This window comes from Streptomyces johnsoniae (genome assembly GCF_031845565.1).
Classification (GTDB): Bacteria; Actinomycetota; Actinomycetes; order Streptomycetales; family Streptomycetaceae; genus Streptomyces; species Streptomyces johnsoniae.
Window position 1 is genome coordinate 55,635 of record NZ_JAVREV010000006.1, and the last position, 56,347, is coordinate 111,981.

The 56,347-nt window shown below is 70.8% G+C and carries 51 protein-coding genes, 4 tRNA genes and 4 pseudogenes (1 of these 59 running past the window's edge); 29 read left to right on the plus strand and 30 right to left on the minus strand.

The features are described 5' to 3' along the window. On the minus strand, positions 1–35 hold the 5' portion of the coding sequence (locus RM779_RS12380; protein WP_311617749.1) for a hypothetical protein. It extends 559 nt beyond the left edge of the window; 35 of the gene's 594 nt are visible here — the first part of the coding sequence; it begins with the start codon at positions 33–35; the stop codon falls past the left edge of the window. A gap of 442 nt (positions 36–477) precedes the next feature. On the opposite strand from RM779_RS12380, the gene RM779_RS12385 reads away from it, so the two are divergent. Next, positions 478–1,488 (plus strand): polyprenyl synthetase family protein, encoded by a 1,011-nt coding sequence (locus RM779_RS12385; RefSeq protein ID WP_311617750.1) that lies wholly within the window; start codon positions 478–480, stop codon positions 1,486–1,488. Positions 1,489–1,663: 175 nt separating this feature from the next. Then, entirely contained in the window at positions 1,664–2,566 is a 903-nt protein-coding gene (locus RM779_RS12390; protein ID WP_311617751.1) for a LolA family protein, read from the plus strand. Positions 2,567–2,650: 84 nt separating this feature from the next. Here RM779_RS12390 and RM779_RS12395 read toward each other — a convergent pair whose 3' ends face one another. After that, entirely contained in the window at positions 2,651–3,106 is a 456-nt protein-coding gene (locus tag RM779_RS12395) for a VOC family protein (protein WP_311617752.1), read from the minus strand. Between the two features lie 21 nt (positions 3,107–3,127). On the opposite strand from RM779_RS12395, the gene RM779_RS12400 reads away from it, so the two are divergent. Continuing rightward, on the plus strand, positions 3,128–3,730 hold the full coding sequence (locus RM779_RS12400) for a CGNR zinc finger domain-containing protein (protein WP_311617753.1): 603 nt from the start codon (positions 3,128–3,130) through the stop codon (positions 3,728–3,730). Between the two features lie 17 nt (positions 3,731–3,747). Here RM779_RS12400 and RM779_RS12405 read toward each other — a convergent pair whose 3' ends face one another. From RM779_RS12405 to RM779_RS12445, 9 genes are all read right to left on the minus strand, one after another. Then, positions 3,748–4,158 (minus strand): four-helix bundle copper-binding protein, encoded by a 411-nt coding sequence (locus tag RM779_RS12405; protein ID WP_077059654.1) that lies wholly within the window; start codon positions 4,156–4,158, stop codon positions 3,748–3,750. Between the two features lie 94 nt (positions 4,159–4,252). Then, positions 4,253–5,779: an MFS transporter gene (locus tag RM779_RS12410; protein ID WP_311617754.1), complete on the minus strand. Its 1,527-nt coding sequence runs from the start codon at positions 5,777–5,779 to the stop codon at positions 4,253–4,255. A gap of 16 nt (positions 5,780–5,795) precedes the next feature. Further along, positions 5,796–6,353 (minus strand): TetR/AcrR family transcriptional regulator, encoded by a 558-nt coding sequence (locus RM779_RS12415; protein ID WP_311617755.1) that lies wholly within the window; start codon positions 6,351–6,353, stop codon positions 5,796–5,798. Positions 6,354–6,527: 174 nt separating this feature from the next. Continuing rightward, positions 6,528–7,493 (minus strand): EamA family transporter RarD, encoded by a 966-nt coding sequence (rarD, locus tag RM779_RS12420; RefSeq protein WP_311617756.1) that lies wholly within the window; start codon positions 7,491–7,493, stop codon positions 6,528–6,530. 87 nt (positions 7,494–7,580) lie between these two features. After that, positions 7,581–8,669 carry a 2-oxoacid:ferredoxin oxidoreductase subunit beta gene (locus tag RM779_RS12425; protein WP_311617757.1) on the minus strand — a complete coding sequence of 363 codons (1,089 nt, stop codon included), beginning with the start codon at positions 8,667–8,669 and terminating at the stop codon, positions 7,581–7,583. Next, positions 8,659–10,566, minus strand: coding sequence for a 2-oxoacid:acceptor oxidoreductase subunit alpha (locus RM779_RS12430; RefSeq protein WP_311617758.1), 1,908 nt, complete (start codon positions 10,564–10,566; stop codon positions 8,659–8,661). Before RM779_RS12430 ends, RM779_RS12425 begins: the two co-directional genes overlap by 11 nt. Before the next feature lie 193 nt (positions 10,567–10,759). Continuing rightward, a complete protein-coding gene (locus tag RM779_RS12435) occupies positions 10,760–11,419 on the minus strand; it encodes a response regulator transcription factor (RefSeq protein ID WP_311617759.1) in 660 nt (219 codons plus the stop codon). A 49-nt stretch (positions 11,420–11,468) separates the two neighbouring features. Continuing rightward, positions 11,469–12,776, minus strand: a complete 1,308-nt coding sequence (locus RM779_RS12440; protein WP_311617760.1) for a sensor histidine kinase — start codon at positions 12,774–12,776, stop codon at positions 11,469–11,471. Further along, positions 12,773–13,972 carry a sensor histidine kinase gene (locus tag RM779_RS12445; RefSeq protein ID WP_311617761.1) on the minus strand — a complete coding sequence of 400 codons (1,200 nt, stop codon included), beginning with the start codon at positions 13,970–13,972 and terminating at the stop codon, positions 12,773–12,775. Before RM779_RS12445 ends, RM779_RS12440 begins: the two co-directional genes overlap by 4 nt. A gap of 174 nt (positions 13,973–14,146) precedes the next feature. Here RM779_RS12445 and RM779_RS12450 point away from each other — a divergent pair, with 174 nt between their 5' ends. The 12 genes from RM779_RS12450 (at position 14,147) to RM779_RS12505 (ending at position 25,055) form a co-directional block, all read left to right on the plus strand. Further along, entirely contained in the window at positions 14,147–14,521 is a 375-nt protein-coding gene (locus RM779_RS12450; RefSeq protein WP_394813291.1) for an NADH-quinone oxidoreductase subunit A, read from the plus strand. Then, positions 14,512–15,045: an NADH-quinone oxidoreductase subunit B gene (locus tag RM779_RS12455; RefSeq protein ID WP_077059645.1), complete on the plus strand. Its 534-nt coding sequence runs from the start codon at positions 14,512–14,514 to the stop codon at positions 15,043–15,045. The genes RM779_RS12450 and RM779_RS12455 overlap by 10 nt, the downstream gene beginning before the upstream one ends. Continuing rightward, positions 15,042–15,986 carry an NADH-quinone oxidoreductase subunit C gene (locus RM779_RS12460; protein WP_311617763.1) on the plus strand — a complete coding sequence of 315 codons (945 nt, stop codon included), beginning with the start codon at positions 15,042–15,044 and terminating at the stop codon, positions 15,984–15,986. The genes RM779_RS12455 and RM779_RS12460 overlap by 4 nt, the downstream gene beginning before the upstream one ends. Continuing rightward, entirely contained in the window at positions 15,986–16,945 is a 960-nt protein-coding gene (locus RM779_RS12465; protein WP_077059643.1) for a complex I subunit 1/NuoH family protein, read from the plus strand. The genes RM779_RS12460 and RM779_RS12465 overlap by 1 nt, the downstream gene beginning before the upstream one ends. Beyond that, complete coding sequence (locus tag RM779_RS12470; protein WP_077059642.1) at positions 16,942–17,457, plus strand: NuoI/complex I 23 kDa subunit family protein; 516 nt, start codon at positions 16,942–16,944, stop codon at positions 17,455–17,457. Before RM779_RS12465 ends, RM779_RS12470 begins: the two co-directional genes overlap by 4 nt. Beyond that, positions 17,454–17,987, plus strand: coding sequence for an NADH-quinone oxidoreductase subunit J family protein (locus RM779_RS12475; RefSeq protein WP_077059641.1), 534 nt, complete (start codon positions 17,454–17,456; stop codon positions 17,985–17,987). The genes RM779_RS12470 and RM779_RS12475 overlap by 4 nt, the downstream gene beginning before the upstream one ends. Beyond that, positions 17,987–18,427, plus strand: coding sequence for an NADH-quinone oxidoreductase subunit NuoK (nuoK, locus tag RM779_RS12480; protein WP_311617764.1), 441 nt, complete (start codon positions 17,987–17,989; stop codon positions 18,425–18,427). Before RM779_RS12475 ends, nuoK begins: the two co-directional genes overlap by 1 nt. Positions 18,428–18,509: 82 nt before the next feature. Further along, on the plus strand, positions 18,510–20,417 hold the full coding sequence (locus RM779_RS12485; protein ID WP_311617765.1) for an NADH-quinone oxidoreductase subunit 5 family protein: 1,908 nt from the start codon (positions 18,510–18,512) through the stop codon (positions 20,415–20,417). A gap of 28 nt (positions 20,418–20,445) precedes the next feature. Next, on the plus strand, positions 20,446–22,053 hold the full coding sequence (locus RM779_RS12490) for a complex I subunit 4 family protein (RefSeq protein WP_311618007.1): 1,608 nt from the start codon (positions 20,446–20,448) through the stop codon (positions 22,051–22,053). Then, a complete protein-coding gene (locus RM779_RS12495) occupies positions 22,050–23,546 on the plus strand; it encodes an NADH-quinone oxidoreductase subunit N (RefSeq protein WP_311617766.1) in 1,497 nt (498 codons plus the stop codon). Before RM779_RS12490 ends, RM779_RS12495 begins: the two co-directional genes overlap by 4 nt. 148 nt (positions 23,547–23,694) lie before the next feature. Further along, positions 23,695–24,558, plus strand: coding sequence for a zinc metalloprotease HtpX (gene htpX, locus RM779_RS12500; RefSeq protein WP_077059637.1), 864 nt, complete (start codon positions 23,695–23,697; stop codon positions 24,556–24,558). Between the two features lie 89 nt (positions 24,559–24,647). Further along, positions 24,648–25,055, plus strand: a complete 408-nt coding sequence (locus RM779_RS12505) for a YccF domain-containing protein (protein WP_311617767.1) — start codon at positions 24,648–24,650, stop codon at positions 25,053–25,055. 112 nt (positions 25,056–25,167) lie between these two features. On the opposite strand, the gene RM779_RS12510 is transcribed toward RM779_RS12505, so the two are convergent. The 3 genes from RM779_RS12510 to RM779_RS12520 form a co-directional block, all read right to left on the minus strand. Next, entirely contained in the window at positions 25,168–25,842 is a 675-nt protein-coding gene (locus RM779_RS12510) for a DedA family protein (RefSeq protein ID WP_079251920.1), read from the minus strand. An 82-nt stretch (positions 25,843–25,924) separates the two neighbouring features. After that, entirely contained in the window at positions 25,925–27,043 is a 1,119-nt protein-coding gene (locus tag RM779_RS12515) for a magnesium and cobalt transport protein CorA (protein ID WP_394813292.1), read from the minus strand. A gap of 21 nt (positions 27,044–27,064) precedes the next feature. Beyond that, complete coding sequence (locus RM779_RS12520; protein ID WP_311617769.1) at positions 27,065–27,553, minus strand: YajQ family cyclic di-GMP-binding protein; 489 nt, start codon at positions 27,551–27,553, stop codon at positions 27,065–27,067. Between the two features lie 134 nt (positions 27,554–27,687). Here RM779_RS12520 and RM779_RS12525 point away from each other — a divergent pair. After that, positions 27,688–27,769 (plus strand) — tRNA-Tyr (locus tag RM779_RS12525). Between the two features lie 164 nt (positions 27,770–27,933). On the opposite strand, the gene RM779_RS12530 is transcribed toward RM779_RS12525, so the two are convergent. Next, entirely contained in the window at positions 27,934–28,728 is a 795-nt protein-coding gene (locus RM779_RS12530; protein ID WP_311617770.1) for a tyrosine-type recombinase/integrase, read from the minus strand. Between the two features lie 678 nt (positions 28,729–29,406). Between RM779_RS12530 and RM779_RS12535 the strand changes: the two genes are divergently transcribed. Continuing rightward, positions 29,407–29,497 (plus strand) — tRNA-His (locus RM779_RS12535). A 607-nt stretch (positions 29,498–30,104) separates the two neighbouring features. Here RM779_RS12535 and RM779_RS33670 read toward each other — a convergent pair. The 3 genes and pseudogenes from RM779_RS33670 to RM779_RS12545 all read right to left on the minus strand — a co-directional run. Next, positions 30,105–30,938 (minus strand): annotated as a pseudogene (locus RM779_RS33670) (M20 family metallopeptidase); the annotation flags it as partial. Positions 30,939–30,978: 40 nt separating this feature from the next. Further along, positions 30,979–31,767, minus strand: a complete 789-nt coding sequence (locus RM779_RS12540; RefSeq protein ID WP_311617771.1) for an XRE family transcriptional regulator — start codon at positions 31,765–31,767, stop codon at positions 30,979–30,981. A gap of 38 nt (positions 31,768–31,805) precedes the next feature. Continuing rightward, a complete protein-coding gene (locus tag RM779_RS12545) occupies positions 31,806–32,336 on the minus strand; it encodes a hypothetical protein (RefSeq protein WP_311617772.1) in 531 nt (176 codons plus the stop codon). 103 nt (positions 32,337–32,439) lie between these two features. On the opposite strand from RM779_RS12545, the pseudogene RM779_RS33675 reads away from it, so the two are divergent. Next, a pseudogene (locus RM779_RS33675) lies at positions 32,440–32,946 on the plus strand (hypothetical protein); the annotation flags it as partial. Positions 32,947–33,117: 171 nt separating this feature from the next. Here the strand turns inward: RM779_RS33675 and RM779_RS12550 are convergent. Further along, a complete protein-coding gene (locus RM779_RS12550) occupies positions 33,118–33,681 on the minus strand; it encodes a DinB family protein (protein ID WP_311617773.1) in 564 nt (187 codons plus the stop codon). Positions 33,682–33,942: 261 nt separating this feature from the next. On the opposite strand from RM779_RS12550, the pseudogene RM779_RS33870 reads away from it, so the two are divergent. From RM779_RS33870 to RM779_RS12565, 3 genes and pseudogenes are all read left to right on the plus strand, one after another. Continuing rightward, positions 33,943–34,100: pseudogene (locus tag RM779_RS33870) on the plus strand (IS110 family transposase); the annotation flags it as partial. Positions 34,101–34,927: 827 nt separating this feature from the next. Then, positions 34,928–35,025 (plus strand) — tRNA-His (locus tag RM779_RS12560). A gap of 557 nt (positions 35,026–35,582) precedes the next feature. After that, entirely contained in the window at positions 35,583–35,840 is a 258-nt protein-coding gene (locus tag RM779_RS12565; RefSeq protein WP_311617774.1) for a hypothetical protein, read from the plus strand. 907 nt (positions 35,841–36,747) lie between these two features. Here the strand turns inward: RM779_RS12565 and RM779_RS12570 are convergent. Genes RM779_RS12570 through RM779_RS12590 form a run of 5 tightly spaced genes read right to left on the minus strand, consistent with a single transcriptional unit; the run spans position 36,748 to position 45,053 of the window. Next, positions 36,748–38,133, minus strand: coding sequence for a DUF6177 family protein (locus RM779_RS12570; protein ID WP_311617775.1), 1,386 nt, complete (start codon positions 38,131–38,133; stop codon positions 36,748–36,750). After that, a complete protein-coding gene (gene eccCa, locus RM779_RS12575) occupies positions 38,130–42,215 on the minus strand; it encodes a type VII secretion protein EccCa (RefSeq protein WP_311617776.1) in 4,086 nt (1,361 codons plus the stop codon). Before eccCa ends, RM779_RS12570 begins: the two co-directional genes overlap by 4 nt. Further along, a complete protein-coding gene (locus RM779_RS12580; protein ID WP_311617777.1) occupies positions 42,212–43,336 on the minus strand; it encodes a nucleotide-binding protein in 1,125 nt (374 codons plus the stop codon). The genes eccCa and RM779_RS12580 overlap by 4 nt, the downstream gene beginning before the upstream one ends. A 47-nt stretch (positions 43,337–43,383) precedes the next feature. Beyond that, on the minus strand, positions 43,384–44,772 hold the full coding sequence (gene eccD / locus RM779_RS12585) for a type VII secretion integral membrane protein EccD (RefSeq protein ID WP_311617778.1): 1,389 nt from the start codon (positions 44,770–44,772) through the stop codon (positions 43,384–43,386). Then, complete coding sequence (locus RM779_RS12590) at positions 44,769–45,053, minus strand: hypothetical protein (RefSeq protein WP_311617779.1); 285 nt, start codon at positions 45,051–45,053, stop codon at positions 44,769–44,771. Before RM779_RS12590 ends, eccD begins: the two co-directional genes overlap by 4 nt. Positions 45,054–45,321: 268 nt before the next feature. On the opposite strand from RM779_RS12590, the gene RM779_RS12595 reads away from it, so the two are divergent. The 7 genes from RM779_RS12595 to RM779_RS12625 all read left to right on the plus strand — a co-directional run bounded on the left by RM779_RS12595 (position 45,322) and on the right by RM779_RS12625 (position 51,353). Beyond that, a complete protein-coding gene (locus RM779_RS12595) occupies positions 45,322–45,645 on the plus strand; it encodes a hypothetical protein (RefSeq protein WP_077063321.1) in 324 nt (107 codons plus the stop codon). An 18-nt stretch (positions 45,646–45,663) separates the two neighbouring features. Next, positions 45,664–45,975, plus strand: coding sequence for a pore-forming ESAT-6 family protein (locus RM779_RS12600; RefSeq protein ID WP_077059630.1), 312 nt, complete (start codon positions 45,664–45,666; stop codon positions 45,973–45,975). A gap of 43 nt (positions 45,976–46,018) precedes the next feature. Further along, on the plus strand, positions 46,019–46,414 hold the full coding sequence (locus RM779_RS12605; RefSeq protein ID WP_311617780.1) for a DUF6507 family protein: 396 nt from the start codon (positions 46,019–46,021) through the stop codon (positions 46,412–46,414). Continuing rightward, on the plus strand, positions 46,404–48,857 hold the full coding sequence (locus RM779_RS12610) for a hypothetical protein (protein WP_311617781.1): 2,454 nt from the start codon (positions 46,404–46,406) through the stop codon (positions 48,855–48,857). Before RM779_RS12605 ends, RM779_RS12610 begins: the two co-directional genes overlap by 11 nt. An 88-nt stretch (positions 48,858–48,945) precedes the next feature. Next, entirely contained in the window at positions 48,946–49,740 is a 795-nt protein-coding gene (locus tag RM779_RS12615; RefSeq protein WP_311617782.1) for an immunity 49 family protein, read from the plus strand. 635 nt (positions 49,741–50,375) lie between these two features. Further along, a complete protein-coding gene (locus RM779_RS12620; protein WP_311617783.1) occupies positions 50,376–50,618 on the plus strand; it encodes a hypothetical protein in 243 nt (80 codons plus the stop codon). Positions 50,619–50,699: 81 nt separating this feature from the next. Further along, positions 50,700–51,353: a hypothetical protein gene (locus RM779_RS12625; protein ID WP_311617784.1), complete on the plus strand. Its 654-nt coding sequence runs from the start codon at positions 50,700–50,702 to the stop codon at positions 51,351–51,353. 385 nt (positions 51,354–51,738) lie between these two features. Here RM779_RS12625 and RM779_RS12630 read toward each other — a convergent pair whose 3' ends face one another. After that, positions 51,739–52,182, minus strand: a complete 444-nt coding sequence (locus RM779_RS12630) for a PIN domain-containing protein (RefSeq protein ID WP_311617785.1) — start codon at positions 52,180–52,182, stop codon at positions 51,739–51,741. After that, positions 52,179–52,439 carry a ribbon-helix-helix domain-containing protein gene (locus RM779_RS12635; RefSeq protein ID WP_311617786.1) on the minus strand — a complete coding sequence of 87 codons (261 nt, stop codon included), beginning with the start codon at positions 52,437–52,439 and terminating at the stop codon, positions 52,179–52,181. The genes RM779_RS12630 and RM779_RS12635 overlap by 4 nt, the downstream gene beginning before the upstream one ends. A 93-nt stretch (positions 52,440–52,532) precedes the next feature. On the opposite strand from RM779_RS12635, the gene RM779_RS12640 reads away from it, so the two are divergent. Next, a tRNA-Tyr gene (locus tag RM779_RS12640) sits at positions 52,533–52,633 on the plus strand. Positions 52,634–52,811: 178 nt separating this feature from the next. Here RM779_RS12640 and RM779_RS33680 read toward each other — a convergent pair. The 4 genes and pseudogenes from RM779_RS33680 to RM779_RS12665 all read right to left on the minus strand — a co-directional run bounded on the left by RM779_RS33680 (position 52,812) and on the right by RM779_RS12665 (position 55,810). Beyond that, positions 52,812–54,118: pseudogene (locus RM779_RS33680) on the minus strand (tyrosine-type recombinase/integrase). An 82-nt stretch (positions 54,119–54,200) separates the two neighbouring features. After that, positions 54,201–54,770 carry a MauE/DoxX family redox-associated membrane protein gene (locus tag RM779_RS12655; RefSeq protein WP_311617787.1) on the minus strand — a complete coding sequence of 190 codons (570 nt, stop codon included), beginning with the start codon at positions 54,768–54,770 and terminating at the stop codon, positions 54,201–54,203. Between the two features lie 3 nt (positions 54,771–54,773). Continuing rightward, positions 54,774–55,211: a S26 family signal peptidase gene (locus RM779_RS12660; protein WP_311618009.1), complete on the minus strand. Its 438-nt coding sequence runs from the start codon at positions 55,209–55,211 to the stop codon at positions 54,774–54,776. Positions 55,212–55,237: 26 nt separating this feature from the next. Continuing rightward, positions 55,238–55,810 (minus strand): ATP-binding cassette domain-containing protein, encoded by a 573-nt coding sequence (locus tag RM779_RS12665; RefSeq protein WP_394813284.1) that lies wholly within the window; start codon positions 55,808–55,810, stop codon positions 55,238–55,240. Positions 55,811–56,347 lie beyond the last annotated feature (537 nt).

Here is a 56,347-nt window from a genome sequence, read left to right on the forward strand (position 1 = left end):
ACCGCGGGTACGGCGAGCCGTATGGACCTGCGCATGGGTTCCCCTCGTATGTTGAACGTGTCCGGGCAGGTTATCTTGGCCGGTGGTGGGGTAGTCAGGGATGTTACGACCGTGTGGCATTCGCCGTCGGACTGATACGCGAACGGCTTTCGGTCAGGGCGGTCAGAAGCCGAAGTCTCCGAGGTCAAGGTCATAGATATCCGGCATATCCCCCCGGTCGGCGAGCGTCGATATGGAGGTTCCCTCCACACCATCGCTCCAGGACGCGCGCAGGGTCTCCCCTTCGTGGACGCGCGTCACGCCGGCCGCCGGAACAGCGGGCGTTGATGTCCGCGCGGCGGGGGGCGCACCGGGCGCGGTTGCCCGATCCCGCGTGTGCCGCCGCAGCGGTCCGGCACGGCTCACCCAGCGGCGGTGATCGACTCGTAACCGGCTACGCTGCCCGGTGACAACGCACTGGAGACAGGGAGAACGCTCGTGACCGTCGTGGGGCCCTTCGGGGTGAGCGTGCGGGACCAGGCCCTGGAAGCCGATGTCCAGGCCGGTCTCTCGGCTGTCGAGGCGGGGCTGGTGGAAGCCACCAAGAGCGATGTCCCCTTCATAACGGAGACGGCGCAGCATCTCGTGCGGGCCGGGGGGAAGCGCTTCCGGCCGCTTTTGCTGCTGCTGGCCGCCCAGTTCGGCGATCCGTACGCGCCCGGGGTGGTGCCCGCCGCGGTGGTCGTCGAGCTGACGCACCTCGCCACCCTCTACCACGACGACATCATGGACGAGGCCGAGGTCAGGCGGGGCGTGCCGAGCGCGAACGCCCGCTGGAACAATTCGGTCGCCGTGCTGACCGGCGACTTCCTCTTCTCCCGCGCCTCGACGATAGTGGCCGATCTCGGCACGGACGCCGTGCGCATCCAGGCGGAGGCGTTCGAGCGCCTGGTGACCGGGCAGATCCAGGAGACCGCGGGCCCGCGCGAGGGGGAGGACCCCATCGCGCACCACCTGGACGTGATCGCCGGGAAGACGGGCTCGCTGATCGCCGTCGCCGGCCGCATGGGCGCGCTGATGTCCGGCGCCCCCGAACCGGTGGTCGACGTCCTCGCGCAGTACGGCGAACGCATCGGGATCGCGTTCCAGCTCGCCGACGACGTGCTCGACGTCGCGAGCGACGGCCGGGAGTCGGGCAAGACGCCGGGCACCGACCTGCGGGAGGGCGTGGCCACGCTGCCGGTGCTGCGGCTGCGGGAGATGACGGCCAGGGGCGGGTCCCCCGCCGACCAGGCGCTGTGCGAGCTGCTCGACGGCGACCTCACGGACGACGCCCGGCATGCGGAGGCGCTGGCGGGGCTGCGGGCCCACCCGGCGCTGCGGGCGGCCCGGCAGGACGCCCTCTCGTTCGCGGAGGAGGCGCGGCGGACGCTGGCGCCGCTGCCGGACACTCCGGCGAAGGAAGCGCTGGACGCGCTGTGCAACGCCGTGGCGGATCGTACGGCGTAGCGCGCGGGGCGTGAACCCTGCCTTCCGCGGGGTAGATCCCCTACGGGTTCGGGGCAGCTGCGTCGGTGTGCAGTCCTCCGCTGGTCGTAGACCGATGCCAACCGTCGGCGGATGCCGCGAAGCTTCCGGCCTGTTGCAATTGATGGTGCTGAAAGCCGAGTGGAGGGGCATTTCGATGGCAAAGAACAGCACTATCCGCCGGGCGGCCGTGCCGGCCGCGGTGGTGGCCGGGGTCGCCGCGGTGGGGGCCGGTCTCTGGCCGGCGCTGGCGAGCGACGGGAGTCCCGATCTGCCCGACATCACGGCCGAGGAGCTGCTGGTGCGGATGGCGGAGGCGGACACGGCGCAGCTCTCCGGCACGGTGCGGGTGGACGCCGATCTCGGCATCCCGGACTTCGGCGGGATGCTCGACGGCGTGCTGAGCGGGATCGAGGGCCCGGCGGGACGGCTGGCCGGCCTCGCCACCGGGGACAGCACGCTGCGGGTCGCGATGGACGGCCCCGAGCGGCAGCGCCTGGCCGTGGTGAACGGTTCGGACGAGTTCGCCGTGATCCACAATGGCGACCGGCTGTGGGCCTACGACTCCGCGGACAACACCGTGTACGAGGCCGAGGTGCCCGCCGAGGCGGCGGAGGAGCTGCCGACCGGGTCGACCGGGCCGGCCGGGGAGTGGTCGGGCGGGCTGACGCCGCAGGACGCGGCCGCGCGGCTGCTCGACGCGGCGGGGGAGCACGCGGACATCGCCGTGGACGGCACGGCCCGGATCGCGGGCCGCGACGCCTACCAGCTGGTGGTGGAGCCGAAGGACGCGGAGAGCGGGCTGACGTCGGTGCGCATCTCGGTGGACGGGGAGACGGGCGTGCCGCTCGCCGTCACCGCCGACCGCGGCGAGGGCCAGGCCCTGGACGTGTCCTTCTCGCAGATCGACTACACGCAGCCCGCGGGCGGCGTCTTCGACTTCACGCCGCCGAGCGACGCGGAGATCGTGGAGATCAACCCGGAGGACCCGTTCGCGGCACTGGGCGGTTTCGAAGGGCTGGAGGGGCTGGAGGGGCTGCTGCCCGACACGGCGCGCTGACGGCGCCGGGCGCGGGGCGGGGGCGGGAGCGGCCCGCCGCGCGCCCTTCTCGCGTGGGGCCCGTGAGGGCGGGCGTCGATGTTGTCAGCTCGCGCAGAACTCATTGCCCTCCGGGTCCCGCATCTGCCACCAGTGGCCCGCGGGCCCCTGGTCCTCCTCGCGTACGCGCGTGGCGCCGAGCCCTTCGAGGCGCGCCACCAGCTCGTCCAGACCGGTGCCCCGCGGGCGGTGGACGTCGATGTGCAGCCGGTTCTTCACTGTCCTGCCCTCGGGCACGTCCTGGAACAGCAGCCTGCGCCCGTGGCCGATGCCGCTGACCTCGTCGAACGGGTCCTCGGGGTGTCGGACGCCCGCGTAGCCGCGGAAGATCCGGCGTCCGCCGTGCTCGGTGACCGCCTCCTCGCCGATGTGCCCGGCGGCGAGCAGCCGTTCGATGAGCGCGCTCGGGTCCTCCACCTCGTACTCCAGGGCCGCGGCCCAGAAGTCCGCGATCGCCGGGGCGTTCCTGCTGTCGATGACCAGTTTCCACTGAAGCGCCATGTAACCAGTTATATTGGTTACATGGCTTCGCGTGCAACGTCCCCCGGACTGGTGTTGCGGTCGTTCTCCGGCACGACGTACCGGTTCGACCCGGGGGCGCTGTGCCTGGAGCTGCTGGTCACGGGCGGCCCCGGCGCGTTCGCCCGGTACGAGGTGCTCCACGGCCCGGCCGACCTGGCCGACTGGGCGGCCCGTTCGCGCCTCGATCCGACGCCCCGCGTCGAGGTGTCCGAGGAGGAGACGGCGGCGGCCAGGCGGACGCGGGACGCGCTCTGGCGGCTGGTGCTGGCGCACGTCGGCGGCGAGCCGCCGCCACCGGACGACGTCGCCGCGCTCAACGCGGCGGCGGCCAGGACCCCGCTGGCCCCCGCCATCGGCGCGGACGGCGGCCCGGCCTGGGCCGGGGCCGCGACCGGCACGGCGCTGCTCGCCACCGTCGCCCGCGACGCGGTGCGCCTCCTGACCGGCCCGCACCGGGACCGGGTGCGGATGTGCGCGGGTGAGCGCTGCCACCTGGTCTACGTGGACACCTCACGGCCAGGCCGCCGTCGCTGGTGCTCGATGGAGCACTGCGGAAACATCCACAAGGTCCGTGCCCTGCGCGCCCGCGGGGAGTCGGGCTGACGCGTGCCCGCGGCGCCTCAGCCGAGGGTGGCCAGCAGGTCGTTGCACGCCTGCTCGCAGCGGCGGCACGCCTCCGCGCACACCCGGCAGTGCTCGTGCGTCCCCGCGTGCCGGCCGCACTCGTCGGCGCAGGCGGCGCACACGGTGGCGCACGCCTGGAGCTGTGCGCGGGTGATGTTCGCGTCGTAGCCGGTGTGGCGGGACAGCACGCGGCCGGTCGTCTCGCAGATGTCCGCGCAGTCCAGGTCGGTCCTGATGCACTTGGCGAGATCCGCGACCTCGGCCTCGGACAGGCAGGCGTCCGCGCACGCGGTACAGGCCTGCGCGCAGGCCGCGCACTCCTCGATGCAGCGGATCAGCCGCTCACGGTCCACCCGGCCGAGGTCGGCGGGGTAGGTGGCCAGCATGTCGTCGATTGCCATGGTCATCGCGGGCTCCAGCAGGTCGGAACGTGACTCGTCCCCGCCCGGGTAACCGGTGGGCGGGGACGAGAAACAGCCCGGGGACGGCCGGCAACCCGGCTCACATGTGCACGGTCGGCATCCCGTCCTCGCGGCTGCCCGCCCCGGTCGCGCCGCGGCGGTAGAGGAGAACGGAGATCACCACGCCCGCCGCGAAGAACGCGGCCGACCACCAGTACGCCGTCGCGTAGCTCTCCAGGCTGGCCTGCGCCCGCACCGCGGGGTCCCGCGGGTCCTTGCCGACCAGGTAGTCGGTGGCGGCGCTCGCGGCCAGAGTGTTCAGCACGGCCGTGCCGATGGAACCGCCGATCTGCTGCATGGTGTTGACCAGGGCGGAGGCCACCCCGGCGTCCTCGGCGTCGACCCCGGCGGTCGCCAGGTTCATCGCGGGGGCGATGATCGCGCCCATGCCGAGGCCGGCGACGATCAGCGGCGGCATCACGTTGGCCGCGTAGGTGCTGCTCAGGTCGAGTGTGGTCAGCCAGACCAGGCCGGCGGCCGAGAGCGCCATGCCCGCCGTCACGATGGGCCGCCCGCCGAAGCGCGGCAGCAGCGTGGTGGTGGCGAGCGTGGCGGTGACCATCAGCCCGCCGATCATGGGCAGGAACGCCAGGCCGGTCTCGACCGGCGTGTACCCCAGCGAGGCCTGGAGGTAGTAGGTGACGAACAGGAAGAGGCCGAACATGCCCGCGCCGCTGATCAGTACGGCGGCGAACGAGGCGCCCCGGTTCCGGTGGAGCAGCACGCGCAGCGGCAGCAGCGGGTGCGCGCTGCGCGTCTGCCACCAGCCGAACGCGGCGATCAGGACGGCGCCGGCGATCAGGAAGCCCCAGGTGGCCACGTGGTCCCAGTCGTTCGACTCGGCGTTGGCGAAGCCGTAGACCACGCTGAACAGACCGGCGGAGACCAGGAGGGTGCCGGGCACGTCCAGGACGACGTGCCGGTTGCGCGCGGAGTGGACCATCAGGATCAGGCCGCCGACGAAGGCGATGGCGGCGAAGATCAGGTTGACGTAGAGCGTCCAGCGCCAGTCCAGGTACTCGGTGAGCACGCCGCCGAGCAGCAGCCCGATGGCGCCGCCCGCACCGGCGATGGCCCCGTACACGCTGAACGCCCTGGCGCGCTCCTTGGTGTCGGTGAACGTCGTGGTCAGGAGCGACAGCGCGGCCGGCGCGAGCAGCGCGCCGAAGACGCCCTGGAGGGCGCGCGCCGTCACCAGGATCTCGAAGTTGGCGGCGGCGCCGCCGAGCGCAGAGGCCGCGGCGAACCCGACCGCGCCGACGAGGAAGACGATCTTGCGGCCGAACAGGTCGGCGATCCGGCCGCCGAGGAGCAGCAGGCTGCCGAACGCCAGCGCGTAGGCGGTGATCACCCACTGCCGGTCGCCGTCGGAGAAGCCGAGGTCCTGCTGGGCCGAGGGCAGGGCAATGTTCACGATGGTGGCGTCGAGCACCACCATCAGCTGGGCTGTCCCGATGACGGCCAGGACCCACCAGCGGCGGGCGTGCGCACGCGCGGCTGCGGCCGATCCGCCCGGGGGGGCATCGGGTGCGTCGGGAACTTCGGCGGTGGTCTGAGAGTGAGACATGTTCGTCTGGCTCCGGTCAACTGTGTAGCAGTGCAGGAAGCAGTGCACTGTCGAGGTAACGGATCAGGTAGTCCGCGTCCGCGAACTCGTCCTCGATCAGCGGGCGGGTCAGCACGGCGGCCAGGACCATCTGCGGGAGAAAGTCCATCGCGGCCGGCCGTCCGGTCAGCTCGCCGCGCTCGATGGCGCGATCGATGAAGATGGTGAACTCCGCGATCTCCGGCTCCACCAGGGTCTCTCGAAGCGCCCGGGCTAGCTCCGGGGCGTCGAGCGTGGCCCTGGCAAGGCCGGTGATGAGTGCGGTGTCCTGCTGCGCCTGCTCCGAGGCGCGCACAAAGAGGTCGTGCAGATCTCCACGCAACGAGCCGGTGTCCACGCCATCTATCCGGGTGGGCCGGTGGGCGTGCAGGGCTGCCGCCACCAGCCGGGGTTTGCTGTGCCACTGCCGGTACAGCGTGGCCTTGCCGCACCGTGCCCTGGCGGCGACCGCGTCCATCGTCAGTCCTTCGTAACCGGTCTCCCGCAGCACGTCCACGACCGTGGCGAGGACTTCGGCCTCACGCTCCTCGGTCATGCGGGGGCGGCGGATCAAAGGCGCGTCTGACGTGGAAATGACGAACTCCCGGCATAGATGGAACGGAACTGTCTCGTTCCAAAATGTACTCCGGGTCCCCGATGAAACGCAAACGTTCCATGCGGAGGCGTGGCCGCCGAGGCGCCGGCGGGTCCCGGCCTCCGAACGGGGCTTTCAGTCGGTGGTGAGGGCCGGGCGCGGCCCCTGCTCGGCGGGGGTGGGGGGTGTGTGGCGGGCCACCGTGCGCCGCCCCCGGCGGGCGTTCCGCAGCGCGTCCCAGGTCAGCAGGCACAGCGCGGTCCACACCAGCAGGAAGCCGGCCCACCGCTCGGGCGGCATCTCCTCGCCGAAGACGAGCAGGCCCAGCAGGAACATCGTCGTCGGCGCGATGTACTGGAGCAGCCCGATGGTGGACAGCGGCGCGCGGACGGTCGCGGCGCCGAAGAAGATCAGCGGCAGCGCGGTCGCGATGCCGCTTCCTACCAGCAGCAGCGCGTGCCCGGGGCCCTCCGCGGTGAACGTTCCCTCGCCGCGCGCACCGAGCGCCACCAGGAAGCCGAGGGCGGGCAGGAACTGGAGCGCGGAGTCGGCGGTGAATCCCTGGAGGCCGTCGAGGCCGGTCTTCTTCTTGGTCAGGCCGTACAGCGCGAAGCTCACGCTGAGGGCCAGCGAGATCCACGGAATCTGGCCGTAGGCGACGCTCATGACCACGACGGCCGAGGCGCCGATGCCGACGGCGATCCACTGGATGCGGCGCAGGCGCTCGCCGAGCAGCACCACGCCCATGGCGATGGTGAGGAGCGGGTTGATGAAGTAGCCGAGCGAAGCCTCCAGGACGCGGTCCTCGGCGACGGCCCAGATGAACAGATACCAGTTGAGCGATATCAGCGTCGCGGAGACGACCAGCAGGGCCAGCTGCGCGGGGTTGCGCAGCAGCGGCCGTATCCAGGACCAGCTACGGGCCAGCAGCAGGAGCAGCACGGCCGTCGGCAGCGACCACACCATGCGGTGGGCCAGCACCTCGCTGGCGCCGGTGGACGCCAGCAGGTCCCAGTACAGCGGCAGCAGGCCCCACAGGCCGAAGGCCGCGAGTCCGTAAGCCAGCCCCGAACGCCCGGCCGGGCCCCTGCCTGCTGCCACGACTTCCTCCCGCTACCGCTGCGACGACCTGATGAACGTAACGTCGGGCGGGCGGTTTGTCATTTCCGTTTCTGCGTTACGGTCCTGTCAGCCGACGACCGTCCAGGTGTCGCCGCCCGCCAGCAGCGCCGCCAGGTCACCCTTGCCGCGCTGCTCCACCGCCTGCTCCAGCTGGTCGGCCATCAGGTCGTCGTACGCGGGCCGCGGCACGTCGCGCAGCACGCCGATCGGCGTGCGGTGGAGCGTGTGCGGGTCCGCCAGCCGGGACAGCGCGAACGCCGTGGTCGGGGACGGCGCGTGCGCGTCGTGCACCAGAATCCCCTCGGTGCCCTCGGCGGCGACGTCGATCACCTTCAGATCGCCGGTCCCCGGGTCGCGGACCACGCCCTTGCCGCCGAGGCCGTCCTCGGCCGGCGCGCCGAAACGGATCGGCTCGCCGTGCTCCAGGCGGATCACGGCCTCCTGCGCCTGCTGCTTGTCCTTCAGCGCCTCGAACGCCCCGTCGTTGAAGATGTTGCAGTTCTGGTAGATCTCCACCAGGGCCGAGCCCCGGTGGTCAGCCGCCTCGCGCAGCACGCCCGTGAGGTGCTTGCGGTCGGAGTCGATCGTGCGGGCCACGAAGGACGCCTCCGCGCCCAGCGCGAGTGAAAGCGGGTTGAACGGGGTGTCCAGGGAGCCCATCGGCGTGGACTTGGTGATCTTGCCGGGCTCCGAAGTGGGCGAGTACTGGCCCTTGGTGAGGCCGTAGATCCGGTTGTTGAACAGCAGGATCTTCAGGTTCACGTTGCGGCGCAGGGCGTGGATCAGGTGGTTGCCGCCGATGGACAGCGCGTCCCCGTCGCCGGTGACGACCCACACCGACAGGTCGCGGCGGGCGGTGGCCAGACCGGTCGCGATGGCCGGGGCGCGGCCGTGGATGGAGTGCATCCCGTACGTGTTCATGTAGTACGGGAACCGGGAGGAGCAGCCGATGCCGGAGACGAAGACGATGTTCTCCTTGGCCAGGCCCAGCTCCGGCATGAAGCCCTGGACGGCGGCCAGTACGGCGTAGTCGCCGCAGCCGGGGCACCAGCGGACCTCCTGGTCCGACTTGAAGTCCTTCGCGGTCTGGCGCTTGTCGGCGGTGGGGACGAGTGCCAGAGCGGTGCGGGGTGAAACGGGCGTCTCAGTGGACATCGTCGAGAGCCTCCTTGAAAGCGGACGCGAGCTGCTCGGCCTTGAAGGGCAGCCCGGTCACCTGAGTGATGGACCGCACGTCCACCAGGTACTTCGCACGCAGCAGGGTGGCGAGCTGGCCCAGGTTCATCTCGGGGAGTACCACCCGGTCGTAGGCCCGCAGTACGTCGCCGAGGTTGGCGGGGAACGGGTTGAGGCTGCGCACGTGGGTCTGCGCGATGTGCCCCCCGGCCCGCCGGATGCGGCGGACGGCCGCCGTGATCGGCCCGTACGTCGAACCCCAGCCGAGCACCAGCACCTTGGCGCCCTCGCCGGGGGCGCCGGACGGGTCGTCGACCACCACGTCCGGCACCGCGATGCCGTCGGTCTTCGCCTGCCGGGTGCGGACCATGTGGTCGTGGTTGGCCGGGTCGTAGGAGATGTTGCCCGTGCCGTCCTGCTTCTCGATGCCGCCGATGCGGTGTTCGAGACCGGGCGTGCCGGGCACGGCCCAGGGGCGGGCCAGGGTCGCCGAGTCGCGCTTGTACGGCCAGAACACCTCGGTGCCGTCGTCCAGCGTGTGATTCGGCCCGGTCGCGAACTGCACGCGCAGGTCCGGCAGTTCATCCGCGTCCGGGATGCGCCACGGCTCGGAGCCGTTGGCCAGGTAGCCGTCGGAGAGCAGGAAGACCGGCGTGCGGTACGTCAGCGCGATGCGCGCCGCGTCCAGCGCCGCGGTGAAGCACTCGGCGGGCGTCGACGGGGCGACGATCGGCACCGGCGCCTCGCCGTTGCGCCCGTACATCGCCTGGAGCAGGTCGGCCTGCTCGGTCTTCGTCGGCAGGCCCGTGGAGGGCCCGCCGCGCTGGATGTCGATGATCAGCAGCGGCAGTTCGAGCGAGACCGCGAGCCCGATCGTCTCGGACTTCAGCGCGACGCCGGGACCCGAGGTCGTGGTCACCCCGAGCGCGCCGCCGAACGCCGCGCCCAGCGCGGCCCCGATGCCGGCGATCTCGTCCTCGGCCTGGAAGGTGCGCACCCCGAAGTTCTTGTGGCGGGACAGCTCGTGCAGCACGTCGGAGGCCGGCGTGATCGGGTACGAGCCGAGGTAGAGCGGCAGGTCGGCGCACCGGGAGGCGGCGATCAGGCCGTAGGCGAGCGCCAGGTTCCCCGAGATGTTCCGGTAGGTGCCGGCGGGGAACGCGGTGGCCGCGGGCAGGACCTCGTAGGAGACGGCGAAGTCCTCGGTCGTCTCGCCGAAGTTCCACCCGGCGCGGAAGGCCGTGATGTTGGCCTCGGCGATCTCGGGACGTTTGGCGAACTTGCGGCGCAGGAACGTCTCCGTGCCCTCCGTGGGCCGGTGGTACATCCACGACAGCAGGCCGAGCGCGAACATGTTCTTGGAGCGGCCCGCCTCCTTGCGCGTCAGGTCGAAGCCCTTCAGGGCCTCCACCGTCAGCGTCGTCAGGGGCACGCGGTGCACGCGGTAGCCGTCGAGGGAGCCGTCCTCCAGCGGGTTCCCCGCGTAGCCGACCTTGGCCAGGGCCCGCGAGGTGAACTCGTCGGTGTTGACGATGATCTCCGCGCCGCGCGGCACGTCCGGCACGTTGGCCTTGAGGGCCGCCGGGTTCATCGCGACCAGCACGTCCGGGGCGTCGCCCGGGGTGAGGATGTCGTGGTCGGCGAAGTGCACCTGGAAGGAGGAGACGCCCGGCAGGGTGCCGGCCGGGGCGCGGATTTCGGCCGGAAAGTTCGGCAGCGTGGACAGATCATTGCCCAGGGAAGCGGTCTCCGAGGTGAAACGGTCCCCGGTCAGCTGCATTCCGTCCCCGGAATCCCCCGCGAAGCGGATGATCACCCGGTCCAGACGCCTGACGTCCTTATTGTCCTGGCTCGCCTGGTCGACCTCAGTGGTCACTGCTGTAGCCCTCCTTCGAGGCGGCTCTTGTCAGCCATGGTACGCGGGTAAGGGTGACCTTCCCGGCGGTGATCACATCATGGACGCGGGTAGCCCCGGGTCACCGTCCCGTACCGTGCTCGAAGCTCCCTGAAGCCCCCCTAAAGATTCGCCCGTGTCCCGCGCGATCCCCGCTCCAGCGTGTCAGCAGCGCCTAGGAATTGAGATAGGTGAGAACCGCCAGAACGCGCCGGTGATCTGTGTCACTCTGCGCCAAGCCCAGCTTCATAAAGATGTTGCTGACGTGTTTTTCGACCGCGCCGTGGCTGACGACGAGTTGCTGCGCGACGGCCGAGTTCGTGCGTCCCTCGGCCATAAGTCCTAGGACTTCCCTTTCCCGCGGCGTGAGCCCGGCAAGAACATCCTGTTTACGACTGCGGCCGAGCAACTGCGCGACGACCTCGGGGTCCAGCGCCGTGCCGCCCGCCGCCACGCGCGTCACCGCCTCGACGAACTCGCTGACGTCGGCGACCCGGTCCTTCAGCAGATAGCCGACCCCGCGGCTCGACCCGGCGATCAGCTCCGTCGCGTACTGCTCCTCCACGTACTGCGAGAGGACCAGGACCCCGAGGCGCGGGTAGCGCTGCCGCAGCCGCACGGCCGCCCGCACCCCCTCGTCGGTGTGCGTCGGCGGCATCCGGACGTCCGCCACCACCACATCGGGTGCCGCGCCCGCGTCCGCCAGCTCGCGCACCGCCGCGAACAGCGCCTCCCCGTCGCCCACCCCGGCCACGACCTCGTGCCCCCGGTCGTTCAGGAGCCGGGTCAGCCCCTCCCGCAGCAGCACCGAATCCTCGGCGATGACTACCCGCACGTCCTACTCCCCGTCTCCCCGTTCACGATGGCAAGGTGCTGGAAGGATCTCACCTCGCGGCGGCGCGGGACCCCGCCCGGTCGCGCCAGGGCAGTTCGGCGTTGACGGTGGTGGGTCCGCCGGTGGGGGAGGTGACGGCGAGGAGGCCGTCGACGGCGGCGAGTCGTTCGGCGAGGCCTGCGAGGCCGGAGCCGGTGGTGGGGTCGGCGCCGCCGCGGCCGTCGTCGGTGATCTGGATCATCAGGCGCTCGCCGGCGCGCCACACGTCGACGCTCGCGCGGTGGGCGCCGCTGTGTTTGCTGATGTTCTGGAGGAGTTCGGACGCGGTGTAGTAGGCGATGCCTTCGATGGCTTCTGCGGGGCGCTGGTGGAGGTCGACGTCGACGGTGACGGGGACGGTGCAGCGGGAGGCGACGGCGGAGAGTGCGGGGCCGAGGCCGCGGTCGGTGAGGATGGCGGGGTGGATGCCGCGGGCGAGGTCGCGGAGTTCCTGGAGGGCGAGTTTGACCTCGCCGTGGGCTTCGTCGACCATGCGGGCCGCGGTTTCCGGGTCCTGGGTGAGTTTTTCCTTGGCGAGGCCGAGGTCCATGGCGAGGGCGACGAGGCGGGCCTGGGCGCCGTCGTGCAGGTCGCGTTCGATGCGCCGCAGGTCCGCGGCCGAGGCGTCCACCACCGTCGACCGGTCCGACTCCAGCTGCCACATCCGGGTGGCCGCCGCCGAGGGGCCGAGCAGGCCGGCCACCAGCATCCGGTCCACCGCCCCCATGCCGCGGATCAGCCAGGCCCCCGCGATCAGCAGCAGCAGGCCGAGCACGACCGCCATGGTCACCTCGAACGGGCCGTCCCAGATCCAGCCGCCGCCCTCGCCGTCCGTGTTGATGCCGACACCGGGCTCGTCGGTGTACGCGGGAATGGTCCAGAACCACAGCGGGAACGTCAGCAGCGCCCAGCCCCCGGCCCAGAACGCCGCCACCACCGTGAACGAGAAGATCGCCCACGGCAGGTGCAGCAGCGCGTAGGCCGCGGAACGCCAGGACACGTTGGAGCGCAGCATCGCGGCCGTCCACGCCAGCGGGCCGCCGCGCGAGCCCTCGCGCATCCGCAGCGGCTCGGGGGCGGCGATGTTCATGCCGAGCAGCAGGCGGGCCCGCGCCCGCTCCACGCCGCCGAAGAGGCGCAGCAGCAGCAGGACGAGCGCCATCAGCGGCAGACCGACGAACGTGATCAGCAGCCCCGCGCTGACCGAGAGCCCCGTGACCGCCATCAGGAAGCCGACGAGCGCCATGGGCAGGTTCAGCAGCGCGTAGAGGCCCTCCCGCCAGGTGCGGAGCGTGAACGGCATGCGCAGGGTGTTCATCGGGAGGTCCCTTTCTGGCGGTGATGGCGGTCGCGCCAGGGCAGTTCGGCGTTGACGGTGGTGGGTCCGCCGGTGGGGGAGGTGACGGCGAGGAGGCCGTCGACGGCGGCGAGTCGTTCGGCGAGGCCTGCGAGGCCGGAGCCGGTGGTGGGGTCGGCGCCGCCGCGGCCGTCGTCGGTGACCTGGATCATCAGCCGGTTCCCCGAACGCCAGATCTCAAGATCGGCACGGTGGGCGCCGCTGTGTTTGCTGACGTTCTGGAGGAGTTCCGATGCGGTGTAGTAGGCGATGCCTTCGATGGCTTCTGCGGGGCGCTGGTGGAGGTCGACGTCGACGGTGACGGGGACGGTGCAGCGGGAGGCGACGGCGGAGAGTGCGGGGCCGAGGCCGCGGTCGGTGAGGATGGCGGGGTGGATGCCGCGGGCGAGGTCGCGGAGTTCCTGGAGGGCGAGTTTGACCTCGCCGTGGGCTTCGTCGACCATGCGGGCCGCGGTTTCCGGGTCCTGGGTGAGTTTTTCCTTGGCGAGGCCGAGGTCCATGGCGAGGGCGACGAGGCGGGCCTGTGCGCCGTCGTGCAGGTCGCGTTCGATGCGCCGCAGGTCCGCGGCCGAGGCGTCCACCACCGTCGACCGGTCCGACTCCAGCTCCGCGATGCGCCGCTCCAACTCGTCCGAAGGGCCGAGGAGTGTGCGGACGAGCGCCCGGTCCACGTGCGTCATCCAGCGCACCAGCCAGGGCAGCGCGGGCCAGGCCACGAAGAACGCGGCGACCGTCACCCAGCAGGTCAGCGTCGTCCACGGCAGGCGGACCACGTAGAACAGCGCCGTGCGCCAGCCCACCGGGTCCCTCAGGGTCGCCCACAGCCAGGGGAAGAACCCGGCCTCGCGGCTCGCCCGCAGGTCGCTCGGCTCGTCCACCGCCACCCGCAGCAGCAGCCTGGCCCGCGCCCGCTCCGACACCGCGAGGCGGCGCAGGCCCACCAGGCCGGCGGCCAGCAGCGGCAGCCCGATCACGGTGAGCGACGTCAGCACGCCGACGAAGAGCCACGTCATCACGAAGACGAACGCCGCGACGTCCAGCGGCCAGCTCGACAGCAGATACCCGCACTCCCGCCAGGTCTGCGCGCCGAGCACCGCACGCGGCGGCGGCAGCGGGGCGTCGGGCCGGTGGCCCGGTGGGGGAGGAGCGCTGGTCATGCCCCCAAGCCTGCCCGGGCCCCGGGCACGCCGCCATGGGGTGGGTCGGTGAACGGTGGTGGGGCTATCCCCACCACTCCTCCCCGCCCGCGGAGTGGTCACAACCCGCCCGGCCTCCCCTAGACTCCGTGCCAGCCCTGTTCCCCGGTCCGTATCCCGTTTGTCGAAAGGCGGATCGTGCCCGACTACTTCCACGGCTACGCGGTCGTCGGTCTGGTTGCGGTGGTCGGCGTGCTCTTCGTCGCGGTGGCCTTCGGGGCGTCGGCCCTGCTGCGGCCGACGGTGCCGACGCCGGAGAAGCTGCTGGTCTACGAGAGCGGCGTCGACCCGGTGGGCGAGGGCTGGGCGCACACGCAGGTGCGGTACTACCTCTACGCGTTCCTGTACGTGATCTTCGCCGTCGACGCGGTGTTCCTCTTCCCGTGGGCGACGGTCTTCGCGGCGGACGGCTTCGGCGGGGCCACGCTGGTGGAGATGTTCGTCTTCCTCGGCTTCCTGGCCGTCGGACTGCTGTACGCGTGGAAGAAGGGCGTGCTCACATGGACCTGAAGCCGGCGGGCGGCCGGCCCGCGCTCGGGCCGCTGGCCCGGCTCGCACCCGAGCCGATGAAGATCGTGCTGAACTGGGGCCGCCGCTACAGCCTGTGGGTGTTCAACTTCGGTCTTGCCTGCTGCGCGATCGAGTTCATCGCGGCCTCGATGGCACGGCACGACTTCATCCGGCTCGGCGTCATCCCCTTCGCCCCGGGACCGCGGCAGGCCGACCTGATGGTCGTCTCCGGAACGGTCACCGACAAGATGGCGCCCGCGGTCAAGCGGCTCTACGAGCAGATGCCCGAGCCCAAGTACGTCATCTCCTTCGGCGCCTGCTCCAACTGCGGCGGTCCGTACTGGGATTCCTACTCCGTGACCAAGGGCGTCGACCAGATCGTGCCCGTCGACGTGTACGTGCCCGGCTGCCCGCCGCGCCCCGAGGCGCTGCTCCAGGGCATCCTCACGCTCCAGCAGAAGATCGCCGACGAGTCGGTGCCCGGCCGGTACGCGCCGCCCGCGGCCGGGGAGGGCGGCCGGTGACGGCGGGCTGGCTGCCGCGGGAGCCCGCGGCACTCTTCGGGGAGGGGGCCACGGCGGCCGAGTCGTACGACGTGCTGACCGTGGACGTGCCGGCGGCCGGCTGGACCGCGGCGCTGCTGGTCGCCCGCGACGAGCTGGGCTGCACGTTCTTCGACTGGCTCAGCGCCGTCGACGAGCCGGGCACCGGCTTCCTCGTCTGCGCGCACCTGGTGGCCCTCGGCGCCCCGCCGCGCCGCCTGCTGCTGCGGACGGCCGTTCCGCACGAGGCCGCGTCCCTGCCGACCGCGACCGGGGTGTACGCGGGCGCGACGTGGCACGAACGGGAGACGCACGAGATGTTCGGCGTCGACTTCGCCGGGCACCCCGGGCTCGCCCCGCTGCTGCTGCCGGACAGCTTCGAAGGACACCCGCTGCGCAAGGACTTCGTTCTCGCGGCGCGCGTGGCGAAGGCGTGGCCCGGCGCGAAGGAGCCGGGCGAATCCGGCCACGGCGGGCCGAAGCGCCGTCAGATGCAGCCGCCCGGCGTGCCGGACCCGAACGAGTGGGGCCCGCTGAAGGGCCGCGCCCCGGCGGCCCCGGCGCGCCGCCCGCGCCCCGCCGCGGGAGCGGGGGACCGGCCGCGGCGCAACCGTTCCGCGAACGAGGCGTCCGGTCCCGCGGGGCCGACCGGGCCGGCGGCGGGGTCGGGGTCCCCCCGGACGGAGTCTGGGTGGGGGTCCCCCCGGACGGAGTCTGGGGGAGACATGCCCTGGCACCCGCCCGGCGCGGAGTCGGCGGCGGAGTCGGCGGCCGGGCCGCCCGCCGGGCCGCCCGCGCCGCGGCGCGGGCCGCGGCGGAACCGTTCCGCGAGCGGCGGCTCGGCGAGCCAGCGCGACGACGAGGACGGCACGGAGGGCACTGACGGCACGGACGGCACCGAGGGCGGGGGAGGCGAGGGCTGATGGACGTGGCCGACGTCGCCGTGCGGCTGCTGGCCGTGCTGCTCGCGTTCCTGCTCCTGCCGCTGCTCGTCGGGCAGGGCGAGCACAAGGTCATGGCCCACATGCAGGGCCGCGTCGGCCCGATGCACGCGGGCGGCTTCCACGGCTGGGCCCAGCTCGTGGCCGACGGCGTGAAGTTCGTGCAGAAGGAGGACACCATTCCGGCCGGCGCCGACCGGCGGATCTTCCAACTGGCGCCCGCCGTCGCGCTCATCCCCTACCTCGTGGTCATCGTCGCGATCCCGCTCGGCCCCGACGGGATGGTCGGCCAGGTCCTGGACGCGGGCATCTTCTTCGTCCTCGCCGTGCTCGGCGTCGGGGTGCTCGGCTCCCTGATGGCCGGCTGGGCCTCCGCCAACAAGTACTCGCTGCTCGGCGGCCTGCGCACCGCGGCGCAGCTCATGGCCTACGAACTGCCGCTGCTGCTGTCCGCGGCCTCCGTGGCCATGGCCGCCGGAACGCTCAGCCTCACCGGCATCCTCGGCGCGTTCGAGTGGTGGTGGGTGCCCTGGCAGCTCATCGGCGGTCTGGTGTTCTTCACCGCCGGGCTCGCCGAGTTGCAACGACCGCCGTTCGACGCGCCGATCGCCCCCGAGGAGATCGTCTTCGGCGCGTACACCGAGTACTCGGGCCTGCGGTTCGCCTTCTTCCTGCTCGCCGAGTACGCGGGCATCGTGGTCGTCTCCGCGCTGACCGCGGTGCTGTTCCTCGGCGGCTGGCACGGTCCTTTCGCCGATCAGCTCGGCTGGCTGTGGATGCTGCTGAAGACCGCCGCGCTGTGCTTCGTCGTCATTTGGGCCCGCGTCGCCTGGCCACGGCTGCGCGCCGACCAGATCCAGCAGTTCGCGTGGACGGTGCTCGTGCCGCTCGCCCTCGCCCAGATCGCCCTCACCGGAGTCGTCAAGGTGGTGACCTCATGAGTCTCGGGTCCGGGCTCGCCAAGGGACTGGCCGTCACGTTCCGCACGATGACGCGGCGGGCGGTCACCCAGCAGTACCCGGAGACGCAGCCGCTGCTGCCGCCGCGCAGCCGCGGCGTCATCGCGCTGTTCGAGGAGAACTGCACCGTCTGCATGCTCTGCGCCCGCGAGTGCCCCGACTGGTGCATCTACATCGACTCGCACAAGGAGACGGTGCCCCCGGCGGCGCCCGGCGGGCGCGAGCGCAGCCGCAACGTCCTGGACCGTTTCGCCATCGACTTCGCCCTGTGCATGTACTGCGGGATCTGCATCGAAGTCTGCCCGTTCGATGCCCTCTTCTGGTCGCCCGAGTTCGAGTACGCCGAGACGGACATCCACGAGCTGACGCACGAACGGGACCGGCTGCGCGCGTGGATGTGGACCGTGCCCGAGCCGCCGCCGCTCGATCCCGCGGCCGAGGAGCCCAAGGAGATCGCCGCGGCCACGAAGGCGGCGGAACGGGAGGGCTCGTGACGGGCGGGAACGCGTATCTCTCCCCCTCGGGACAGGAGATCGTCTTCGTCCTCGTCGGGCTCGTCGTCCTGGGCGGCGCCGTCCTGTGCGTGACCAGCAGGCAGCTCGTGCACGCCGCGCTGTGGCTGGTCGTCGCGCTCGGCGGCCTCGCCGTCCAGTACCTGCTGCTCACCGCCGAGTTCGTGGCCTGGGTGCAGGTGCTGATCTACCTCGGGTCCGTGGTGGTGCTGCTGCTGTTCGGTCTCATGCTCACCAAGGCGCCCATCGGGCCCTCGCCGGACGCGGATTCGCGCAACAGGCCGGTCGCGTTCGTCGTCGCCCTGGCCGCCGCCGCGACGCTTGTCACCCTCGTCGTCGACGCCTTCCGCACCGCGTGGATCGACCTCGACACCCCGCACGGGGAGTCGGGCCCGATCGGGTCGAGCCTGTTCCGCGTCTGGGTGCTGCCGTTCGAGGCGCTCTCGGTGCTGCTGCTCGCCGCACTCATCGGCGCCATCGTCGTGTCACGCAAACGGGACGGTGAGTCCTGATGCACCTCGTCTACCCCACCGTCCTCTCCGCGCTGCTGTTCTGCACCGGCCTGTACGGCGTACTGGCCCGGCGCAACGCCATCCTGCTGCTGATGTCGGTGGAACTCATGCTCGCCGCCGTCAGCCTCAACCTGGTCGCGTTCGACGTCTGGCTGCGCGACGAGGTGCACTCCGGCCAGGTGTTCACGCTCTTCCTCATCGCCCTGGCCGCCGCGGAGATCGGCATCGGCCTGGCCATCGTGCTGCTCGTCTACCGGCAGCGCGGCACCTCCGCCGTCGACCGCCTGACCGAACTGCGCGAACGGGACGACGAGGAGGCCGCGGACGACGACCGCGGGCCGGACGGCGACCGCGAACGGGACGGCGACCGCGAACGGGACGGCGACCGCGAACGGGACGACGCGGGAAACGGGAACCGCGAGGAGAACACCGTCACGTGAGGCACCCACGTGCGGCTGCCGCCCGGCCGCAGACGACCGAGCCCGGGTCCCGCGCCCGCGCGGCCCGACGGGAGACGACGAAGTGAACACCACGACCGCAGCCGTCCTCGTTCCGCTGCTGCCCCTGGCCGCCGCCGCCGCGATCCTGCTCACCGGCCGCCGCGCCCCCGGCTTCGTCCGCCCGCTCGCCGTGCTGCCCACGCTCGCCGCCGCCGCGCTCGCCGTGTTCGTCGCGGCGCGGCAGGGCGGCGAGGAGCCGATCGCCGCCGCCACCCGCCTCGCACCCACGGGGAACGACCAGCTCCCGATCGAACTCGCCCTGCACCTCGACGGGTTCGCCGTCCTGGTCGCCGTCCTTGTCACCGTCGTCGCCTCCTGCGTGCAGGTGTACTCCACCGGCTACCTGCGCAACGACGCCCGCTACCCCTCCTACGCGGCGCTGGTCTCCCTCTTCACCGCGGCCATGCTCCTCGTCGTCTACACCGACGACCTCGTCGTGCTGCTCGTCGGCTGGGAAGTCATGGGCATCTGCTCCTACTTCCTCGTCGGCCACTACTGGGAGACGCCCGCGGCCCGCGCCGCGTCGCTCAAGGCGTTCCTCGTCACCAAGCTCGGCGACGTGCCGTTCCTCATCGGCATCCTCGCCCTGGCCTCCGAGGCCGGAACGTTCCGCATCAGCGGCATCGTCGCCCGGCTCGGCTCCCCGCTGTCCCCCGCGGACCTCGACCACCCCACGCTGATCGCGCTGCTCCTGCTCGCCGGAGTCGCCGGCAAGTCCGCCCAGGTGCCGCTGCACACCTGGCTGCCCGGCGCCATGGCAGGACCCACCCCGGTGTCCGCGCTGATCCACGCCGCCACCATGGTCGCCGCCGGCGTCTACTTCGTCGCCCGCCTGCTGCCGGTGTTCGCGGCCTCCGCCGCCGCGCTCGTCGTGCTCGCCGCCGTCGCCGCGCTCACCATGCTCGGGTCCGCGCTCGCCGCGCTCGCCCAGGACGACGTCAAACGCGTCCTCGCCTACTCGACCATCGGGCAACTCGGCTTCATGACCGGCGCCCTCGCCGTCGCCGACCGCGAGGCCGCCGTCTTCCACCTCATCACCCACGGCGCGTTCAAGGCGCTCCTCTTCCTCGCCGCCGGCGTGCTCATCGCCACCGCGGGCACCGGCTCGCTCGCCGCCATGTCGCGCATGCGCGGCCTCAAACAGCGTGCGCCCGACGCCTACTGGACGATGACGGTGGGACTCCTCGCGCTGGCCGCCATCCCCCCGTTCTCCGGCTTCTTCTCCAAGGAGGCCGTCCTGGGCGCCGCCGAACACGCCGCGCTCGACCCGGCGCACGGCATCCCCGCCGCCGCGGGCTGGACCGTGCTCGTGGCCGGGCTGGCCACGGCACTGCTCACCGCCGCCTACGCGGCCAGGCTGTGGCTGGTCGCCTTCCACGACCCGGTCGGCGCCCGCACCGAGCCCGTGCCGCCGCACGAGCCCGCAGGCCCGGCGATGACGTCCGTGCTGTGGCTGCTCGCCGTGCCCGCGCTCCTGCTCGGCGTGGCCTACCGGGTGCTGCCCGACTGGTTCGACGGCGGTGACCTCGCGCCCACCCTCACCACCTCGGTCCTGGCCACCTGCGCCGCCCTCATCGGCGGCGTCGTCGCCTACGCCGGCTGGCGCCGCGCCTACGAGAGCGACGGCCCGATAGACCCTGGGCCCGGGCTGCTCGGGCCGCTGCACCGGCACGCCGCCGCCGGATTCCACCTCGACGCCGCCTACGCCGCCGCGTTCGTCCGGCCCACGCGGGCCGCCGCCCGCCTCGTCCGCTTCCTGGACCGGGCGGTCGTCGACACCTACGTACGCGGCGCGGCCGGCACCCCGGGGCTGCTCGGCACCCTCACCCGCCGCGCCCAGACCGGGAACGTCCAGACCTACCTGAGCGCGCTCGTCGCGGGCGCCCTCGTCCTCGCCGTGGCCGCCGTCCTCGTCGCAGCCGGAGAGTGATGCCGTGATCCCGCTGAACGACGCCACGATGCAACTCCTGCTCCTCGCCCTGCTCGTGCTGCCGCTGCTCGGCTCGGCCGCCGTGCTCCTGCCACGCAGCCCCGCCTGGCTCGGCCTCGGCATCACCGGCGCCGTGCTCGCCGCCGCGCTGCTGCTCGCCGCCGGGTTCGACCACGACCACCCGGGCACCGTTCAGGCCGAGAGCGACGTCAGCTGGATTCCGGCGCTCGGCGTGCGCCTGCACCTCGGCGTCGACGGCATCTCGCTGCCGCTGCTCGTGCTGACCGCGCTGCTGACCTTCCTGTGCGCCCTGCACACCCACCTCCGGCCGCCCGGCGGGCCGCGGCCCGCCGCGTTCACCTCGCTCCTGCTGCTGCTCCAGGCCGGCACGCTCGCCACGTTCGCCGTCCTCGACCTGCTGCTCTTCTTCCTCGCCTTCGAGATGGTGCTCATCCCGATGTACTTCCTCATCGCCCGCTGGGGCGGCGAGGGGCGCGGGCCCGCGGCGTGGCGGTTCGTCCTCTACACGGTGCTCGGCTCGGTGGTGATGCTGCTCGGGCTGCTGCTGATCGGCGTGCAGGGCGGCACGTTCGACATGGTCGCCCTCGCCGAGGCGCAGGGGGAGGGGCTCGGCCACACCACGCAGCTGCTCGCGGTGCTGGCCATCGGCATCGGCCTCGCCGTGAAGACGCCGATGTGGCCGCTGCACAGCTGGCTGCCCGACGCGCACACCGCGGCCCCCACCGCGGGCTCCGTGCTGCTGGCCGGCGTGCTGCTGAAGATGGGCACCTACGGCCTGGTGCGCATCGCGCTGCCGATGGCCCCCGAGGGCATGGAGACGTTCGCGCCCTACCTGGGGGCGTTCGCCGTCACCGGCATCGTGTACGGGTCGCTGGCCTGCCTCGCGCTGGTGCGGACCGGCGCGGGCGGCGACCTGAAGCGGCTGATCGCCTACTCGTCCGTCGGGCATATGGGCTTCGTGCTGCTCGGCATCGCGACGCTCACCCACACCGGTGTGAACGGGGCGCTGTTCGCCAACATCGCCCACGGGCTCATCACCGGCCTGCTGTTCTTCCTGGTCGGCGCGCTGAAGGAACGCACCGGCTCCACCGACCTCGACACCCTGGCCGGCGCGGGCGGGGCCGCGCTGTACGGGCGGACCCCGCGGTTCGGCGGGCTGTTCGCCTTCGCCGCGGTCGCCTCCCTCGGGCTGCCGGGGCTCGCCGGGTTCTGGGGTGAACTGCTCGCCATGCTCGGCGCGTTCCACCCCGCCGACGGGCTGAGCAGACCCGCGTTCCTCACCTACCTGGCCGTCGCCGGGTTCGGCACCCTGCTGACCGCGGCCTACCTGTTGCTGGTGGTGCGCCGCGTCTGCATGGGCGACCGGCCGGCCGCGGGGTGGGCCCCCGAGGGGCCGGAGGCGGACGTGCCGGCGGGCGCGGAGACCGACGCGGCCGGGGCCGCGTCGGGCGGGGGGCGTCTGCTGCCCGATCTGCTGCCCGATCTGCGGCCCGTCGAGTACGCCGCGTTCGGGCCGCTGGTGGCGCTCACCCTACTGGCCGGTCTGTGGCCCGCCGTGCTGCTCGACCTCACCGATCCCGTCGTGCAGAGCCTCCTGCCGGGAGCCGTCCGATGAACCTCGTCCAGACCGTCGAGTGGGCCGTCATCGCGCCGCCGGTGATCGCCGCCTTCACCGCGGTGGCCGTGCTCGTCGCCGACCTGTTCCTGCCCGCCGCCCGCAAGGCGCTGCTTGGCCCGCTGGCCGCGGCAGGACTCGCGCTCGCCGCGCTGTCGCTCCTGCCGCTGCGGGACGGCGACCGGTCCACGTTCTGCCTGCCGGACGACCCGGCGCTGTGCGCCTACTCCGCCGACCGCTTCGCCGTCATCCTGCAACTGCTCGTGCTCGGCGGCGCGTTCCTCACCGTTCTGCTCTCGATCCCGGAGGCGAACGGCAAGCGGGTGCCCGCGGGCGAGTTCTGGTTCCTGCTGCTGTCCTCCGCGGCCGGTGCGGCGCTGCTGCCGGCCGCCCGCGACCTCGCCACCCTGATCATCGCCCTGGAAGTCACGACGCTGCCCGCCTACGCGCTGGTCGGGCTGCGGCGGGGGAGCGGCGCGGGCCCGGAGGCGGCCCTGAAATTCTTCCTGTCCTCCGTCACCGCCACCGCCATCGCGCTGCTCGGTATCGGCTTCGTGTACGCGGCGTCCGGCAGCCTCTTCTTCGACGGCATCGCCGAGGGCCTCGACGCGGCCGATCCCCGGCTGGCGACGCTGGCCGAGGCGGGCGTCGCGCTGACCCTGATCGCCTTCGCGTTCAAGATGGCGGCCGTGCCGTTCCACTTCTGGGTGCCGGAGACCTACCTCGGCGCGCCGCTGCCCGTGGCCGGCTACCTGTCCGTCGTCGGCAAGACCGCGGGCCTCGCCGGGCTGATCCTGGTGACCACCGAGGCGTTCCCCGGCCACGGCGACCTGTGGGGGCCCCTCGTCGCGGTGCTGGCCGGGCTCACCATGACCGCGGGGAACGTGGCCGCGCTGCGCACCGACCCGCGGGCCCCGAACAGCGCCATCAGGCTGCTGGCCTGGTCCTCGATCGGGCAGGCCGGCTACCTGCTGGTACCGATCGCGGCGGCGGCCTACACGGAGGAGGGCGCGGGGGCGACCGTGGCGTACGCCCTGATGTACGGCGCCGTCAACCTGGGCGCCTTCGCGGTGGCCGCGCACGTCGCGCGGCAGCGGCCGGCACACCGCGTCGACGACTACCGGGGGCTGTGGGCGCGGCAGCCCGCGGCGGCCCTGGCGATGGGCTTCTTCCTGCTGTGCCTGGCCGGGCTGCCGCCGGGCGTCATCGGGCTGTTCACGAAGGTCGCGGTCTTCGAGACGGCCGTGGACGCCGGGCTCGGCGTGCTGGCGGTGGTGATGGCGGTCAACGTGGCCATCGCCCTGTACTACTACCTGCGCTGGACGGCGGTCCTCTTCCAGCCCGCGCCGGACGGCGCGGCGGAGCCGGACGCGCCCCGGCGCCTGCCGGCCGCGCCGCTCACGGCGGCCATCGGCCTGGCGGCCGGGGTGGGCATCGTGCTCTCGGGCGCCCCCCAGCTGATCCTGACGTTCGCCTCCGGCACCTTGTTGTAGACGCAGCGGGGCGGGGGTCCGCCTGACAGGGGAACGGATTACTTTCGTATGGCGTTGTGCACATCGGGAGTGTCCACTGTTAGTGGAGAAACTCCGACATCCGAGTCCATCCGGGCACCCCCACACTGCGCAACCTGGAGGGCACACCGTGCACCGCCGGCACAACGGACTGAGGACTGCCGCACTGCTGGGCGGCATGTCCGCGTTGATCCTGCTCATCGGCAGCTTCTTCGGCCGGACCGGGCTCGTCATCGCGCTGGTGATCGCTCTCGCCACCAACGGCTACGCCTACTGGAACAGCGACAAGATCGCCCTCCGTTCGATGCGTGCCCGGCCGGTCAGCGAGTTCGAGGCGCCGGAGCTGTACCGCATCGTCCGGGAGCTGGCCGGGCAGGCCAGGCAGCCCATGCCCCGCCTGTACATCTCTCCGACCGAGGCGCCCAACGCGTTCGCCACCGGCCGGAATCCCCGGAATGCCGCGGTGTGCTGCACGGAAGGCATCCTCCGCCTGCTGAACGAGCGGGAGCTGCGCGGCGTGCTCGGCCACGAGTTGAGCCACGTGTACAACCGGGACATCCTCATCTCCTCCGTTGCCGGCGCGATGGCCTCGGTGATCATGTTCCTGGTGAATTTCGCCTGGCTGCTCCCCTTCGGCCGCGACGACGACGAGGGCGGCCCCGGCATCCTCGGCATGCTGCTCATCCTGATCCTCGGCCCGATCGCCGCCTCCCTGATCCAGCTCGCCGTCAGCCGTTCCCGCGAATACCAGGCGGACGCCTCGGGCGCCCAGCTCACCGGCGACCCGCTCGCGCTGGCCAGCGCCCTGCGGAAGCTGGAGCACGGCACTCAGCGGCTGCCGCTGCGCCCCGAGCCGCAGCTGGAGACGGCCAGCCACATGATGATCGCCAACCCGTTCCGCCGGGGCGAGGGCCTGGCCCGGATGTTCGCCACGCACCCGCCGATGCAGGAGCGCATCACCCGGTTGGAGCGCATGGCGGGCGGCTCTTCGTGAGCGGGCCCCACCGCCCCTGAGGGACGGCTGCGGGGTGCTCCTGCCCCCGGAGGATGCGGTCCGTGCGCGGGCGGCTCCATGCTGGAGGGGTGAAGACACTTCTCAATGTCATCTGGCTCATATTCTCCGGGCTGTGGATGGCCCTGGGCTACGCCGTGGCCGGGCTCATCTGCTTCCTCCTCATCGTCACCATCCCGTTCGGCATCGCCTGCTTCCGCATCGCCAGCTATGCCCTGTGGCCGTTCGGCAACCGGGTCACCGACCGGCGCGACGCCGGGCTGGCCTCCGGCGTGGGCAACGTGATCTGGCTGGTCGTCGCCGGTATCTGGATCACGCTGGGACACATCCTGGCGGGCATCGGCTTCTGTGTGACGATCATCGGCATCCCCTTCGGCATCGCCCACTTCAAGATGATCCCGGTCTCCCTGATGCCGCTCGGCCGGGAGATCGTGCCTTCCTCCGCCCCCGCGGCCTACCCTCACTACCGGTGGGGGTGACCCCGACTCCTCTCAGGGGCGCCGCCGCCATACGGCGCGCCCCGCGTCTTCCCCGCACTTTTGTCACGGCCGGGGGCACACCGCCGGGTATTTGCCGGTGCGACCGTATGCTTCAGTCCGCGGCCACTTGGTCTGCTTGATCCGCTGGACCTGCTTGATCCGCTTGGTCCGCGGCGGCCTTGGCCGCCGCGCGGCGCTCCCGCAGCATCCTGATGCCCTCGTGCAGGGCCGCGATCGTCAGGGCGAGCCCCAGGCCGAGGGCGACGCCGAGCAGCGGATTGTGCTCGAAGGCCGCGCCGCCGACGAACCCGATGCCCGCGGAGTAGATCGCCCACGTGATCGCGGCGACCGCGTCGTACTTCGAGAACGACTTGAGCGGGTACTTGGTGGCCCCGGTGGTGAGGGTGGCCGCCGTGCGCCCGCCCGGGATGTACCGGGCGATGATGAGCATGATCCCGCCGCGCTTCTCCAGCATGTCCCCGACACGGTCGTACGCCTTCTGGGTGCGGCTGCCGGGCTTCAGACGCGCATAGATGCGGGTGCCGGATTTCCGGCCTATGTAGTAGGAGATGTGGTCCCCGGTGAAGGCGCCGAGCGCCGCCACCAGGACGATGAGAAACAGATTCGGGTTGCCGTCGGCAGCCGCGAAGACCCCCAGGGTGACCACCAGGGTCTCGCTGGGCACCACGGGGAAAAAGCCGTCTAGCTTTGCGACGGCGAAGAGCGCCACGTACACCCAAGGGGTGGCGATGAACCCTTCGATTGCCTGGAGGATCGCGTTATCCACGGAACCAAGCCTAGGCAATTACCCCGCCGACGCGGACCTGCCCTTCGGCATGGATGCGTCTTACTTTTGTCATGTTTACGTGTCAGAGCCAGCCGTTGCGGCGGAATCCGCGGTGCAGGAGCAGGCAGGCGGTGGCGATGATCGTCAGTACCAGTGGGTAGCCGAAGGTCCACCCCAATTCGGGCATGTGGTCGAAATTCATCCCGTACACACCGCACACCATGGTCGGCACCGCGATGATCGCCGCCCAGGCGGTGATCTTGCGCATGTCCTCGTTCTGGGCGACGGTCACCTGCGCCAGGTTTGCCTGGAGGATCGAGTCGATCAGCGCGTCGTAGCCCGTGATCTGCTCCGACACCCGGGTGAGGTGGTCCGCGACATCCCGGAAGTACCGGCGGATGTCCGGATCGATCATGGGCATCGCCGTCTCGGAAAGCTGCTGAAGCGGCCGGTCGAGCGGCGCGACGGCACGCTTCAGCTCCAGCAGTTCGCGCTTCAGCTGGTAGATCTGCCCCGGCTCCGACCGCCGCGCGCCGGCCTCCGCGAACACGAGCGCCTCGATCTCGTCGATGTCGTCGCGCACGGCGGCCGCGACATCCAGGTAGTGGTCCACCACCTGGTCCGCGATGGCGTGCAGCACGGCGGACGGCCCCTTCGCCAGATGCTCGGACTGCGCCTCCAGAGACTCCCGCAGCGGGCCGAGCGAACCGTGCCCGCCGTGCCGCACCGTAACGACGAAATCGGGCCCGGTGAACACCATGATCTCGCCGGTCTCCACCACCTCGCTGGTGGACGTCAGCTGTGCGTGCTCCACGTACCGCACCGTCTTCAGCACGGTGAACAGCGTGTCGTCGTACCGTTCCAGCTTCGGCCGCTGGTGCGCGTGCACCGCGTCCTCCACGGCCAGCGGATGCAGCCCGAACAGCTCGGCGAGGCCGGCGAACTCCTCCTCGCTCGGCTCGTGCAGCCCGATCCAGACGAACCCGCGGCCAGGCCGCCGCCGGACGTAGCCGATCGCCTCGGCGGCCGTCCTGTGCCCCTCGCGGCGGACGCCGTTCCGGTAGACGGCGCAGTTGACCACGGCGGTACCCAACGGGGAACGCGCCGGGTGGGCGAGGTCCACCTTCGCACCGTCTGGTCTCCGCCTCGCCTGCGCACCCCGCCGCGCGAGCCCGACGGCCCTGCGGAAACCGTGGATCACGGACACTTGGCCTCCCACGCGCTACCGGTAGTTGACGAACTGCACCGCGAAGTCGAAATCCTTCTCGCGCACCAGACGCTGTACCTCCTGGAGCGCGTCCCTGCTCTTCGAGGTCACCCGCAGCTCGTCACCCTGCACCTGCGCCTTGACGCCCTTGGGGCCCTCGTCCCTGATCAGCTTGGCGACCTTCTTGGCGTCGTCGGTCGAGATGCCCTCCTTGATCGTGGAGAACAGCCGGAACTCCTTCCCGGACGCCTGCGGCTCCCCGGTCTCCAGCGCCTTGAGTGAAATGCCGCGCTTGATCAGCTTGGTCTGGAAAATGTCCAGTACGGCGTTGGCCCGCTCCTCGGCGTTGGCGCGGATCTCGATCTGCTCCCCCGACCACGCGATGGAGGCGCCCACACCGCGGAAGTCGTAGCGCTGGGAAATCTCCTTGGCCGCCTGGTTGAGGGCGTTGTCGACCTCCTGCCGGTCGACCTTCGAGACGATGTCGAAACTGGAGTCGGCCATGGTGTGTCAGGCTCCTCACGGTTGGTCCAACAGGCTGGGTCGGCGCACAGCCTAGCCACCCGGAGTGCGAATCCACCCGCACAACCGAGTGGCGGACCACCCCCGTGCATCGGGTATCGTTTACGACGTTGCGAGGCGGTGTGCCCGAGCGGCCAAAGGGAGCAGACTGTAAATCTGCCGGCTCAGCCTTCCCAGGTTCGAATCCTGGCGCCGCCACTCTCGACGAACGGCCTCTGACCTGCGGAAACGCGGGCAGGGGCCGTCTCCGTTCCATCGAACACCTCACGGGCGTGATGCGCCCTATGTCCCACTTTGTTTCGCCGGATTTCGCGTGCTGACCAGCGCGTGTGGGGTATGTGTGGACAGATCCGGAGCCCTGCTCAGGCCGGAGCGCCGCTCCGCTCGGCGAGGCGGGCGGCGATCTTGGCGTTGGCGGTGTCGTCGCTATTGTTGATGAACTTCGCGTAGACGCGGAGAAGCACGGTGACGCTGTGCCCGGCACGTTTGGCGACCGTCTGCGGGTCCACTCCGCTGGCGAGCCAGGCGGAGAGCCCTGCGTGGCGCAGGTCATAGGGTCGCGCGGCGAGCCCGGTGGCCAGGTCCGCCGGAGCGAGCGCCGATTCGCGAGCCCGCGCCCATACTTGTCCGTAGCCGCTCTCCTGGAGCAGCCCGCCGCGTGCGGTGCGGAACAGCCGCCCGTCCGGTGCCGTTCCGTAGGCATCGATGTGCCAGCGGAGCATGGCCACGAGTTCCGGCGGGACAGGTACCGCGCGAACCGTTTTGCGCGAGCGCTTCTTCAGCCCTCTCCGGTCGTGGGCCTCCCCGCTGTCCGTCCACGCACTTCCGGCCCGTGGGCGGGTCTCCTGGAGCCGCAGCAGGCCCCAGCCGCGCCGCGGCAGGCAGCACTGCGACCGCTTCAGGGCGATTGTCTCCCCGGGCCGGGCCGCCGCGAAGTACAGACAGCCGAAGAAGGCGACCAGCCGCCGGCCGCGGTCGCCCTGTTGCCCGACAGCCCGCAGGAGGGCCCGTGCCTGTTCAGGGCTGGCGACGCCTTCGGGAGCCAGTTCCTCCTCCACCGGCTCCGGAAGTGACCAGCTCACCTTCGGGATCGGATTGTCACTGAGCAGTTGGGCCTCCATGGCGAAGACCACCGCGTTGTGGAAGATGGCGCGCAAGGGGGCGGCCTCGGCGTTGTCTGTCCGATCTCCGTCTCGTCCAGACTGCCCGCTTCGTCGTCCACCGCGGCAACGGAGATCCGCCGGTCCCGGATCGAACACGGATCGATGCCCGCGAAGCCTCCGCGCCTGTCGGGGACACGTACTTCCAACCCGGACTCGATGTACATCACGCTACCGCCAAGCCCCTCCGGACGCCCAGAGCAGACACCCGATCGGGGTGGGGCCAAATCAAAATGTCGGACTCAATTTGAAGCCCGTGGAACGTCCACAAAGGCACCGGGTGGAGCCCAATCAACTTGCCCGAGTGGAGCCCAACAGACTTGCCACAGACAGGGGAGCAGGCCACTTCCGCGCACTGCTGGCCACGCGCGGGGAACAGCCCCGCGGGTGCGGGGAGCAGGGCACGTGACCTGCGACGTTATCGGCAGGGGACCGAGTTTTTACTTGCTTCTTGAGATCCAGGCTCATGGGGCAAATTAGGCATAAGGCCTATCTCTTGCGGGTGGATGTGGTGCTGTTCTCTGTACGTCCTCTCGATGTTCTCGGATCGCGCAGAGGGGCGTCTGGGGCGTCGGGTTGGGTCGTCTGGGTCCTCCCGGCGGGAGCGGCGGGGCAATGCCTGCGGGAGTCTCGGTGGGTGCTGGCTGTGGGGTATTTGTGGGGTGGCGGGCGCCAGGAGGCGGGTAATGCCTGGTCAGGGGCTTGTGTTGGGCAGGCTGTGAGTCTGCCGGCTCAGCCTTCCCGGGTTCGAATCCTGGCGCCGCCACTCTCGACGAACGGTCTCTGACCTGCGGAAACGCGGGCAGGGGCCGTTTCCGTTTCCTCGAACACCTCGCGGGCGTGATGCGCCTTGTGTTCCACTTTGCCCCGCTGGGTCCGCCTGCTGACCAGCGTGTGTAGGGCGCTGATGCTCGTGCCCCGCTGCCGAGTGCGGTGGGGGCGGTGCGCGGTGTTCTCGTCCGTACATAGCGCCGCGCCGTGGTGTTCAGGGGGGTGGGGCGTTGGTGAGGAGGGTGAGGAGGGTGGTGTGGTAGGTGGCTTGGATGGTGGGGAGGGTGGCGGTGCGGATGCGTTCGTTGGTGGCGTGGAGGCCGGTGTAGTCGGGGCCGAAGCCTGCGGTGGCGGGGATGTTGAGGCCGGCGAGGTAGTTGCCGATGTTGGAGGGGCCGGCGATCTTCGGTTGTGGGTGGAGGCCGTGTTGGTGGGCGGCGTTGAGGAGGGCGGTGCGGAGGGGGGGAGTGTTCGGGCAGGGCGTAGGGCGGCCAGCGGGTGTGGGTGTCGATGTGGGTGGGAGGTGTGGCGGGCCAGGCGTGGTCGGTTCGTTCGGCGGCGGTGGTCAGCAACTCGTGTGCGGCTGCGTCGTCGAAGGTGGGGGTGGTGCGGATGTCGATGTTGAGGGTGCACACGTCGGGCGTGACGGAGTAGCCCTGCCCGGCGGTGATGGCGGTGACGGTGACCTTGCCGGGCTGCGGGAAGTGGTCGTCCGGGGCGGGGAGTTGTGTGGCGTGGAGGGCCTGGATGAGGTGGGTGGCTTTGTCGATGGCGTTGGGGGTGGCCTTGCTGCCGCCGGAGTGGGAGGAGACTCCGCGCACATGGACCCGGGCCCGGTGGACGCCTCGGCCGCCGATGACGACGTGGTCGGTTCCGGGGTATCCGATCATGACTCCGGCGACGTCGGTGGGGGCGTCGGGTCCCTGGAAGTAGCGTTTGGCGCCGCCGAATCCGCCGGTGTGCTCGTCGAGGTCGAACAGCAGGACCAGGGTGCCGTGCAGGTGGTCGGTGTGGTGTGTGAGGCGGGTGGCGAGGTGGCAGAAGAGGGCGATGGCGGCTTTGGAGTCGCTGCTGCCTCTGCCCCAGAGCCAGCCGTCGGCGAGGTGGCCGGAGGTGGGTGGGTGGGTCCAGGTGGTTTCGTCGCCGTAGGGCGCGGTGTCCAGGCAGGCGTCCAGGACCCAGCGCGGTCCGGGGTGCGTGCCGGTGACTTCGGCGGTGACGGCGACGGGGGTGCCGGATGCGTCGTTCAGGATGCGGGGGGTGAGGCCGTGGTCGCGCATCCAGGTGCTGAGCGTGGTGATGATGGGGTCGTGGGGGTCGATGCCGGCGCGGCTGGGGATGCGTACGAGGGATTGGGTGAGGGCGAGGACGCTGTCCAGGTCGTCCTTGGCCTGGGCAAGGAGGGCGTGGGCGTCCGGCGGGGCCGTGTGGTTCATGAGGAGGTGTCCTGCTTTCGCTGGCCTGGGACGGGGCGGGTCAGCTGGTCGAGGGCGTCGCGTGTTTCGACGCGGTGGGCGGCGGCGTAGCACTGGCGGGCGTGGTCGATGAGCCTCCCCCAGCCTGGCGGCTGGGAGGTGCCCCCATGGCCGCGTGCGTGGCGAGCAGGACACCGGAGTCGAAGGCGTAGGCGGAGGTCAGGGAGGGGATCGGGGTCACGGCGGCGGTTTCGGAGGCGACGAAGAACCGTTCCGGGCTGTCTCGTTCGGCGGGGATCACGCCCAGGTGAAGGGTTTTGAGGCCGAGGCTGCGGTCGTCGGGGTCGCGCAGGGCCAGCAGGCGGGTGAGGTGGGCGGTGAGTTCGGTGTTGCGTGGCGGGCCGAACAGGACGCGGTAGTGGATCAGTTCGGGCCGTTCGGCGAGGACGGTCTCGATGGTCTCCAGATAGGCGGTGTCGCGGGAACGGGAGCCGGTCATCGCCAGGTATCGCTGCGCGCCGCGGACCACCGTCGTCATGGCCCGACGCAGTTCGCGGTGTCCGGCCAGGAGGGCGGGGGCTTGGTCGGCCGCGGTAAGTGGGAGGTCCTGGTGGGCGAAGAGCACATCGGGTGCCTGGCCGTAGTACTGGGAGAGGAGAGTGCGGTAGCGGATGCTGGTGGTGTGCCGGCCGCGTTCCCATCCGGAAAGCATGCTGGGCGTCACCCCGCTCGACCCGCCCCGGGAGGTGCGGTCCAGGTCGGCGCACACCCGTTCCAGGGTGGCGGGGACGGCCAGGCGGGCTCGCCGCAGTGGGCTGTCGGTGGTGCTCGGGCGGTGGGGTAACGGCATGGCGCGCTGCTCTCCTTGCCCTCTTCTGGTGAACGGTGTCAGCCGACCGGGGCGGGGTGCGGGAGCGTCAATTGCCGAAGGGGAGGGCCGGCGGTGAGCTGGGCGCAGATATCGGCCCACTGCGGGGTGCGGGAGATGAGGGTATAGCCCTGCGGGGGGTGGAAGGCGCCGAGCATGCTGGTGAGTTGGCCGGCCGTGAAGCCTTCGTATTCGCGGACGCCTCGGATGGGCAGGGCGAAGCCGGTTTCCAGGTCGCCCAGGTACGCGTGCACGGAGGCGCCGTTCCCGGGACGGGCTTGTTCGGCGATCGCGGCGATCCGTTCGGGGGAATCGACGACGGCGGGCGCGAGGTCGATGACGGCCGTGAGCCGGGACGCCGGAGCGGTCAGATACACGTACCACGTGACCGCGCGGCCACGGGGGAAACGACGGCGGAACTCGTGCGTCTTCAACCCCTGCCAGATCAGGTCGTAGTACTCCGGGTTGAGCGACATCAGCACCGGCTCGGGCGGCTCGGGCGGCTCGGGCGGCTCGGGCGGCACGTCGGGGGCGTCGAACAGTGCGTCCACCGGGCTCCTTCGGTCCACCTGTCGGTTGCTGTGGCGCGGCGCGGCGCGGAATGCGCGGTGACCCACTGTAGCGGCAGATCACCCCTGTGTGTCCGCCCGTGGTATGCGGCGGCCGGTGAACAGCGGGTGGCAACGGCATGGGCAGACGCGTGCGCAAGCGGTGAGCTGGGCTGTCCGCCGCAGGGTGAGGACCCTGAGTGCAGAAGCAACTACCTATCGTCAGGAGCTGGTTGTGTGTGCGTTTCCTGTTCCGCGTCTGATCGGGTTTCCACGCGCGTCGTCCCCGGCCGAGCGCCGCACGCTGCTGACCCCGGCCACCGCGCGGACCATGACGGCGGACGGGCTGGCCGTGCTCGCCGAACGGGGCATCGGCGCCGGGATCGGGGTCTCCGACGCCGAACTGGTCGCGGCCGGGGTCCGGTTCGCCCCGGCCGACGAGGTGTGGGGCACGCCGCTGGTGCTGCGACACAAGAGCCCCGACCCCGATGACGTGCGATGCCTGGCCCCGCGGCAGGCGATCGCCGCCCTTTTCCAGGCCGAGGGCGACCCCGCGCTCCTGTCCGCGTTGACGGACGCGCGCGTGACGGCCTACAGCTTCGAATTCCTCACCGAACACGGCCGGTTCCCCCTGGCCTCGGCCGGCGGGGCCATCGCGGGAATCCAGGTGGTGCACGCCGGGGCGGCGGCACTTCAGCACCCGGCGGGCCGCAGCGTGCTGCTGGGCGGCGTGCCCGGTGCTCAACCGGCGCGCGCTCGAGCTCTTACGCTGACAGATGGTCAGTCATATTCGGCGCGGTACGGCTCCGTCCTGCCAGCGGTAGAGGTCGCGCAGCAGGGAAATCTCGGCGCCGTGATGAATCAGCTCCCTGTTGACGTGCAGGACTCTGTTCTCCATGGGAAACCGCTCGGGACCCACCGTGGGCGGATTGTCCAGGTCAGCGTCCGAGAGCTCGCGGACCCCGGCGTTCCATCTCCCATACATCTCATCGAGCTGTTTGAGCGCCTCGTCAGCGGTCCCCGCGTAGGCGAATGCCTGGGACTCGAGGTCCTGGCCGCCGAAGTGCCATCCGACCCGATAGCCCAGGCAGGAGACGATGATGTGCGCCAGCCGCCAGGCAATCGTGGTCACCGGCGCAGGCACCGGGGCAGGGGATGCGAAGTCCATCGTCCATTCCCCCGGACCTTCCGACATCGGTGCGGCCGACGTGCCACGTGGGCGGATGCTCCAGCAGCCGCGCACCGGCTCCCAGAAGTACTCCTCGTCGGTAAGACCCTCCAGCCGTGGCCGCAGGTTCTTGCTCCAGTACCAGTCCAACTGGTCCGCGAGTCGCTCGCTTCTTGCCATTTCCGCACACTACATACAACGGAGACCTGGCTGCGCCCCTCGCGGACGCCGTCGCCGGCCGTGGGCCGCGAGACGTACCGCACCGGGAGATGACGCTGGGGCCTGATGTGCCCTTCGGGTCGCGCCGCCGCGAGCGGCTCAGCCTCGACCGATGGCATGACGGATGATCAAGACCGCAGACTCCCGCCCGAGATCAGCATGACTATCCCGAGCGAGCGCCACGCCAGAGCCTCCGACCTGCATGTTCGAAGATGGCTAAGACTCATTGCCGATCAGGCACGCATGCGCCAGGACCTTGGGCTCCTGCGGCACGAGCCGTCGACCTGCGCACCCTGACCGCCCGCCGCCTCGATCTGGTCAACGACCGGACCCGTCAGACCAACCGGCTGCCGGCTCAACTGCGCGAGTTCCGCCCAGCGGGTATCGCCTGGTCAAGGCCGCTCTTGCGGACCGTTTTTGCGAGCAGGACCGAACCGGCCTGCGTGACGACCTGGCGGCCGTTGCCCTCGACACGCACGCGGGGTTAGGAACCGATACGCTCTCTCACCTGGGAAGTGCTCTTCCCTCGCAGCCAACAGGACCCTCAGCAAGTCCTATCGTTGCAGGTCAAGGGTGCTTTCCGCGTTTCTGATCACCCCCTGGACAGCCCACCTCTTGAAAGCCCGAGGCTAACGGCGTCTCGCGGAACGACACGTCCACGCCGATGCTGCAGACCCGCTCCCGGCGTGCCTCCGTCCGTTCCCCGAAACGCTACGCTCGCCCCGGCGTCGGCGTGGTCGCCCGGCATGTCACCGAGCCTGGGCCGCCGCTTGTCGCAGGGCATCCGGCTGGTCTCGAACTCGGCAAGGAGGGTGGAGCGCATGGATTTCCGACCGGTTGCGCGTTCCTCGGGGGCCGGAACAACCCCGCGGGCGCGGGGAGCAGAGGTCTTGACCTGCGGATTTACTGGCAGGGGGAGCTGATTTTGCTCACTTCATGCGGCGCGGGCATATGGTTAATAGCGGCCATTTCTCTTGCTGCCGTACTGGGGAAGTTGGTCTCCCGGTCTGGCGTGCTGCCGGAGAGGCGCGCCTACCACGATAGGTGCCCAGCGGTGCAGGCAGGCGGTGGCCCTTGCCGGGTGTGGGGTGCGCTCCTCCGAATCGTAAGTTGGGAGCCGGGTGATCGGCGTACTCCTTCGAGATGGCCTCGTGGCGGGTGGTTGCTCGATGGGCTCCGGGGGCTGTGCGGCATCTGTGGGGTGGTGGGCGCCAGGAGGGGGATTACGCCTGGTCAGGGGCTTGTGTGGGGCAGACTGTGAATCTGCCGGCTCAGCCTTCCCAGGTTCGAATCCTGGCGCCGCCACTCTCAACGAACGGCCTCTGAGCTGCGGGAACGCGGCCAGGGGCCGAGCTTCTCTCTGCGGTGCCTGCTCGGCGAATAAGACCCTTATATTCCGGTTCGTCCGCGTGATCTCGCTTGCTGGCCAGCGTGTGTGGGGCAGAGGGGGGGCGCTGAGCGGGTCACGGACTTAGCGATGTCACGCCCGGTGCAGGTGGGTCGTCGGAAGGAGAGCAGAGCACGGCCCGGGATGAACGGTGCATGGTGCGTGTCGTCGCGGCGGCAGTCCGCTCGGAGAGCAGCCGGCTCGTAGGGGGGCTGCACGCGGTGCCCCGTTCCGCATGTTCGTGGACATCCGTCCAAGGCCGCACGTCGGTCCAGGAGACCTCACTGCCGCGGCGCTCCGCGGTTAGTAGGCCGTGTCGTTTGGATCACCGCGACCGCGGCATCGGCTGCAGCGCCTCGTCGCGTGGTCGCCAGAAGCAACCCTTCCGGGTGTGTGGTGGTCTTACCGGGCGTCGTGTTCAGGGGGTCAGCCTCTGTCGACTCGAATGGGTAACCGACTGGTAAGGGTGCTGTCCATGGAACTCGATCCCGACCTCTGCCTGGACGTTCCGGAGGGCTTCGACGATACGGACGCCGAGACTCAGGTGCATCCCATGGCCAGGAAGCTGTTCCCCGCCACAACTGCCGCGGAAGCATTCAGGAAAGCCCATGAGTGGGTGAGAGAACACAAAGTCTTCCTGGCAGATGTTTCATGGGACTTCATGCACGACGAGGACGAGCCCTACATGCTGAGCATCTATTTCACGTTCGAGCTGGACCCCGAAGATACCTGACAGCGGCCGGCAGTTCAGAGAAGTCGCCACCACGTTCTCCTGTGCCGATCAACGCGAAGCACGACCATCCATTATGGACGGAGCCGCTCGTCTTACAGTTCCGACGGAAGCTGTGGCGGCGGCTTGCAGGTGCGGGGTACCGGGCGTTGGAAGGGGGCGCGGAGGTGTGCGGTCGAGGTGGCAGTCGACTCGGGGGAGGCGGTAGGCGGGGTCTCCGGAACGTTGAGGCGCCGCCGAGGTGTTGGGCGGTCGCGTGGCGGCGGGTGGTGGTGCCCAGGCGGGTGCGGGGGAGGTCGGTGCCCGGGGTGCGGGCATCGCTGGTCAGCAGGGGCCGCCAGGCAGGCGGCAGCGTCCCCAACAGGGAACAACCCCGTGGGTGCGGGGAGCAGAGGTGTGACCTGCGGTTCAGCTGGATAGGGGGCTGACTTTGCTTACTTTACGAAACTCGGGCATGCGACTTTAGCTGCCATTTCCCTCGTTTCTTCTTGCGGGGAAGCCTGGTCGTCCCGTAATGCTGTGCTGCCAAAGTCGCTGAGTCTTCCAAGGTAGACGCAAGGAATGAGTCGGCCGGGCGGCGCGCCCCTGATGTGGGCGCGGGGCGTCTTCCTTCGACGGCGAGCTGGGCGTCGCGTAATCAGCATCTTTTTCCGTCTGGAGCGGTGTGGCCCAAGGGAGGCTCGCCGCCCGGTGGTCGCCGCGAGCCTGTAGGGAATCCATGGAGTAGCGGCGCCAGGAGGCGTAAGCGCCTGGTAAGGGGATTTTGTTGGGTAGACCGTAGATCCTCGTGGTCGTCTGCCTGGGCGGTATCGGCCCGCGGCGCCTCGTTCGCTGTTGTGCGGCGGGGTTTGTATTCCACAGTGTTCGGCCGGGTCGTTGCGCGAGACAGGGAGACGGCGCTGTCGGATGGCTATGTGTCGTGGGGAGAGGGCTGGTTACGGATGGTTCGGGTGAGGCGTTCCAGGCCGGGCCAGCCGGTTTCGGTGAGGGGGTAGTACCAGCCGGCTCGGGTGGTGGGGCCGAGTTGGGTGGCTTGGGGGAGGCCGGTGGGGTGGGCTTCTTCGGGGCCGAGGACGAATGCCAGGGGGGCGGGTGGGCCTTCGAGCCAGGGTGGGACGGTCAGGTCGGGGCGGGCGCGGCGCTGTTGGGCGAGGAGGGAGACCAGGCCGTGGCGGGTGACGAGTTCTTCGGCGAGGTCGGGGAGGGTGTCCAGGGGCGGCCGAACGTCCGGGGGGTAGCCGAGGGCGAGGGTGATGTGCTCCTCGACGCCGCCGGTGGTGCGGCTGACGCGGATCGTGGCGATGGCGGGGTGCTCCGGGTGGCCGACGCTGATCAGTGTGGTGGGCCGGGGGGCGCGTCTGCGGGCCAGGGTGGTGAGGTCGGTGCGGGACCAGGGGAGTCCGGCGGGTTCCGAGGTGCCCCAGCCGGCGGGCGCGGCGCCGGTCAGCTGCTGCCAGGTGGTTTCCAGAGCCCCGCCGAGGACCAGGTCGTGTGCGGCGGGGGCGCGGGTGACGAAGGTGAGCAGGAGCTGCTGTCCGTGGTCGGCTTCCGCGCGGGCGGTGGCGTGGGCGAAGGCGGGTGCGGGACGTTCGCTGCCGGTCGGGGTGAACGTTCCGTCGTGCCAGTGCAGGTCGGCGCCCGACAGGCCGTCGTAGTAGGCGGCGTCGCCGTCGCGGATCACCCAGCGGTTCGGCGTGCCGCGGAGGGCGGCGCGGGTGGGGAGGGTGAGGCGGGTGTGGGCGGGGGTGACGAGGTGGAGGCCGCGTCGGGTGGTGTGGGCGTGGCGCAGTGCCTCGGCGAGCCAGGAGGTGAGCGCGATGACGGGCCGGTCCTGGATAACGGCGGCGGTCTTGTCGGTGAGTATGTCGACGGCGAGGGGTGCGTTCTCGGGGGTGGGGACGGCCGTGAGGCCGGTCACCGGGGCCGCGCCCCCGTTCGGCGCGGTAAAGCCTGGTGGCCACACCTGGCCGCCGAGCAGGTTGGTCAGGCGGGTGGCGATCGTGCCGGCCAGGGCGTGGGCGCCGTCCGCGCCGGTCGCGGCGTGGATCTCGGTCCACCACACGGGTCCTTCGACGCGGATCTCGGGCCCGAGGAGGCGGCGGACTTCGGCTGGCGTGTGCACCAGTATCGGTGCCTCGACCGAGACCAGGGGCCGGCCCAGCGGGTCGGACAACTGGATCACCGCGCCCTCGGCGCGCGCGGTGAACGTGGCGTCGGGGCCGGCGGCGGACAGGCCGGCGACCACGCTCCACGGGTCGGGCATCCGGTCGGTGAGGGCGATGACGTCCGTCGTCACGAGTCGTCGCCTTCCGCCGCGAGCGCGGTCTGGACGAGGCGGTGGCCCCGGCCGCGGCGGACGAACGTTCCGCGTCCGGCCGGTCGGGCCGCGGCATACACGCCGGGGAAGAGTGGGCCTTCGGCGCGGTCGCCCGCCAGGACGAGGCCGGAGGCGCCGGTGTCGCGCAGCGTGGTCAGGAACGGCTCGTACAGCGCGCGGGAGGCGCCGGCGACGCGGCGGGTGACGACGAAGTGCAGGCCGAGGTCCCGGGCGGCGGGGAGGTGGGGCAGGAACGGCTCAAGCGGCTGCTGCCTGGCGGTGACGAGGACGTCGTAGTCGTCGACGAGCACGACGATGCGCGGCCCGGCGGCGAACGTTTCGGGCGGCACGGCGTCCTGCGGCAGGCGTTCGTCCAGGACGCGGGCGATGCCGGCCGAGAGACCGGCCGCGAGTTTGGGGTTGTGCGCGTAGCCGCCGCGGTAGGGCTCGGGCACCGCGTCGTGCAGGCCGCGCCGGGGGTCCATGACGGCGAAGACCAGCTCCTCGTCGTCGTACCGTTCGATGAGGCCCTGGACGACGAGCTTCAGCACGTTCGTCTTGCCGCTTTCGCTGTCCCCCAGGACGAGAAGGTGCTGGTCGGTGTCGAAGAGGTCGAGCGATACGGGCTTCAGCTCGCTCTGGTCCAGGCCGATGGGCACGTGGCGCGGCTCGGCGGCGCGGCCGGGGAGTTGTGCGGCGGGCAGCCGGGTCGGCAGGACCCGGACCGGCGGCGCGGCGGGGCCGCTCCAGGCGGCGGCAACCGCGCGGACGGCACGTTCGCAGGCGGTGCCGAGGTCGTCCAGGGCGGTGCGGGAGTCCAGGCGGGGCAGCGCGGTGTGGGCGAACAGCTTGGCGCCGGTCAGGGCGCGGCCCGGCTCGTCGGCGCCGAGGGTCTGGGCGAGGCGGCGGTCGATGCCGCTGTCGACGGGGTCGTTGAGGCGTAGCTCGACGCGCGTGCCGAACGCGGACTGCGCGCCGATGCGGACGTCGTTCCAGCGGAGCATGCCGGCGACCACGTGGATGCCGTATCCGCTGCCGCGTTTGAGCAGGTCGGCGACGCCCTCGTCCAACTCGGCGAACGTCTCGCGCAGTTCGCCGAAGCCGTCGATGACCAGGACGAGGTCGGTGGGGCCCAGCTCGGTGAGAGCACCGGCGGTCCGCAGCTTGCGCAGGTGGTCGACGGAGTCGACGCCGTGGTCGCGGAACGCGGTCTCGCGCGCGGTGAGCGCGGCGCGGAGCTGGTCGACGGTGCGCGCCGCGCGTTCGCGGTCGGAACGGCCGGCGACGCCGCCGACGTGTGGCAGGCCGGCCATCGTTCGCAGGCCGCCGCCGGCGAGGTCCAGGGCGTAGATGCCGACTTCGTGCGGGGTGTGGGTGCAGGCCAGGGAGAGCATCAGGGTGCGCAGCAGGGTCGTCTTGCCGGACTGCGGGCCGCCGATGACGGCGGCGTGGCCGCCTGACGCGGTGAGGTCGAGCGTCCACTGGCCCTGCCACTGGCGGGAGGGGTCGTCCAGCAGCCCGAGCGGAACGCGCATCGCGCCGCCGTCGCGGCCTTTGCCCAGGGCGAGGGCGCCTGTGGCGGGGGCGGCGGTCCGGTGGGTGAACTGCATGCCGCGCCGTCCGGTGCGCATCGGCCCGGCGACGGCGTCGAGGGCGAGGGCCTCGGGCAGGGGCGGCAGCCAGATCCTGGTTACGGGGGATGCGGCGGCGGCGAGCTGCCCGACCATGGTGGACAGCAGCGTCGGGCCGACGGTCCGGCGGGCGGGCGCGGGGGTTTCCGCGGCGTCCTGGGGCGGCTGCTCCGGGGCCGCCAGCTCGTTGTAGGCGGGGTAGGGGAGGACGGCCGGGCCCTCGTCGGGCTCGGCCTCGCGCGTGGCCGGACCGCTGTGGGGGCCGGAGACGTAGCCGGCCTTGAACCGCTGGTAGGCGCTGGTGTCGACCTTCAGGTAGCCGAAGCCGGGGATCGGCGGCAGGTGGAACGCGTCGGCGGTGTCCAGCACGGTCCGGGACTCCTCGGCGGAGAACGTGCGCAGGCCAAGACGGTAGGACAGGTAGGTGTCCAGGCCCTTCAGCTTGCCGCTCTCGATGCGCTGGCTCGACAGCAGCAGGTGCATGCCGATGGAGCGCCCGATGCGCCCGATGGACAGCAGGAGGTCGACGAAGTCGGGCTTGGCCGTGAGCAGTTCGCCGAACTCGTCGATGACGATGAACAGGTGGGGCAGCGGCGGCAGCCGCGGCTGCCGTTCGCGGGCGGCGGCGTAGGTGGCGATGTCCGGCACGTTGCCCGCGTCCTTGAGGACCTGCTGGCGGCGGGTGACCTCGCCCGCGAGGCTGGCGTGCACCCGCTCGACGAGGCCGGCCCGGTTCTCCAGGTTTGTGATCACTCCGGCGACGTGCGGCAGTTGGGCGAACGGCGCGAACGTGGCGCCGCCCTTGTAGTCCACGAGGACAAGCGCGAGGTCCTCGGGCGGGTGGGTGGCGGCCAGGGCCAGGACCAGCGTGCGCAGCAGCTCGCTCTTGCCGGAGCCGGTCGCCCCGACGCACAGGCCGTGCGGGCCCATGCCCAGCTCGGCGGGCTCCTTGAGGTCGAGCAGCACCGGCTCGTGGTCGTCGCCGAGGCCGATCGGCACGCGCAGGAACGCCTGGTCGCCGCGGCGCGGCGCCCACAGCCGCGCCAGCGGCAGCGCGTCCGGGTCGGTGACGCCGAGTTGCTCGGCGAAGTCCACGGGCCCGGACAGCGGGGTGCCGACGGCGGCGGACTCGGGGGAGAGCCGCAGTGGCGCCAGCATTCGGGCGATGCCCGCGGCGCCCGCGGCCGTCACCTCGTCCAGGGTGCCGCTGACCGTCACCGGCTGCTCGCCCCGCAGGTCCTCCACGGTGACGACCCGTTCGCCCGACGCGTCGCCGTCGGCGGTCTCGACGGGTCCGATGGGTCCGACGGGTCCGACGGTGATCCGCAGCGCCACCTGCCCCGGCTCCTGGACGCGCTCGGCGACCAGGTGCATCACGGTCACGCCCAGGTCACCGAGCGGCACCGTCTCGTCCGGGCGCGGCAGCTCGGCCGCGGGCCGGCCGTAGCCGTCGCTGATCACCAGGAGCCGGCCGGCCAGGTCCAGGGCGTCCCGGCCGGCGAGGCCGCGGCGGACCTCGACGGCGTAGGAGGAACGGCGCCGCAGGTCCGGCGCGAGGAGGCGGCCGAGCGCGGGCAGGTCGGGCGCGATGCGGCGGGCGCTGACCGGCCCGTCCCACTCCCGCGGATCGAGCGTGTGTGGCAGCCATTTCGCCCAGTCCCAGTCCGCGGCGACGGCCTCGGGCCCCGCGGCCAGCGCGAAAGTGACGTCGTCCGGCGCGTGGCCCACCGCGGCGCAGGTCAGCAGGGTGCGCGCCACCCGCACCACGTCCGCGCGCTCCCCGACGATGCTGATGTCGCCCATGCGGTCAAGCGGCACCGTCAACGGCATCTCGGGGGCGGCGCCGAACCGTTCCTGAATGCCCGCGGCCTCGTTCAGCATGAAGCGGTCGGGCGGGGTGAGCACATCGCCGCCGCGCTGCTCCAGGGCCAGCACGCGCACGGGCACGCGGCCGGTGGCCAGCCGCGGCCGGAGGAAGTCGCGGTCGGTGCGCCGCCGTTCCCACAGCCGTGCCGGGGCGTTCACCAGGTCGTACAGCGCCTCGGGCGCCGGGTCCAGCACCCGCGCCGCCGCGCGGCGCGCGCGGTCCTCGGCGCTCAGCTCGTCCCGCAGCTCCTCCAGATACTCCAGGTACCGTTCGCGCTGGGTGCGGCGGGTGCGCAGCGCCCGGCCGCGCTGGGAGAACAGCAGCCCGACGCCGCCCAGGAGGGCGACCACCAGCACGAGGGCACCGATGACGGCGAACTGGCTGCTGCGCAGCATCGTCATCATCACCACGGAACTCATCACGCCCGCCATCGGAAGCAGCGAGGTGAGCGCCGAATTCGTGTGCCCCTCCGGGAGGTTCGGCGGGGGCTCGATACGGCGCCGCGCCGGCTCGGGCAGGGGGCGGGTGGTCCGGGCCGGGCGGTGGATCTGCCGTGTGCTCATGCCGGCGCCCCGCCGCCGCGCCCGCGGGACATGGCGCGGTTCATGGTCTCGGCGGCCAGGCGGGCCGCCGCCGCGCGGGTGGCCTCGGCCAGCAGCGCGCCGCGTATCTCCCCACCGGCCGCCAGGGAACGGTCGTAGGGCAGCGGCACCACCGTGGCGCCGCCCGCCTCCAGGTAGGCCGCGGCCTTGCGGTCGTTCAGGCCCATGCCGGGGGAGGAACGGGTCAGCGCCACCACGGTCGTCGGGAGCATGCTGCGGTGCAGGCCTGCCATCCAGTCCAGCACCGAACGGGTCGCCGCCGCGCCCTCGGGGGTGGCCGGGGCGACCAGTACGCGGGCCTGCGTCGTGGTCAGCGCGGTGCGCGCGACCTCGGCGGGCAGCGTCTCGCAGTCGACGACGGTGGTGCCGAAGTAGCGGCGCAGCGAGGTCATCACGATGCGATAGGTGTCGATGTCCAGCTCGGCGCCGATGGCCCCCTGACTGCCCGGCAGCAGCCAGCCACCTCCCGGGCCTCCGGAGCTGCCGGTGAACGGCAGGAGATAGCCGGTGACTTCGGTGATGTTCATCGAAGGGTCGACGATGCGGGCCAGGTCCGCGGCCGACCAGCGCACCTGCTCCGCGCCGAGCCGGTGCGGCAGGGTGCCGAGCGCCGGGTCGGCCTCGACGGCCAGGACCGAGTCGGTGCGGTAGTGCGCGAAGGCCAGGGCGAGCAGCGCGGCGACCGTCGTCTTGCCGGCGCCGCCGCGGATGCTCGTCACCGCGATCTGCCGCCCGGTGGTGATGGGCTGCTGGATCGCCCGCGCGGCTGCCGTGGCCTCCGCGGTGTCCCGGGCGGCCGAGGACATCAGCAGCTGCCGAAGGGCGCGCCCGGCCCGCCGGGTGAACGGGTCCCCGCGCCGGGCGGGAACGCTCCCCACGTCGTGCCTGACCACCGGGGCGGAGACCGGCGCGGGCTGCTCCGGGCGGTGTGGTGGCCGTGCCCGAGGTGGCGACGGCCGTGGCTGCGGCGGCTGTGGAGGCTGCTGCGGCTGCTGCTGCGGCGCGGGTTCGGGGGGTGCCGTCGCACCACCCATGTCGCGGAAGGCATCGCGCTGCCAGCCGCCCGGGGTCTCCGCGGACATGAGCTCCTCTCCGTTCCCTCTTGCCGTGCCCTTGTGTCGGCGAGACGTCAGAACGTGTCCAGCAGCCGTCCGTATACGCCGAACGCGCCTACGGCGACCGGTATCAGCGCCAGCACGCCGACCGACTCGACCAGATTCGCCAAGCGCCGCATCCGGGCCCGCACATGATCGGGCGGCCGGACGACGAACAGCGTCAGCGGCAGCGCCGCCAGCACGCCGAGGGCTATCAGCGGCCCGGCGACCGTTCCGTCGCCCCCGTCGCCCGACCGTTCCGCCCACAGCACGACCAGGCGGACGATCAGCGCGGTGCCTGCCAGCAGCAGCGAAACGACCTCGACGGACAGCGGGAACGCCCGCGACCTGGACAGCAGGACCACGGCCAGCAGCGCCGTCACCGTCACCGCCCAGCCGTTCGCCCCGCCCGAGCCCCCTGCCCCGTCGTCGACCGCGAGCCATCCGGCGGCGGCAGCGGAGGCCGCGGTCACCACGGTGGCCAGCGTCAGGCCCCGGTGGGTCGCGGCCAGCGCCGTGTCCACCTGCTGCCTGCTCACCGACGCGCCGCCCGAACGCCGGTCGTCCAGCGCCGTCAGTCCCGAGGCCGTCAGCGCCAGCCGGGGAAGCAGGCCGAGGCCGAGGACCGAGACCACACCCATCACCACACCGACCCGGTACCCCTCGCCCTCGGGCACCAGCGCGATCCCGGCCTCCCAGCCGCCGACGAGCAACACCACGGCCGCCGCGGCTATCAGACCGCCGCGGCCCACCGCCGTGAACACCCCGAGCAGCATCAGCGTCACCACGGCGACCAAGCCCAGCGCGGCGAGTTTCGCGGCGCCGCCCGGGCCAGACCCCGACCCTGACAACGCCCAAGCGCCGGGGCCGCCCAGCGCCCCGCCCAGCACGATGAGCGCCGCCCCCAGCGGCCGGCCGCCCAGCCTCGCGGCCAGGCCACCGAGTGCCGCGCAACCCAACGCCGCGCCGACGAGCCAGCCGCCGACCGCGTCCGCCCCCAGCCACACCCACGCCAGCACCGCCGTCACGACACCCAGCAGCACCGCACCGCCGCCCGCGGTCCACAGCCGACTGGACTCCCCCCAGCGCCAGTCGCGCCGGTCCAAGTCCTCGGCGACCTCGTCGGTGACGTCGTGCACGACGGGCGCGGCCGGTGTCTCCTGCTCGCGGACCAGCCGCAGCACCGCCCCGTCCACGATCCCGGCCGAGGCGAGCGTCTCGTCCTGCGTCAGCACCGCGCCGTCGGACGTCATGAGGCGGCGCAGCAGCGGCACACCGCCCGCCTCTTCCCCCAACAGCCCCAGCAGGTCGGGCAGCAGCTCCCCGACCGGTGCCTCGGAGGGCAGCACCATGTCGATCCTGCGGCGCTCGCCGACGAGCGTCACGCGGTGCAGCAGCCCTGTGCCGCGGGCGGCCGTGCTCACCGCGGCCACGTCCCGAACGGCGGCACGGCGCCCGTGACCGTGACAGCGGCCGGGGCGTCCAGACCGCGGTCGTCCCGATCAGCCATCCGTTCCGATATGAAGGACCAGCCCACGCAGCCCGCGCAGACAACGGCGGCCAGCGCCGCTCCGCCCAGCACCTTCCCCGTGTGCTCGTCCAGGCTCCGGCGGGTCCGCTCCCCGCCGAAGGACAGCGCGTCACGCAGCCGCCTGCGCCGAACGGCGACGGACTCCAGCAACTGGCTGTCGTAGTCACGCGGCACGGGCCACCCCTCCCCTCGGAACGTCCCTCGGAACGCAGTGCTGTCGGCCCCGGCCCCGGCCCCGGCCCGGAGGTCACCCGCCGGACCGCCCACCACCCCTGGGCCACTGCCGAAAACGATAGCGCGCCCCACTGACAGTCACACTGACAGCCACTCGTCCCATCGGTCCTGCGCGGCCGGCGCCGATTGACGAACGCGGGCAGGGGCGCCCAGACTTGGGGCACACACGGACGAATCGGGGAGGGACGCCGTGGGGCAGAAGTTCGACATGGGATCGCAGACGCTGTCGACGCTCACCCAGCAGTCGCAGGGCTCGAGTACCGATCTGGGCGTGCTGATCCAGCGGCTCGTCGCGGCGGCCGAGCCGCTCGAAGGCCGCTTCCGCGGCCAGGGGCGCGTGGCGTTCGACGCGTTCAAGCTGCGTTCCGAGGAGATTTCCCACTCGCTGAACGGCGCCCTGTCCGCGATTCTCGGCGGGCAGTCCGGCATGGACCGCGCCTTCGGCGAGGGCGATCAGGAGACGCAGGCGAACGCGCACCAGGGCATGAGTTCGGCAAACTTCGACGCGGCCCGCTTCCAGGGCCGCGCCTGACGGGCGGGGGGCACGGACATGAACGATGGTCTCGACCGGCGCAGTTACGACACGGACGCCTCCGCGGAGGCCCAGGGCAACCTCCGCGGTGTCATCGAGCAGTTGGAGACGGTGATCGAGGCCCGCAGCGCGCAGGTGCGGCAGGCGATGGCCGACTTCCAGGCCGACGGCGTCTCCGACACCTACCAGGCCGCGGAGCTGCGCTGGACCCAGGCGGCCGACGAAGTCAGGGCGATCATCACCCTGCTGCGGACGACGCTGGAGAACAACGACTCCACGGCGCAGACCACGCTCGCCCGCGCCCGCGCCGCGGTCGAGGCCATCGGCTGAGCATCTCCCCGGGTGGGGTTTGAGGAGGGGGAGGGACAGCACCGTGCCCGATTGGGACATCGAACCGCAGGGCGTCGACCGCGTGCTCGGCCGGGTCGGCGAGACGATCGGCGGTCTCGAACGCTGGGGCCGGCTCTACCAGTTGCACCTCCAGGGCGCCGGGACCTACGCCGGCACTCTGTGGACCAGGGAAGGCGCCCGCCCCAGCGGCGGCCTGGTGGAGGCGGCACTCGCGGAGTTCGCCGCCGGAACGCAAGAGGACGTCCTCTACGTCGCGGCACGCACCGGCGCCTCTGTCAACGGGGCCCACACCGCCGCGATGCACTATCTGCAGGGCGATGTCGACATGGCGAACGACACGCTGCGCGCCGCCCTGGCCGAGCCGGTGATCGACCCGGACCCGGACCCGGACGCGGGCGGTGGCAGCAATGTCCGGTGAGCCGGAGCGCATCGACCCCTCGGGCATCCCCGTCTTCACCGGGCACCTGGACACCCTGGCGGAGAAGTACGCCGCGTTACGGTCGGACGCGGAGGGGATACGCGGCATCGGGCAGGCGGTGGACGATCAGTTCCAGGGCCTGTCCGGGTCCTACCAGGCCCCGGAGGCGGCGGATCTGCTGGCCACGACCACGCCCGTTCGCCAGCGGGCTTGCGCGTTCGCCGACAAGCTGGAGATGGTCGCCCTCGTTCTGGAGATATTCGCGGAGGAGGCCCGGCCTCTGATCGACCGGCTGGACCGGCTTCGCGGGGAGGCCGAGGCGTTCGTCGACGGGATCGGCGACGGCGACGACTGGCGCCACGACGGCGACAAGACCGCCCGCAACAACGAGCTGCTGCGGGAAGTGTCCGTCACTGTCGCCCAGTTCTGGGAAGTCGAACGCCGGGCGGCCAACAACATCACGCTGCTCGTCGACGGCACGACCTGGGTCACCGACGACGGCAGCGGCGGCGCGGGCATGTACGGCCTGAGCGTCGAGGACATGGAACAGGCCGGCGAAACCCCGTGGGGGCGGGCCGTCGAGGAGAAACACCACGCCTGGGAGGTCTGGCATCACGCCAAGAGCTTCGTGTGGGACGGCATCGTCGTCGACGGCATCTGGGGCACCTTGACCGGCATCGGCACGCTCGTCAACCCGTGGAGCGACGACTTCGGCGCGGCCTGGCAAGGGCTCGGGAAACTCGCCACCGGCGTCCTCGTCAGCAGCCCGGCCGGCCTGCCGCTCCTGGGCGCCAACCAACTCCTGCCGGACAACCCCGTCTCCGACTGGATCGACGACAGCGTCGAGGCCCGCGTCGAGATGACCCAGGGCCTGGTGGCCTGGGACACCTGGAGCGAGGACCCGGCCAGGGCCGCCGGGGCGACCACGTTCAACCTGCTCACCCTCGTGGGCACGGCAGGCGCGGGAACGGCCGCCAGCACCGCGGGCGCGGCCGCCCGCGCCGCGCGCATCGCCGGCACGGCGGGCCGCTACCTCGACCCGACGACCCCGCTGATCAATGGCATCAGCGCGGCGGCCGGCTCGCTGCCCCGCCTCAGCGGCCTCACCAGCGGCCTCGCGAACGCCACCACGATCCCGGCCACGCCGCTGCCCGACGGCGCCTACCTCCTCCCCGACGGCTCCCGGCTCCCGGCCGACTTCACCGCCGCGGACCTCCCACCGGGCATCAGCGCACTGGACGTCTCCGACGGCACCGTCGCCATCCCGCGCTCCGACACGCCCGGCCTCGGCGCGGGCGGCGTGATCGACCCGGCCACCGGCAACATCGTCTACCCCGACGGCACCCTCACCCGCCCCGACGGCACAGTCCTCCAGCACGCCGACGAAGCCCCCGGCGAACTCCCCGCCCGCACCGACTCCCCCGAACTCGCAGCCGTAGGCGCCCACAACGGACCGGGAGGTGTGGCCGCGCACCTCGACCAGCCCACCCCGGGCGGAGCCGGTGGCGGCGGCCACATCCCCGGGCAGCGGGGCGGCGACTCGGGAACCGGCGGAGGCGGTGGTGGCCGGTACGGGAACGACGGCTTTGCGGAACCGGACGCGACCACGGTCCGTCAGCAGGTCGAACGGGCCAACACCGACCCGTCATGGTTCGACGAGTACTACCGGTCAGACGGCCACCGCAGGAGCACCGCGGTCGCGGACGAGAACGGCCACATGCTCCCGATCCTTTCACGCGACCCGAACAACCCGGGCCAGTGGATCGCTCGCTCCGACGTCCCCCCGCCCGTCCCACCCAGCTTCATCGGCGACGGCGTCACCGGCAACCGATCCGCCGCCAGCCCCGAGACTGTTGGGCAACTCGACGAAGCGGCCGCAGGCCGCCGCGACGCGATCACGGCCGACCAAGCAGCCGAACTCCGCCTCGCGGAGGCGGAAGCAGCCTATGCCGCCGACCCGACACCGGAAAACCGGGCCCTGCTGAGGGAAGCAGAAGCGACTCACACCCCGGCCCACCGCGAAATGACCGACAGAAGCGAGAACTTCGGGGAAAGCGCTGCCGCGCTCCACGCGATACCGGAGAACTACCCAGGCGCCACGAGAGTGGAGGTAAGCGGCGCCCCGGCCAACGGCACAGCCCAGTTCGACCAGATCTACCGGCGGACGGACGGCGGGTACGTGGTCGTCGAGGCGAAGAGCAGCACGGAAACGCGGCTCGGCGCCCGCGCGCTGCCTGGCGGTAGACGTGTTTCACAGGGCACCCGGAGATATTTCGAAGACATTCTCAGAGAAATGCGCCGTCGAGGTGGTTCAGAAGCGCATCTGGCGGATGAATTGGAATTCGCCCTGCTTGATGGTCGACTGGACTACGTACTGGTCCAGGGTAGGTCTAGTGATACCCTCTACGATGGCTACCATATGAGGCAGTTCGATATCAGTTGACGGAGATGTGCTGGTGACTTTTCGGCTCCCGCGGCATGTTAACGATAAGGTTGGCGACAAGAATTACGCCGAGGCCCTCGGTCGAGGTATGGCGGAGACCATCCGCCGCCTTGAGCAGTCACCGCGCATGTTCAACAGCGCGCTCGGCAAAGCTCTGATGCACGCTGAAGCGAACTGTGCGATCGACCCCAACGCCGAGTTGCTGGAAACATGGGAAGCGGTCGTGACGGCCATGCAGGTGGGCTCGGCGATGTTTGCTACGTCCAACCTCACCGAGGGAAGCGTGCAGTGCCGGATCGGGCACGAGGTGCGGACCCTTCCTGCTACGGGGCCGCAGTACTACTCGGATGCCGGTAACTGGCTGACGGCGTTCTGGCTGGCGATCGTGTGCCGTGAGCAGGACCGTATGACGCAACTGTGCAGCGTGCCGCTCGATGTGCTGCGATCCACGGAAGCGGAGTACGACGAGTACGACGAGTACATCTATCACTGGGTGGACGCGCTTCAGGCGTACTGGCTCCGTCGGCCGGGACTGGCGGAGAAACTGACCAAGGCCATCGAGCTGTCGCACCCGGACATCGCGCGAATCGCCGGCCAGGAACTGATGAACAAGATCCTGTACCAGCCGATCGGTCTCTTCCATCGCTTCGTGCGCCGTGACCATGAAGGCTTCAATCAGGATCTGGCTACGGCTCTCGAACTGCACAAGCAGTACTGGACAGCGAACGAGGAGCGAACGCTCGGCGTCGATTCTCTTGTGGCCTGGGGGCCGTTGGCCGTCGCCTGCCTGGCGTACGACGGCGGGTTTCCTATCGAGGTGGAGTCCGAGTATCTGCCCAAGCACCTGTTGGTGCGCAGCTGGCTGGGCGAGTTCCCCACGTGATTCACACCTTGGAAAGCGAGCAAGGTCGGCTCTGCACCCTCTGCCACGCCACGGTTCCTCGGGTGTGTAGGGACCTTGCGAGCGAGCCGTTCTGCGCCACTTCGTGAACACGTTGTGCAAGATGGGCTGTTGATCACCGAACGTGGATCGCCCAACGGCGGGAGGGGACGGTGCCCGGTGTCGGCCGGTCGCAGCGTCGGTTCGCTCGGGGAACTGGTCGGTTCATCTCGGCCTTCCACGGTGGCAGTTGGGTCTCTGGTGCGTCCGAAGCAGCCGGTAGGAATGAGGGGAACGACCTGAGGTGAGTGACGAGGCCGCGCGCGTGGTGCTTCGGCGGCTGCGGGCCGTTGCGTGGGGGAAGAGCCCTACAAAAGCATTCCACCAGGAATGGGAATCCGAATGGCTGGCCGATGCCGTCTGGCGTGCAGAACCCCAATGCGTGGAACGAGGTGGGTCAGGAAATGCTGGACGAAGTACTTACGAATCCGGATACTGTTGTTCGGCAAGGGTATGGGAGGATCAATGGCCAGTGGCAAGATACGATCGATATGTGACTCCCGGATGGCCGTGGAGCCCGGTTCTCCCTTTCCGGAGATTTTTCAGGGTTCCTTGATTGATGAAGTGTGGTTTGCTCGGTGAAGCGAGTTTATGCGAACAGTGTGATTGAAGTTGTAGATCTCGATGATGTCGCCTCGGGGGAGCGGGCGATTGAGTTTTGTGATCCATCGAATACAGACCTGTGTTTTGCGGTGGTAATTCCGGAGGGGGCGAGCTGGAGTGAGGCTACTGTCAGCCTCGCGCCTCGCTGCCCTGAAATTTCTGTCGCCTTCATGCTGTGGGCCATTGATGTCGCGCGGGAAATTTTCGAAGGAAAATGATCGGGTCGATTCATGCTGTCGGCCGTATGTGGAAGTGGAAGCCTTGCATATATCGCTTAATTTTATTCGCTGGACTAGATTGTGATTACAGTCAGCAGCCACCTCAAGGGCGACTCTGATGGTTTCATTCCGTGGGGATCGGTGGATGAGGTCTCGGGGGAACTTGACCTCACAAAGGGGGCAATCGAACTCGCGGTCAACGATGAGCCGATCATCGACAAACGGTCATGGGATTACATTTTCCCGATGTGGGTGTATTTGGCTGACGCAGTTAGCGCACTCTGCAACAGCGGTGAAGGAGCCTTCTGGTTTCCCGATCAGCCACTCCAGTTGCGGCTTCTGCGGGAGGACGGGAATCTCAATGTCGTGCTGAGCGGAAAAGGGGTGAAACGCGAAGCCATGGCGGGGGAAATTGAGTTTTTGGAGGCCGTTCGGGCGAGGGGGCTAGAATTCTTTGAGGAAACCTGTTCGATTTTCCCGGAAAATCGTGACTCGATCCGTCCGATCCTGCGGCGCCTAGGGGGCGGCCCGTTGCGAGTTGCTACGCGAAATGCCCATTGGGAGGAGCGTGTTTCCCAGCAGCAAGCAGCTGCAATTCGCGCTGCGGAGCAGGCGTGTGGCAGAAGAATGAATCCTTGCGAGCGAGATGGCTTGATCGTTGATATTGCCGGTCGGAGCTTGATATTCCAGGAATTGTTTGAGCGGGCGACTCAGGTGCTTCGAAAGGGTGACTGAGATGCCTTGGGGCCAGAGCTGAGGGGAATCCGGGCAGCCGGACCGCACTAGCGGCGATCAGGGTACGTCGCGAACCTGCCTGGGCTGATGGGGGCGGTGATGAGGGCGGCTTCGCCATTCGTAGACGCCCGACCGGGGAACCTCCTTCTTTGTAGGCACGCGCCCAGTCGTTTTGCCCCGGCCGCGTTCAACTCGACCAGGAGTATGGGATGTAGCTGGTCGAAGACGTGGCGATCCGGGCCTGGTGCTTACGCCCTCACGAGCGGCGCGAGTCCACGCTGCTTCTCGCGTTCTGCTTGTCGTCGCGCCAGGCCAGGTGCGTGAAGTGGGTGTGTGGCTGCCCAGTCGCCTGTGACGGGCGGTGCTCGGGCCCGAGGGGCTTGTGTCAGAGGGGAAGGTCGTCGGGTAGGACGTGGAAGGCTTTGTGCCGGCCGAGGGGGCGTACGGCGCGGAAGTCGCGTCGGTCGAGGGTGAGGATCGCGTCGGTGTCGTAGTCGGCGGCCAGAGCCACGTTGACGGCGTCGGTGAGGTCCAGATCGAGGGCGCGGTAGCGGCGGCGCAGCGACTGGGCGGTGGCGAGGTGGTCGTCGGTGATCTCCGGGGCGACGATGCGGCCGCGGTGCATCCAGTGTCGGATGTCGTCGATGGAGCTGAGCGCGGCTTCGCGGCCGAGTTCGCGTGTGGCGACGTGGTCGAGTTCGGCGAGGAGGAGCGGGGACATGACCAGGAGGCCCGCGGCGGTGATCGCCTCGTTGGCCGCGCCGTGTTCCGGATGGGCCGCGTCGAGGGCGGCCAGCAGGCCGGAGGTGTCGGCGACGACGATGATCATGCGGCGTTTCCGGTGTCCGTCTCGCGGTGGACGGCGTCGGCGACCGTGTCGCGGACCTCTGTTCTGGATGGTGTGCGGCCCGGTCCTTCGAAGGTGCGCGAGAACAGCGGCTCGTCCCAGACGCGGTTGGCCATGGCGGCGAGGTGGATGCCCTGGCGGATGATCTCGGCCTCGCTGATGCCCCGGCGCCTGGCTGCCTCTTTGATGATGGCCAGGTCCTCGGGGTCGGCGTAGACGTTCGTGCGCTTCATGGACATGTACCAAGGGTAGTCCATGTGTCGGTTCGGTGGATGGCGCCGCCGACTGCGAGCCGAGGCGAGCGAGGGTGGCCCGTGGGGTATTTGTGGGGTGGCGGCGCCAGGAGGCGGGAAGTGCCTGGTCAGGGGCCTGCGCCGGGCAGGCTGTAAATCTGCCGGCTCAGCCTTCCCAGGTTCGAATCCTGGCGCCGCCACAACATGGCAACGGCCCTCTGACCAGCCAAAAGGCTGGGCGGGGGCTGTTTTGCTGCCCCGCTTCGCCGCTCTCGAACGGGAATCGAAACGCGGCTTATGCTGTCCTCTGTCTCTGGCCTTTCCCACCCCTGGTCAGTCCGTGTTCCCCAGGTGTCCCCCGGGGGGACAGCCTTCTGGCTAGCCGTCCGCGTCGTCCCACTCGCGCATCGCGGCCTCGATGCGCTGGTTGGAGCGCTCCTCGTTCTGCGCGAGGATCTTGGCGTAGACGCGGAACAGCACCGTGAGGCTGTGGCCCGCCCGCCGTGCGCACTCCGCGGGGTCGACACCGGAACTCAGCCAGAAGGAGACCCCGGCATGCCGTAGGTCATAGGGCCTGCGCGCGAGCAAGGACGCTGCCTCCTCCGGGGTCAGCGCGGCCTTCCGGGCCTTGGCCCAGACCTCGCCGTAGCCGCTCTCCTGGAGCAGCCCACCGCGGCTGGTCCGGAAGATCCGGCCGTCGGGTGCGGGGCGGTGGCGCTTGATGTGGCTGCGCAGTATCTCGACGTAGTCCGGCGGGATCGGCACAGGCCGTGAGTCCTGCTCCGCCCGGGCCTTCAGGCTGCGCTGCTGGTGTGCGCGTCCGTCATCGGTCCAGCCTCGGCCGGCCCGGACCATGCCCCCTCGGAGGGTGATGCGGCCCCAGCCCTGTTTGGGGAGGTGGCACTGGTTCTTCTTCAGGTGGATGGCCTCGGCCGGGCGGGTGGCGGCGTAGTACAGGCACCCGAAGAACGCCTCCAGATGCTCACCGCGCTCGCCCTGGTCCCGTACTCCAGCGAGGAGTTGGCGGATCTGGCGGGGGTTGCGGCCCAGCGGATCGTCTTCAGGGGGTTGATGCCGTTCGGCAGCAGCTTCTTTTCCACGGCCAGGCCCAGGGCGTCGCTCAGGCAGGCCCGCTTGCGCTTCGCGGTCCTGCCTGCGGCCGGCTTCCCGTCGAGCTTTCTGGCGAGCGCGTCCAGGGCCTTGCGCAACACCTCCGTGTCCGCGAGTTCGGCCACCGGCAGGGAGTGCTTCTCCATCCCTTCCAGGGCCTTGGCGCAGTCCTCCGGCGGTTGCTGGTCCCGTCGGCTCTTGTTGTAGGCCCAGCCGTAGAGCGCGCGGCGGAGCAGCCGCTGCTCCGGCATGCCGGCGCCCTCTTTCACCAGGGCCGGGGTGATGGTGGCGAGCGCGTCGTCGACGTTGCGTCGCGACTTGGCAGGCAGGGCGTCCCACTTGCTGTCGGCGAAGGTACGGGAGTGCTGGTACCAGGTCACCGAAAGCTTCATCGCGCGCATCTCGGAGACGGGTAGTCCGGTCTCGGTGTCGAACTGTTCGTCCTTGCGCACGGCGGCCATCAACTCCGAGCGTCGGCCGTCGGCCTGAGCCTTGAGGGCGTAGCTCTTGGAGTACTTGCGCTTTCCGACGAGCCCGTAACGGAGCAGACCTCGGCCATCGCCGCTCTCCGGCACGACCCGGCCCGCCCGCAGCCGACGCAGCGTGCGCCGGGGCCGGACGCCGGGTCAGGAGACGGCGGCGCAGGACCCGTTCAGCTCACCCGGCGTGGGATGACCGGGCGGAAGAGGCCGTTCGCGCGGTCGGACCGAGAAGGACGACCAGGTCGTCCAGCCGGACCACCAGCACGCCAAGCAGCAGCGCGGCGCCCACCACGGGGACGGCCGGTGCCAGGCTCAGCTCGCTTCCGGCGCCCGAGGGCCAGGCGGCGGCCGCGGCGACGGCAGCGAGCGCCGCCAGCGCCACGTTGCGCGCCAGGTGCGGTCGGCCCAGCGGGGTCCTCGAGGCGCCCCCGAAGCAGCGGCATGCCACGGCGTCACCCGAGCGCATCGAGCGGGCAATGAACGCTGCGAGCAGCAGCAGCGTTGCCGCCGCCAGGGCCAGTCCCCACGGCGAGGCGGTGGGCACGGTGAGCATGACGACGATGAGGATCTCGCAGACCACATAGCCGATCGCGAGCGCACGCCGGTGCCGGTAGAAGCGGTAGGGGAGCAGGGCGCCCGTCGACACGGTGAACGCCCGGAAGTTACCGGCCCCGAGCTTGCTGATGAGCGCTGTCGCGAAGATCACTCCCACCAGAACACGGGCACCAAGATCGAGGTACTGCATGGTTCATCCCCTTTCCGGGAGACGTCTGCGGGGTGTGCGCACAGGCCGCAGCACCACGCCGCGGACGTCGCCGAGCGGCCTGGGGCCGTGCTGCCGGGAATCGACGCTGAGGTCGGGGTTGTCGCCCAGCACGATCAGGTGTCCCTGCGGCACCGGACCGCCCATGGGGCCGGTGGTGGCGCTCCCGGCAGCCGCCCGGACGACCGCCTCGGGCACCGGGTCACCGGGCAGCGCCGCCACTCGCTTCACCGTGAGGATTCCCTTGGGCTCCGGAGCGGTGAGGATGACCACGTCGCCGACGCGCAGCCGCCGGGCGGATCTGCGGCGGGCCACCACCACCTCCCCGTCGTGGAACGTCGGCCACATGCTGCGGCCCAGGACGGTGACGATCCGGTAGCTGCGCCGCAGCCACCAGACCGCCGTCCCGCCGATGCCGAGCAGCGTCGCCGTGGCGAGGGGAAACCAGGTTACCGGCCCGTCTCCAGATAGCCCGAAGCCTGGAGTGAGAACATCTCGGCGTACCTGCCGTTCTCGCTCATCAAAACGTCATGCGGGCCGAGTTCGGCGATGCGTCCGTCCTGGAGGACGGCGATCCGGTCGGCATCCCTCGTGGTGTTGAGCCGGTGGGATATCAACAGGCTGGTTCGCCCCTTCCGGTGCTCGCGTAGCCGCGCGTGGATAGTGTGCTCGGCCGTGGCGTCGAGCCCCGAGCTCGGTTCGTCCAGGACCAGCAGGTCGCGGTCGCCCCGGAACATGGCGCGGGCAATGGCCACGCGCTGTCCTTGCCCGCCCGAAAGGAAGACGCCGGTCTCCGGGTCGTCCTCGTCGGCGCTGTCGAGGAACATCCGCGACAGCAGCGTGTCATAGCCCTTCGGCAGCCGGTCGAGGTCGTCATGGGCACCCGCCTCGCGCGCCGCGGCCACGATGCGCGCGCGATCGTTCAGATGCTCGATGTCCCCCACTCCAATGTTCTCCGCGGCAGACAGGTCGAGTTGCAGATAGTCCTGGAAGACGGCGGCGACGCGGGTGCACAATTGCATTTTTATGCGCGAGTTGCAGCTCGCTTCCTGCAGCCTCCTGCATCATGAGCCGACCGTTGCCGTGTATCTGGCGGCGATAGTGAGGATTCCGCACAGGGGGAAGGACTTGATGCGCGTACTGAAAGCAATCGAGGTATTTGGTGACCGTCTGCTGGCCCGGGTGGTGCCGCGGGCAGAAGCACTGGCTGTCGGCCCCTGCAGTTGCGTTATAGGGAGGATCTGTAACACGACGTGCGGTGGTGGCACGATGAACATCTGGTGCACGAGAGACGATGGAGCGGGCGCTATCTGTGCCTACAGCCACTACTGCATTCACGACGCTTGCTGACAGACCTGCTGACAAAGGCAGGTAGTTTTTCGTGCCTGGCGGAGAACGCCGTTCTCCGCCAGGCTGCCACCTCGCGGTCTGTGTGAGTTCTCATTCTCGGTGCGGTAGATATGCTGCTTGGACCTGCGGTGATGCAGATGGCTGAGAGGTATCCTGGTGTGCTTCTTGCGCGTCGATTCTCCGTTGACGTCGTGGAAACCGTGCGGCGC

Excerpts from the sequence above, each read along its gene's own strand:
- RM779_RS12615 (WP_311617782.1), top strand. The coding sequence starts at position 48,946 with ATGGCGGAGACCATCCGCCGCCTTGAGCAGTCACCGCGCATGTTCAAC.
- RM779_RS12665 (WP_394813284.1), bottom strand. The coding sequence starts at position 55,810 with ATGCAATTGTGCACCCGCGTCGCCGCCGTCTTCCAGGACTATCTGCAA.
- RM779_RS12405 (WP_077059654.1), bottom strand. The coding sequence starts at position 4,158 with ATGACCATGGCAATCGACGACATGCTGGCCACCTACCCCGCCGACCTC.
- eccCa (WP_311617776.1), bottom strand. The coding sequence starts at position 42,215 with ATGAGCACACGGCAGATCCACCGCCCGGCCCGGACCACCCGCCCCCTG.
- RM779_RS12520 (WP_311617769.1), bottom strand. The coding sequence starts at position 27,553 with ATGGCCGACTCCAGTTTCGACATCGTCTCGAAGGTCGACCGGCAGGAG.
- RM779_RS12425 (WP_311617757.1), bottom strand. The coding sequence starts at position 8,669 with ATGTCCACTGAGACGCCCGTTTCACCCCGCACCGCTCTGGCACTCGTC.
- RM779_RS12455 (WP_077059645.1), top strand. The coding sequence starts at position 14,512 with ATGGACCTGAAGCCGGCGGGCGGCCGGCCCGCGCTCGGGCCGCTGGCC.
- RM779_RS12470 (WP_077059642.1), top strand. The coding sequence starts at position 16,942 with ATGAGTCTCGGGTCCGGGCTCGCCAAGGGACTGGCCGTCACGTTCCGC.
- RM779_RS12410 (WP_311617754.1), bottom strand. The coding sequence starts at position 5,779 with ATGTCTCACTCTCAGACCACCGCCGAAGTTCCCGACGCACCCGATGCC.
- RM779_RS12610 (WP_311617781.1), top strand. The coding sequence starts at position 46,404 with ATGTCCGGTGAGCCGGAGCGCATCGACCCCTCGGGCATCCCCGTCTTC.
- RM779_RS12630 (WP_311617785.1), bottom strand. The coding sequence starts at position 52,182 with ATGATCATCGTCGTCGCCGACACCTCCGGCCTGCTGGCCGCCCTCGAC.
- RM779_RS12400 (WP_311617753.1), top strand. The coding sequence starts at position 3,128 with ATGGCTTCGCGTGCAACGTCCCCCGGACTGGTGTTGCGGTCGTTCTCC.
- RM779_RS12655 (WP_311617787.1), bottom strand. The coding sequence starts at position 54,770 with ATGCAGTACCTCGATCTTGGTGCCCGTGTTCTGGTGGGAGTGATCTTC.
- RM779_RS12600 (WP_077059630.1), top strand. The coding sequence starts at position 45,664 with ATGAACGATGGTCTCGACCGGCGCAGTTACGACACGGACGCCTCCGCG.
- nuoK (WP_311617764.1), top strand. The coding sequence starts at position 17,987 with ATGCACCTCGTCTACCCCACCGTCCTCTCCGCGCTGCTGTTCTGCACC.
- RM779_RS12445 (WP_311617761.1), bottom strand. The coding sequence starts at position 13,972 with ATGACCAGCGCTCCTCCCCCACCGGGCCACCGGCCCGACGCCCCGCTG.
- RM779_RS12440 (WP_311617760.1), bottom strand. The coding sequence starts at position 12,776 with ATGAACACCCTGCGCATGCCGTTCACGCTCCGCACCTGGCGGGAGGGC.
- RM779_RS12580 (WP_311617777.1), bottom strand. The coding sequence starts at position 43,336 with ATGTCCGCGGAGACCCCGGGCGGCTGGCAGCGCGATGCCTTCCGCGAC.
- RM779_RS12550 (WP_311617773.1), bottom strand. The coding sequence starts at position 33,681 with ATGGCAAGAAGCGAGCGACTCGCGGACCAGTTGGACTGGTACTGGAGC.
- RM779_RS12595 (WP_077063321.1), top strand. The coding sequence starts at position 45,322 with ATGGGATCGCAGACGCTGTCGACGCTCACCCAGCAGTCGCAGGGCTCG.
- RM779_RS12495 (WP_311617766.1), top strand. The coding sequence starts at position 22,050 with ATGAACCTCGTCCAGACCGTCGAGTGGGCCGTCATCGCGCCGCCGGTG.
- RM779_RS12395 (WP_311617752.1), bottom strand. The coding sequence starts at position 3,106 with ATGGCGCTTCAGTGGAAACTGGTCATCGACAGCAGGAACGCCCCGGCG.
- RM779_RS12465 (WP_077059643.1), top strand. The coding sequence starts at position 15,986 with ATGGACGTGGCCGACGTCGCCGTGCGGCTGCTGGCCGTGCTGCTCGCG.
- RM779_RS12415 (WP_311617755.1), bottom strand. The coding sequence starts at position 6,353 with ATGACCGAGGAGCGTGAGGCCGAAGTCCTCGCCACGGTCGTGGACGTG.
- RM779_RS12565 (WP_311617774.1), top strand. The coding sequence starts at position 35,583 with ATGGAACTCGATCCCGACCTCTGCCTGGACGTTCCGGAGGGCTTCGAC.
- RM779_RS12490 (WP_311618007.1), top strand. The coding sequence starts at position 20,446 with ATGCAACTCCTGCTCCTCGCCCTGCTCGTGCTGCCGCTGCTCGGCTCG.
- RM779_RS12540 (WP_311617771.1), bottom strand. The coding sequence starts at position 31,767 with ATGCCGTTACCCCACCGCCCGAGCACCACCGACAGCCCACTGCGGCGA.
- RM779_RS12390 (WP_311617751.1), top strand. The coding sequence starts at position 1,664 with ATGGCAAAGAACAGCACTATCCGCCGGGCGGCCGTGCCGGCCGCGGTG.
- RM779_RS12635 (WP_311617786.1), bottom strand. The coding sequence starts at position 52,439 with ATGTCCATGAAGCGCACGAACGTCTACGCCGACCCCGAGGACCTGGCC.